Origin of the sequence: Kocuria massiliensis, assembly GCF_900169715.1 — a bacterium.
GTDB lineage: Bacteria > Actinomycetota > Actinomycetes > Actinomycetales > Micrococcaceae > Rothia > Rothia massiliensis.
The window spans coordinates 288,357-346,027 of sequence record NZ_LT835161.1 but is presented as its reverse complement, the minus strand read 5'-3'; the positions used below and the strand labels follow the sequence as shown (position 1 = coordinate 346,027).

Sequence of the window (57,671 nt, the reverse complement as noted above, 5' to 3'; positions counted from 1 at the left end):
CCTGGGCGGGACCCACGAAGATGAGCATGGTCCTGACCAACCGATTCTGAATTCGGAATCCCCAGGAGAAGGAATCTTTTCTGTCTTCGCGGCTCATGGCAACCTTTCAATGGTTTGTGCACAAAATGATTGTGCACAAAGCATTGTACACAACGTATTCTTAAGCTCCAGCCCAGTTTTGGGCCACGACGGGCCTACGATGGGTCCGCAGCACGACTCCAAAGGATGAGGGGACACACGATGCACGGGCAAGATCTCCCGGAAGAAGACCCCTTAGCTTTAGAAAGCCAGGTGTGCTTCGCCCTCACCTTGGCCTCGCGGAGCGTGATCGCGGCCTACCGTCCCGTGCTCGAACCGATGAACCTCACGCACCCGCAGTATTTGGTCATGCTTGCCTTGTGGGAACACTCCACGCTCTCCATCAAGGAACTCGGAAGACATCTCAGCATCGACTCGGGAACCCTCTCCCCGCTGCTGAAACGCCTCGAAGGTCACGGCTACATTTTCCGCAATCGCAGCCCCGACGACGCTCGGACCGTCAAAATCTCCCTCACGGAGAAAGGCAAAGAACTCCGCAAGGAGGCCGAGAAGGTTCCCGGCACCATGATGAAACGGTTGGGAATGGACGAGGCCGAGGTCAGGGCCCTACATGCCTCGATGATGAAAGTCATCGCCGCGGCCCAGAACCCCTCGGATCCAGGCGACGCTTAGAAACTTCCGCTCGCGCCGCCGCCGGAGAAGCCGCCGCCACCGCCAAAAGATGAGCCGGACGATGAGTAAGAACCCGGCGATGACCCCGCTCCGCTGTACATTTCAGGGCTACCCACATAGAGCGGCAACCACGCGGCAAAGGTCGGCGCGTACTGGGTCGTCACCTCGGGATCATCCTCTGGGTCGAGCTCGCGGCCCTCCCGACGGGCTTCCTCCTTGCGACGTTCCCGTTCCTCAAAGTCGGCCGGTTGGTGCCGATGGTAGGAACGGTACTTCCGAAAGGCCTGACGCTGCTCCTTCGTCACCTTTTCGCCGGGATGGGATCGCTCGTACTCGGCGATTTCACGGTCGGCGCCTTTCCTGATCTTCCGCTCCCGACGGATCGCCCACAGCACCACTACGGCTGCCATCAACACGAGGCCACCCGCGATGAACCACCCGTAGTTTCGCGCCCAAAATCCGCGATCCGAGCCCACCGCGTGGACGCCGTTGGCGTCGTCGTAAATCGCGGTGGTGGTGTCCGTCAGCGCCTGGCTCGGATGGTCGTCCTTGAGGCCGGGATCGAGAATGTCATCGAGCACCGTTTGCGCGTCGTCGTCCGTGAAGGTCTTCTTGAGTCCGTCGGCGACTTCAATGCGCGTGTGACGATCCTTCATGTCCACGGCGATGAGTGCGCCGTTGTCCTTGCCGTGGTCACCGACACCCCAGTGGCTGGCCGTATCTTTCGTCCAGTCTTCCCAATCGCCGTCCACGCCGTCGACGGTCACGATGGCCACTCGCGCGCCGTCGCCGTCGTTATTGCGCCGGTCGATCAGCTCGTTGAGCTTCTTCTCTTCGTCCGAAGACAAGATATCGGCGGCGTCGGAGATATTGCCGTGGCTGGGCCGATTCGGCACGGCGGTCTTCTCCCCGCCACAAGCCGACAGAACAAAGAGGGCTACACACAGTAAAAGGGCGCCCAAGAATGATCGCTTCCGAAGCATGGTGGTTCCTTCTCGGTTCGAAATACGTCGCCCTCCAAGGATAGAAGGCGTTCGTCAGGGAACCGGGAATTGCCGCGTTAAGCAGCCGTGTGACCGTCCGAGTTGTGGGCCCCAGACTGCGCGGCACGGAGGATTCGAGCGGCTTCGGCCACGCGCTCCTCGACCATCACGACGCGACGCTCGACCGATTCCGCTGCGGCCGCTCCCTTCGCTCTCGCACCGTCGCATCGCATCATCGCCAGGGCCTCGGCGCATTGAGCCAAGGCATTCCCGGCCTTGGACAGCTCCCGGTGGAGGTCCGAATAGTAGCCCTCGGGCGACGCCGGAATATCCGTGGTTTCGCTCGGGGCGCTTCGCTGAGCACTCGTGGCTATCGCGCGCACTTCGGGAAGGAGGTCTGCGAGGCGGTTGGCCGAGGGCACGAGGACATCGAGGACTTCGTCGTCGTTAAAACGCTCCAAGATTTGGTGAAAACGGTCCAGGCCGCGGCGGAACCTGTCGTGGGCGCGGCGCCAAACTCCCTGCCCCATGTCCGCACTGTCTCGACGTCCTTGCACGAAGTCTTTGAGTCCCACGAGCTGCCCCTCCTTCCGACCGTCCAGGTTAGGTATACCTCACCAGAATACAGGTATTTCGTCTTATTGACACCCTGTCACTTTAATTCTCGGCACGCACGAAGAGGTCATGTGCGATGCTCACTGTGTAGAGGTAAGGCGCGAGCTCCGTCACACGGCGGATCTTCAGCTCATCGCAACCTGACGTCATACAAGAGGTTCCGGAGGAATTTTCCATCGCCGAACGGCCTTTGAACTGTCAGACTTCTCATCTCCACACCTCGAAGGGATGCCCACCATGGCAGGTTTTACCACTCGCACGATTCATGCGATCGAAGAGATCGATAAGGGGGCCGTCACTCCCCCGATCTACACCGCCTCGACCTTCCTTCAGCCCACCGAAGGCGGGGAAGGCGAATACGAATATCAGCGAGGCGGCAATCCGACGCGCGACGCCGCACAGGCAACGTTGGCCTCGTTGGAAAACGCCCAGCACTCTTTCCTGTACGCGACCGGCATGGCCGCCACCGCAGCAGCCCTAGGAACCCTGCGTTCGGGCGACACCGTTCTGATGAACCTTCCCGTCTACGGCGGCAACTACCGCTTCGCGACCATCGAGTTGCCCAAGCGCGGCGTCGAACACCGTTTCCTGCAGGACCCCAATTCGCTGACCGACGAGGACTTTGACGACTCGGTCAAGGCCGTCTTCCTGGAGACCCCCGCCAATCCGACCTTGCGCGTTTCGGACATCCAGCGCATCGCCGAACTGGCTCACCGCAACGGCGCCATCGTGATCGTGGACAACACCTTCCTCACCCCGTACCTGCAGCGTCCGTTGGAACTCGGAGCGGACATCACCGTGCAGTCCGCGACCAAATACCTGGCCGGTCACGGCGACCTTCTGGGCGGCGTCGCATCCACTAACGACGACGCCCTGGCCGAGGAACTCTTCAAGGCCCAGCTCATTTCCGGCGGAATCCTCTCCCCCATCGACTCCTACCGATTGCTCCAGAACGTCAAGACGCTGGCGCTGCGCATGGACCGTCAGCAAGAGAACGCTCGCAAGATCATCGAATTCCTCGAGCAGCACCCGGCCGTCGCCGCAATTCACACACCCGGTTCCTACAACGACGCCGAGGCCGAGATTCAACGACGTCAGGCGGACGGGCCCGGCGCGGTATTTTCCATGGAGCTCGCGGACGGCAAGGACGTTCGGGCGTTCTTGGGCCGCCTCTCGGTCTTCGGATTCGCCGTCAGCCTGGGCGGCATTGAGTCCCTGCTCTGCTTGCCGGCGAGCATGACCCAGGGCGCCTACGCCGACGAAGACCTCGCCCGATCCGGCATTGCCGAGAACCTCATCCGCGTCGCGGTGGGCATTGAAGACGCCGAGGATCTCATCGCTGACCTTCGCCAGGCCCTCGATGCCGCATAACAGCCAGAGGAGAACCACGATGACCCCACCCACCAGACGGCGGGTGCTCGGCATGGCAGGGCTCGGCGCACTCAGTTCGGTGTTGGCGGCGTGCTCTTCCGGGGAATCCTCCTCGAGCTCCGGAACCTCCGGGACCGACCTCGCGACGATTCAACGCAATGGAACCGTGCGCATCGGCATGGAAGGCACATTTCGGCCGTACGGTTACCACGACGCCTCCGGCCAGCTCGTCGGTTTCGAGAAGGAAATCGGCGACCTGATCGCTCAAGATTTGGGGGTCAAGGCACAGTACGTGGAAACCCAGTGGGACTCGTTGATCGCGGGGGTCAATGCCGGACGGTACGACCTCATCATCAACAATCTCTCGGCCACCGACGAGCGAAAGGCACAATTCGATTTCTCGATTCCTTATGCCGAAAGCCAGGGAAAGGTGGGAGTCGCGAAGGATTCGCCCCTCAGGTCCACCAATGAGATCGCCGGACATTCGGCGGCCCAAACCGAAACCTCGAATTTCGGCCAGGAGATGGCGGCTGCGGGCGCCAATTTGGTGCCCGTGACCGGCTTCGACGAGGCCGCGATGTTGGTTTCTTTTGGCCGCGTGGATATGACCGCCAACGACTTCGTGACCTTCCAGGCGTTCTTCGAACAACGTCCCGACCACAATCTCCGATTGCTCGACGGCAACCTCGGCGACCCCTCGGAGGCCGCCGTGCTGATGGGAAAGGGCCAAAAGGAGCTGAAGTCCGCCATCGATCGGTCCTTGAAAACCCACCTGGACAACGGCGATCTGAAGAAGATCTACGAGAGGTACGTCAAAACGGACCTCACTCCCCCGACTACTACCTCGTGAGCTAGGCGCACCCATGAATGACATTCTGAATCTCTGGGCACAGTCTCTGCCCCAGCTATTGATGGCGACCATCAAAGTCACCATCCCCTTGAGCATCATCGCGTTCATCCTTGCGTTGATCGTCGCGGTCTTGGCGACGTCGATGCGCATGGGCCGCGTCGTCGTCTTGCAGTGGATCTCGCGCTTCTACGTGTGGCTCTTCCGCGGAACGCCCATCCTGGTGCAGCTGTTCATCATCTTCTACGGGCTCCCGGCCATCGGCATCACGCTCTCGGCGTGGACCTCGGCGATTATCGCGTTCACCCTCAATACGGGTGCCTACGCTGCGGAAACGCTCCGCGCCTCCGTGCAGTCCATTCCGCGCGGGCAGTTGGAGGCAGCCAAGACCCTGAATTTCACGAGCTGGCAGACCCTTCGACACGTGATCGCCCCGCAGGCCATGCGCATTGCGCTCCCGCCGTTGGGTAACGACCTAATCGACCTCGTCAAGGGCACCTCCCTCGTCATGGTCATCACGTTGTCCGATGTGTTCCAGGTAGGCCGCCAGATCGCCGCCACGAATTTCCAGCCGCTCGCGCTGTACATGGAAGTTGCGGTCATCTACTTGGTGATCTTCACGATCCTCTCCTTCATCCAGAGCCGCGTCGAAAAGGCATCCTCGCGCTACGTCAGGAGCACCAATGCTTGAGCTAAACACCGTGTCCAAGAGCTACGGGGACAACACCGTGCTGGACGACGTCGACCTGCGCATTCGCGACGGCGAAACCACCGTGATTCTGGGCCCTTCGGGCTCCGGCAAGTCGACTCTCCTACGCATCATGGATCTGCTCGAGGTCCCCGAATCCGGTTCCCTGCGCATCAACGACGACGCCGTGACCTTCGGCGGACGCATCAGTGACGCGCAGATCCGCTCCATACGCCGTCATTCGGCGATGGTTTTTCAGGGGTACAACCTGTTCCCCAACCACACCGTGCTGAAAAACGTGGCCCTCCCGCCGGTGCTCAACGGCAAACTCTCGGCGTCAGAGGCCGACGAACGCGCGCGTCAGTTATTGGACAAGGTGGGATTGGGCGAGAGATTGTCCGAGTACCCGGACAACCTCTCGGGCGGCCAGCAGCAGCGCGTGGCCATTGCCCGCGTCTTGGCCCTGGCCCCGGATTATCTGCTCTTCGATGAGCCCACCTCGGCGTTGGATCCCGAACTCGAGGCGGAGGTCATCAAGGTCCTGGTGGACCTGGCGCACGAGAACCGCTCGCTGATAGTAGTCACGCACAATATCGCCTTCGCGCAGAAGGTCGCCGACCGAGTGATATTCCTCGACGACGGGCATATCGGTTACGACGGCGCCCCCGCCGAATTCTTCGCGTCAGATAACGAGCGCATCCGCCGTTACCTGAGCACCTTCTCGGCGATCTAGACCGTTCCCGACGCACAACAAATAGGGCGTGTGCCCGCGAGTTCTCGCGGTGCACACGCCCTATTTCCGTCCGGTCACTGGCCTGCGCTGGCGCCGTCTAGCAACACCGTGCGCCGGGATGAGATTCCTGATGGTCGGTCAGCGAACGCCAATACTGCCTCTCGCTTAGGGGCGGTTCGGTGCACCCAGAGCGCCGGTGATAATCCAGGTACCGTTCGTACTTGTCGGCCCCTAAAACACCCGAGGCAAACCGCGCGACGGCCGACGACCTCAAGCGCTCGATCACCCTGGGCTTCGGGTTTCGCTGTTCCTTGAAATCCGTCATGATGCTCGCCCCGCCGGAATGGCTTCAGGAGTTTCAGACTGGCCCGCCGAATACGCCGCCCACTCCTTTTCCAAGGCACGTTCGGCCTTTGAGGGGATGAGCCCCGAGGGCGCGTAAATGTGCGACTCGACGAACGGATCTTCGTGGTCCTGGCCGCGATGGCCCGAGAACGCGCGAACGGTCACGATCACCGCCGTCACGACCACGATCAGGGTCAACACCACAAACAAGATGGACAGCGACCCCTGAACGAAGGTATTCCGGACCACGGCTTCGATTTCGGCCGTCGATTTGGCGGTGCCGAATTTCTCGGCGCCCGAGTCCAAAGCGTCCTTGGCCGCGGAGTAATTCGCCCAGTAGCCCACCTTCGGATTGCTGGAGAAGATCTTCTGCCACGAACCCACCACGGTCACGACGACGTCAAAGGCCAGCGGGAGCACGATGATCCACAGATACTTGAAGCGCCCCTTCCGGGCCGCAATCGCGAGGCAAACCGCCAGGCCTACCGCCGCGAGCAATTGGTTGGCGATGCCGAACAACGGGTAGAAGGTATTGATTCCGCCGAGGGGATCCGTCACGCCGAGGATGAGGATCGACCCCCAGCCGAGCACCATCACCGCGGTGGTCAGCCACGCACCGGGCCGCCAGCGAGGATCGCGGAACTTCGGCATGAAGTTACCCAAGGTATCCGAGAGCATGAAGCGTGACACGCGAGTTCCGGCGTCGACGGCGGTCAGGATGAAGAGCGCCTCGAACATGATCGCGAAGTGGTACCAGAAGCTCATGAGATTCAGTGAGGGAATCATGGAGTGCATGATCCCCGCCATACCCACGGCCAAAGTGGGTGCGCCGCCGGTTCGCGAAACGATGGTGGTTTCGCCCACGCCCTGCGCCGTCGCACTGAGCTGATCCGGCGAGACGTCCACGCCCGTTAGGCCGAGGGAGTTCACGAAAGCCGCGGCACCCTCGATGGTTCCGCCGGTGGATCCGGGACCGGAATTCATGGCGAAGTAGATGCCGCGGTCCACGGTGATGGCGGCAACCAACGCCATGATGGCCACGAAAGATTCCATGCACATGCCGCCGTAGCCGATGAACCGTGCCTGACGTTCCTTCTCGACCATCTTGGGGGTGGTTCCGGAGGCGATCAACGCGTGGAATCCGGAGAGGGCGCCGCAAGCAATCGTGACAAACAGGAACGGGAAGAGAGACCCGGAGAACACCGGTCCGTCCGAGCGGGAGGCAAATTCGCTGAAGGCCGGGACGGAGATCTCCGGGCGAACCACGATGATTCCGACGGCCAAGAGGATGATGGTGCCGACCTTCATGAAGGTCGAGAGGTAGTCCCGAGGGGCCAGCAAGAGCCAGACGGGCAGGACCGCGGCGATGAAACCGTAGATGATGACGAACCATGCCAGCGTCACGCGGTCCAGGGTGAACAGCTGCGCACCCAACTCGGATTGGCCAACCCAACCGCCGACGATGATCGCGGCCATCAGCAAGACGAAACCGATGAGGGAAATCTCCATGACCTTACCGGGCCGGATATACCGCAGGTAGACACCCATGAAAAGGGCGATCGGAATCGTCATACCGACGGAGAACACGCCCCACGGCGACTCACCGAGCGCGTTGACGACCACCAGCGCGAGGATCGCGGTAATGATGATCATGATGGCGAGCGTCGCGATGATGGCCGCATACCCGCCGACGACGCCGAGTTCCTCGCGGGCCATCTGTCCCAGTGAGCGTCCCCCGCGACGCATCGAGAAGAACAGCACCAGGTAATCCTGGACTGCGCCGGCGAGAATCACGCCGGCAATAATCCAGATGGTTCCGGGCAGGTACCCCATTTGAGCGGCGAGCACCGGCCCCACCAAGGGACCCGCCCCAGCGATCGCGGCGAAGTGGTGCCCATACAAGACCCGACGGTCTGTGGGCATGTAGTCCTTGCCGTCTTCGTTGTACTCGGCGGGGGTGGCCCGTCGGTCGTCGGGCTTCAGGAGTTTGCGCTCGATGTACTTCGAGTAAAAGCGGTAGGCGATGAAATAGCTGCACACCGCCGCGAACACGAACCAGATGCCGTTGACGGTTTCCCCGCGCACGAGCGCGACCATGACCCAGCTGAATCCGCCCACGAGCGCAATCAGGATCCAGACCAGGACCTTTTTCCACGTCCACGTGGAATGTTCTTTCTCCAGAACGTCGGGGTCAACGTGATTTGCCGGCTCCTCGACCTTGGGTCTGGTCGGGGAGCCGGCCGCGTTGGCAGGTGTGCTGCTCATCGTGAGCCTCCAATGCCTCGGTGATGTGAGTGAAAATGCGATTCAAATCATCATGACATATGAGGAGGGACACTAATTGAACTATTTCAGCTCATCACCACCACGGTTTTGCCGCGTTGCTCGGGTGAATCGAAGTATTCGTGGGCGGCAGGAACGTCGTCGAAAGCAAAGCGCTTTTCCACGGCCGGATTGATCAGCCCGTCGGTGATCAGCCGCCATACCGTACCCGCCATCAGCCGCAAGATCTCGCCCTTTTTCTCCGAGGTGCGGGCCCGAAGAGTGGTCCCGCGAACCGTCGCCCGCTTGCTCATGAGGGCGGCCAAATCCATATTTCCGTGGCGTCCGCCCTGCACCGCGATCACGGTCAGCAACCCATTGAGGCTGAGCGAGGCCACGTTGCTTTCAAGGTATTCGCCGCCGACGACATCGAGAATCGCCCGAACTCCCTCGCCGTTGGTCTTTTCCTGGATGACTTCGGCGAAGTCCTGCTCGCGATAGTTAATGACCACGGCCCGGCCCAGCGTGCGCGGGGCGTTCTTGGCCGCGTTGGCCTCGTCTTGCCGGGCGAGGAGGTTCTCGACCCACTCGACCTTTTCCGCACTGCCCACGGTGGTGAACACGTGATAACCGAGGGCCCGGCACAGTTGGACGGCGTGTGCGCCGATGCCGCCGGTCCCGCCGTGAATGAGTACCGACTGTTCGCCGTCGCGCTTTTGAGGCCCATCCGGGTTGAGTCCGCCGGGGCCGAAGAGGTTCGACCACACGGTCGCCGCAACCTCGGGCAAAGCCGCGGCCTCCTCCAATTCGATATTGGCCGGCGCTGGGAGCACCTGCGCCTGGTCCACGACGACTTGCTCGGCATATCCGCCCCCAGCCAAGAGAGCCACGACCTTCTGCCCCTCCTTGAGGAACGATGTACGAGCGGCTTCCTCACCCAGCGTGCGGATCGTCCCCGAGACTTCCAGGCCATAAATAGTGGATGCCCCTTCCGGAACGGGGTACTTCCCCTGACGCTGCATGGCGTCGGCCCGGTTCAGCCCGGCGGCGACGACGTCGATCAACACATCCTGCGGCCCCAATTCAGGGGTCGACACCTCCGAAGCCGTCAGGACCTCGGGCCCGCCGTGCTCGCTTTCAACGAATGCCTTCATGCGTCACCTTTCATCGTGAGGTCTACGCCTTAGACAAGGCATAGGACCGAGCGGTAAGATCTACAATCGTGCTCAGGGAGCATCCCCAGTCTAGGGATGTCCCCTCTGACGAGGAAGCTTGTCCGAGCGGCCGAAGGAGCCGGTCTTGAAAACCGGTGTGCGGTAACCCCGTACCATGGGTTCAAATCCCATAGCTTCCGCCAACGTTGAGGCCCCCGGATCCCTGATGTTTCAGGGGCCCGGGGGGTCTTTTTGTGTTCAGGGGCGGCCAGATTCGGGGTGGGGGCGACCAGATGCGGGGGGGGTAGGGGCGGCGGTTATCCGTTTCGGTGGCGTTAGCCCGTTTCGGCGGTAGCGGCCCCATCCAGTGGCGGGTGCCTCGCTCGACGGTGGCGCTTACCCGATTCGGCGGCGGTTACCCGATTCGGCGGCGGTTACCCAATTCGGAGGGGCCCACCGCTATTAGGTGACGGTTAAAGCACCACCTAACAGCGGTAGACGCCGCCAAAGGCGGGAAACCACCACCGAACGACGTCGCCCAGCCACCCGCCAAACGCGGGTAAACGCCACGGTAGCCGGGCAACCCCCACTAAAGAGCCGCTTCCCGTCAACGACCGGCGCGGGCCAACGCCACATAACCCGGGAAACCGCCCCCTGAGAGCCGCTTCCCGCCAACGAACAACGCGGGCAAACACCACATCACAAGGGAAACCCCCACCAGATAGCCGCTTCCCGCAACTAAGCAGCCGGGAACCGCCACCCAATAGCCGGTTTCCCACCAAAGACCCCGTTTGCCCGCTCGGTTCGCGGGGCGGGGCCCCGACGTCGTCGGCAAGTTAGATCTGCTGGAGCAGACCGTTGAACCCTTCGGTCGTCGACGGGTGGGTGTAGATTGCGTCGCGCAATGCGGTGTAGGGCAACTGGAGCTTCATGGCGAGGGTCACCGTGTTGATCACTTCCTGGGCATCGATGCAGAACAACGTGGCACCCAGGATCTGTTCGGTCTTCCGATCCACGACCACCTGCAGGTATCCACGCGCCTCGGCGACGGCCTTCGGGCGGGGCATCACGGCGATATCCGCGACCTTGGCCCGCGCGACGGCGACATCCCACCCTTCTGATTCAGCCTTTTGACGGGCGTCCTTTTCGGAGAGGCCAACCCGGGCAAACGGCGGTGTCAGGAACGTGCAGTTGGGAACCGGCCCGCGATTCGCCAGTGAACGGCCCGATTCCCCCTTGCCGGCCAGCAGCTGATCCTTGACGATGCGGTGGTCGTCGTAGGACACAAAGGTGAACTGCGGTCCGCCGTTGACGTCGCCCACCGCCCACACGTTTTTCGCGCTGGTGCGCAGGAAGTCGTCGACGACGATGCCGCGCGGACCCGACTCCACGCCCGCTGCTTCCAGGCCCAAGCCCTCCGTCCGCGGCACTCGACCGATGGAGATCAGCAACGCATCGACCTCGAGAGCCTGTGCTTCGCCGTCGACGTCCAGGTTGAGCGTGAGCGGCGCCTCCGTGGACTGCGGGGCATCAACCGACGTCAGCGACGTGCCGAACAGGAACCGCACGCCATTTTGCGTCAAGACCTCTTCGATGGCTTCGGAGGCTTCCGAATCTTCGTGCGGAACCAGGCGGTCCTTGCCGTTGAGAACCGTGACCTCTGAGCCGAACTTCGCGTACATATTCGCCAGTTCCAGGCCAATGAAACCGGCGCCCAGCACGGCCATCCGGCGCGGTAACGCGTCGCGGTCGATCAATTCGGTGCTGAACAGCACGCGAGGATCCTCCACCGGGTTCTCCGGCAGGCCATCGATGGTGGGGACTCGCGGCGTGGCTCCCGTATTGATGATGACGTTCTCGCCGGTGACCTCCAGCTCGTCGGTTCCCGCAGTGACCTTGATACGACGTTCGCCCACAAATTCCGCGCGGCCGTCGATGACCACGGCCCCAGGCTTCTCGACCATGGCGAGGTTTGCGGCATTCATCTTCTTCCGGAGCGCTTTCTTCCGCGCCATGGCCGAGGAGTAGTCGTCTGGGCCGGTCGCGGATCCTGGGGCCACTGCGGAGTGAAGATCAGCGTCGTGCAGCAAAGTTTTCGTGGGGACGCAACCAATGTTGATGCAGGTGCCGCCGTACATGGCCGGGGATTCCTCGATGAGCGCGACGCTACGGCCCGCATTCGCCAAGCCCATCGCCAAGGTCTTGCCCGCCTTCCCAAACCCAATGACGACCGTGTCAAAGTGGGTAGATTCGACCTGATCCAGAGTAGTCATGCGATGTTCCCTTCAAACTTGGTACGGACTGCACATTCACGCAACGCTCCGAGAATCGATATGATTCCGGTCGCCGTCACTCGAGTATCGATGCCACGATGTCGTTGGAATCCGCCACGGTGCCGGAACCGAATTCCAGCGTCGCGTCGGCCTCGGCGGCAATCGCGGTGCCCCACTGCACGGAGGAAAGCTGCAGGCCTAGCACGTAGATTCCCGCGGCTTCCTCACCGGATGCTGACACGAGCCGATAGGGCGGCGGCGTCACCTCAAGCCCCTTGGAAGGCACCGGAGCGGGAGCATCCGAGAAGTGCATCTGGTGCGGACGGGCCAGTCCATCCTCGAAGAGCCGCCCAATCAACGGTGACGTGCTGACGCGGACGTCGTTGGCGGGGGCAAGCGCCTCCACCAGCCAGTCCGAATGCACCGGTTCGTCACGCACCCACGGGGACGAGGCGATGAAGCACCCTTCCTCGTCGTCGGCACGGAAGACGGGGTCCGGCCCGAGGAACCGCAACACTCCGGCCCTGGCGAGAGCCGCCATCTGCTGAATGCGCAACGCCGGCGGTCCGGAGGCGAGCCCGTCCACGAGGCTCCCGAACCTCCTTTCTAAGCCGCGCACCCAGGATTCATCCGAAATTCCCCGGTCTCGCACGGCATACTTCACGACGGCGCGCGCTTGATTCAAGGAACCGATGGCCATCTTCAACGGGCTGTCTTCTCCACGAATCGAAGCGGACACGTCACGATCCAGGAAGTGAACCAGCGCGGCCGCGTACTCTTCGTGGCTCTCGAAGCTCTCTCCTTCAAAGGGACGGGTCAACCGCTCCGGCGTCAGAATCCGGTTGCGGGGAATGCGTTCCGAAACGAGCCGATCCATCTGGTTCCACCAGGTGACGTGATCGACGTCGGACAGTATCTCGTCCACGCGATCCAAGAATTCGGCCGGGTCCCCCGAAATGTCGTCTGGACTCACGCGGACGAGAGTCTTGTAGTAATTCCACTGGGCGTCGCGACGGATCAGCGGCCAATAATCGACCTCGAAGTCCACGAGGCGACCCTCAGCCCAGGCCCTCTCCTGGGTTCGATCGACGTAGGCGCGCGTGAAGAATCGGTTCTCGGTGGATTTCGGGTAATAGGTTTCGAGGAGGGCTTTGGCACGGTAAGGGGTCCCGCGTCGAGAGCCGACCCACACCTTCGGCTCACGACCGCTGGGTCGATAGATGAGCCGTTCCGAATTCTCAGAGTCGGGCTCAAAGGTTCCGCCGCGGCCCTCCGTGAGTTGGGCCAAGACATCGTGGAAATTCAGCCCCATGCCGCGCACCAAGATGTTCCGGCCGGCAGGCAAGCCTTCCCAGCGGACATCGGCGGGAACGGCCGGAGGCCAATAATGCAGTCCGCGACTTTCGGCGAATTCCATGAGATCGCGCTGGTCGTCCCGGAGGCGGGCGTCGGTGTGTCCCAAGGCCAGCACCACGGAATGCGCGGCCAAGAGGACGCCGTCGCCGAGCTCCACCTGATAGGGCCTGCTGGATTCCGAGTCGGCGGTGGTGACCCGGACGGCCTCCTGGGCATAGGTGGTCAACCGAACATTGCGCGGCAGCCCGGAACGCAGCCGGGCGAAGACATCCGTCAGGTAGGTTCCGTACAACTTGCGGGAGGGGAACCCAGTTCTGGTGAGTTCCCGCACTTCGGCCAGATCTTCATCGGAGAGCCCGATGTACGGGAAGGACGGGTCGTCCGCGACGCCGCGTCGCCATGCCTCAAAGGTCAGGCCGCTGATCTCGGGGATGGGCTCGGGATAAGAACTCCCCGCCGTCTTCACCGTGGCGTCCGAAGGAATCACCGTGGGAAAGAACGACGGCGTATTCATCAAGAACAGTCGGGACTGATCGGTCCGCCAAACGTGCCCGGCACCGGGAGGGAACGGGTCCACCAGGTGGATGTCGAGGATCTTGTGGGGGTGAGATGCTGCGTGCGCCGCGATCCTCTCCACGATCGAGAGACCACGGGGACCCGCGCCAATCACCACGATTCGATGTGTTCTTCCCATGATTACCAGAGTACTGCCCCGGCTCGCGGAGGGCCTTTTGACCCGGGACGCCGATTATCGCTAAGCTAATAAGGCTGTTATGCGCCGGTCCGTGTTTCGGACGCGCGAATATCAGCGAGGAGACGTGCCAGAGCGGCCGAATGGACTTCACTGCTAATGAAGGGTCGGGGTTAAACTCGACCGGGGGTTCAAATCCCCCCGTCTCCGCCAATGTGACCCCCTAGGTTTTCGGATGTCCGAGGCCCTAGGGGGTTTTTCATTCCCACCTGCCCGGCGGTCCTCTCGGGACTCCCCACGAGGCGAAGCCTCTGCCGCCGAAAGAATCCTCTAAAATCGGGGAACAGGACGGCGGCGTCCCCTCAGATCCTCCACCGACGCCCGGTCCCCTTGCACTGAACCCGTGCCACTAGGCCTGGACCTGACTCCGGAGGTAGGAACACGTGACGTCACGCGTAGCCGGAATCTATTCACCCCTCCTGAGCTCGGGAGGAGGTGCAGAGGCGACCGTCCTCCGCGCCGCCCAGGCGCTCGACGGTGAAGGTCACAGAGTCATCGTCTTTTCTCCGGGCGACGTCGACCGCGAGCGCCTCGAACGCCATTTCGGGACGACCCTGGCCAGGATCCAGTTCGTTACTCTGCCCGACGAATCAGCGCGGTGGGCTTCATTGCCGGTGGCGATTCGTCAGGCCCTCCTCGACCACCGGCGCACACGTTTTCTCCGCTCTTTCCGCCTCGGGCTGTTCGTCAACGCGACCTTCAAGAGCAATATCCCCGGCGTCGGGGCCCACAACGTCTACTACACCCATTTTCCGCACCATCTTCGTGCGGCCTCGAACCAGCGGGTGCGATCCGCGTACTTGCGGTCGGTGAATGTGGGGCGGCGACTTGCGCTCCACCCCGGGCAGTCCACTGTGATGGACACGTACGATGTCGTCCTGGCCAATTCCGAATTTACGCAGCGGAATATCGCCGCACGGTGGGGGCGCGACGCCCGCGTGGTATACCCGCCGTGTGAGATTCCGGAGACCCTGAGCAAGGAGCCTCGCGACAAAACCATCGTGACCCTGGGACGTTTTCAGCCCGGCTCCCCCGGTATTCCGCACAAGAGTCAAGCGACCATGATTCGCACCTTCCGGGAGATGCCGGATCTGCACCACGCCGGGTGGCGGCTCGTCCTCGTGGGCGCGCTCGGGGACGACGACGCGAGCCAGGACTTCTTCCGCGCCCTCATCGACTGTGCCGCTGACTCCCCGGTGGAGTTTCACCCGAATGCTTCACGCATAGAACTCGAGCGCACGTTGAGCGGCGCCTCCCTGTACTGGCACGCGCAAGGCGTGGACGGGGACCCTGTGCGGCACCCGGAAACCCAAGAGCATTTTGGGATTGCGGTGGTCGAGGCGATGGCTCACGGGCTCGTGCCGCTCGTTTACGGGTCGGCCGGTCCCCATGAAATTGTTTCTCGCCTCGACCCGGCGCTTTCGTGGCAGAGCACCGAAGACCTCAAGGCCATCACACGCGACGTCATCGACGGCGGTCAACGGTTCCATTCCGCCGTCGAAACCTACCGGGCGGCGAGGTTCTTTTCGGCGGAACGCTTCGATCGCGACTTTCTCACGGCCTGCGACGTCGATCCATCGCTTCGTACGCGCCCGTGACGATTTCTCCCCACTGGCGCACGAGGTTTTCCGGGAAGAATTGGCTAGCCACCGACTGCGCCTGGTGGCCCATCTCTCGGAGTTGTTCGGGGCGGCGCAGAGAATCCGCGAGGGCCTGGGCGAAGCGGTCTTCCGTCATCGGACTCACCAGAACGCCGGCCCCTTCCGGCAGCAATCCACGCACGCCAGGTGAGCAGTCGAAGGCCACCGTAGGAACTCCGGCCCGACCAGCCTCGATGATGGTCATCCCGAATCCTTCGTCCCGGCACGTCACGAGGTTGACCCTGGCGGTTTCGTAAGCCGCCTCGACGTCCTCGGTGGGCCCCTCCAGAACCACGCGATGGCCAACATTGGATTCGCGGATCTGCCGTTCCAACGCCGTCCGCTCCGGGCCGTCACCGTAAATCCGGAGCTTCCAGTGGGCCAGATCCGGGGCCTCCGTCACCTGGGCGAAGACGCGAATCATCAGGTCGAAGAGCTTCTCGTCCACGTATCTCCCGAGCGCGACGGCCTCCGGGCGGTCGTGTGCCGAGGTGCGATCCGTGGGACGGATGGGGTTTCCCACAGCCCAGGTCGGGGCATCGATGATGTGCGCGAAGAGCTCGGCGTCGCCGGCGGACAGCGCGGTGAATGCATCGAGGCCTTCACCGAATTGCCCCTCGACCATCTCCCGGAGGTTCGGCTCCACGTCCAGGCTCTCGAACTGCGCGTGATGCTGACCGATGACCGGAAATTGTCGGCCCCGCAACGATATCCCCAGGCCGTCCAACGCCAACGACGCCGCAGCGTGCGTCACGACGACGACGGTCTCGGGGCCCAAAGCATCGAAATACGCCGCGGCCCGACGTGCCACGCGGTGTCGGTCCCATCGTTTCAAGGGCAATCGCGCGGCACCGGCTGCCCGCGCCGGAATGCTGTGGCCTTCCCCGCGCACCAACGGCCGGAAATGCAAATCTTCCCGTTCAAAGACGGTCGTGGTGGGGATCTTGGGGGTGCGCGTTCCCGGTTTGACCGACACGTGCTCCACGTCCAGCCCGGCTTCTTGGAGCGCCAGGCTCAGCGTCTCGGTGGAAACGGCTCCTCCGCTAAGTTCGGGAATGCGGTGGCAGACGAAGACGACGCGTCGGCACCTCTCCGGCCACGCACGCAACTCTGCGGCGACCTCCTCGGGCTGAGCCATGTCTTCAGGTCCTTTCGGAGGCGTCATGGGTTCGTGACGAAGGCGCGCAAGACGGCGTCGGCGCCATCCAGGGCGGCCCACGGCTTATCCAGGGTCAGCACGGCGAGTCCTGCGGGTGGAAACCCGGAGGAGGCGTCCATGACGGCGTCGTAATCGGATTCGCGCGATGCCAAGTGGAGCACCGACTCCTGGACTGCGGGGAAATGCGAAATGACTAGGAGGGACTGAACCGTCTCAGGGGTCCTGCCGATCACCGACAATAAGTCGCGCGTCGGAGGGTTATAGAGCCGGTTCTCCAGGCTCGCGGTCGGCGCCTTCTCCCCCAGCGCGTCGCACACCCACGTGCACGTTTGGCGCGTTCGCAAAGCAGAGGACGAGGCAATCATCTCGGGCACGACGGATTGCTCGACCATCCACTGGCCCACCTTCGGCGCGGTCGCGTGGCCGCCTCGGGTCAGGGGGCGGTCAAAATCGCTGGTCCCCCAGGGCGGCTCGGCCTCGGCATGCCTCATAATCATGAGAATCTTGGCCTGGGAACGTGGGTCGATCAGGGGGCTCATGGTCTTCAGTCTACAAACGTGGAGTCAGCACGATGCCGCTTTAACGCAACAAGCCGGCCGGCCTCACTCGTAGACCGACCGGCTGTGCGGGGCACGCTCACGGCGCGCCGACTACCACTAGATGGAATACTCTGGGGCCGCCCAAACGACGACCTCCGGGTGCTCGTAAAAACGGTAGCCCTGGCCGCGCACGGTACGTACCGTGTTGGACAACCGGCCCAATTTGGAACGCAACCGACGAATGTGGACGTCGATCGTGCGCTCATTGGGGGTTTCGTCCGCGTCGCGCCACAACGACTCCAAGAGCTCTTCGCGTCCCGCGGTCCGGCTGGAATTCTCGACGAGGTAGTTCAACAACTCGAATTCCTTGTACGTCAGGTTCAAGACCTCGCCATCGAGGAATACCTCGCGGCGTGACAGGTCGATCAAGACGCCGGCCGGTTGATTCGGCTTGGATTCGGAGCTGGGCATGTGCCCCAATGGGGAGGCTTCGCCCTGGGTCTTGGGAGCGGTGGGATCCCCCAAAGCATCGCGAACGACGTCGAGGTCGCTCCCTTCTGCGCCGGCAGGAGCGATGGCCACGGCGGCGTAGGACTCCGCCTGCGGAACCAGGGTCTGGGCGTAGGAACGAATATCCTGCACCATCCGAACCAAGGACGTGCCGTTCTGGGCGGCGACTTCTTCGCTGAGGCCGATGTACAGCACAAAGCCACGGGCTTCGTTATCCGTGGTGACCGGCCGCACGGTGGTTCCGTTCTCGGCATGATGGGGCGTGGCGGCGGGACTCATAGTGCGCAATGAACGATAATCCGTAGGTTCTCCCACGGCACCGCGGCCGGTAACGGCGGCCTGACGCATCGCGGGATTGGTCCCGTTCGCTCGATTCCGCTGCGAGATGTGCACATACCCGGGTACGCCTGGCATAAGATCCCCGTTTCTCCACAAACTAGAACCACGGCTTCGACCGTGGTGATGGCCCGGCCGCGGCGAGTCACACGGCCGTGCGAGCCACGACCGAACCTCCGCCATAGGATCATGCGTTCATTCCGGTTGGCGCGGACCCGCCGTTCCATGCTCTCCCGATTCACAGGTTCCCGCAAGTAACAATCGTGCGAAGCGTCCACATAATAAGACTAATCGTCTCAAATATGCACAGATACGGAGATTGCCTGCATATTGACACCCCGCCTGAATCGAAGAGATTCCCGACTTTCCCCCAGAATCGGGCCAGTCCGCCGGCATTCACCAGGCGAGGAAATTTCTACAAGCACATTCACCACCCAATGTCAATATGTTCTGAACGCATATTTTTGGGGTCCCTCAGACACCCAGGACTTCCCCAGGAAACCGGGGTTTGTCAGAACAAAACTCCCGAGTACGAATTCCGGCCCAGCCGGCACCAACCCGTTTGTTCGCATAGCGCAATCACACGAAGCCCACCGAGAGCACGCAAAAGCCCCTCTGGCCAGCACCGAAGTGCGCCAGAGGGGCTCCCAAGAGTCGGCGTGCCAACTCATGGTCAGTGGTATTTGTCACACCATGCTCGGATGGGGCTAATCAACGACGCCGTACAGCCGATCGCCTGCATCGCCCAAGCCCGGCACGATGTACGCGTTCTCGTCCAATTTCTCGTCGCGTGCGGCCAGAAAAACGTCCACGTTCTCCATGCCTTCCACGCCTCGCTCGAGTGCGGCAAGACCTTCCGGTGCACCCAAAATGCACAGGCACGTGATCTGATCGGCTCCGCGGTTCCGCAAGAACTTAATGGCCTCGATCAGCGTGCCGCCGGTGGCCAGCATCGGGTCCAGGACATACACCTGACGTCCGGTCAGATCGTCGGGCAACCGTTCCGCATAGGTCACGATATCCAGAGTCTTTTCATGCCGGGCCATGCCCAGAAAGCCCACCTCCGCGGTGGGAATCAGACGAGTCATGCCTTCGAGCATGCCGAGTCCGGCACGCAAAATGGGCACGACGAGCGGCCGCGGCTTGGCGATCACGGACCCCTCGGCTTGAGCCACCGGCGTCTGCACGGTCTTGGGCTCCACGCGGATCTTTCGAGTGGCCTCATAAGCCAAGAGGGTCACCAACTCATCGACCAACTGGCGAAACTGTGGTGAGGTAGTTTCACGATCCCGCAAAACGGTGATCTTGTGGGTAACCAAAGGGTGATCCAGAATCTTGACTCGCATGGCTCCCAAACTACCGCAGAGAATGTATCCATGACGCACTTTCCACAGCTCCACGACAAGTGGATGGGATTGGCCCTGGCCGAGGCCCGAAAAACGGAAGCCTCCGCAGATGTACCCATCGGCGCAATCGTCGTGGATTCGACGGGCCAGATCGTGGGGCGTGGATATAACCGCCGTGAGGCCGACGGCGACCCCGTGGCCCACGCTGAAGTCATTGCCCTTCGCGAAGCCGCCGCCCATTTGGGCCGGTGGCGCCTGGATGACTGCACGCTCGTCGTCACCCTCGAACCGTGCACGATGTGCGCCGGGGCGACCCTGCTCGCTCGCATCCCTCGCCTGGTCATGGGCGCGTGGGACGAAAAGGCAGGGGCCGTAGGCTCGGTGTTTGATGTTCTGCGCGAACGACGTCTCAACCACTGGGTCGAGGTATTTCCTGAGGTCCGGGCCGCGGAATGCGCTTCGATCCTTCGTGAGTTTTTCGCAGGCCAACGCGATCTCCAAAACACCGAGTGGAAGGGTGCAAAGAATCACAAGGCGTAGGCCCCTCCGCCACTAGAACTGACCGGTCAGTTCAACTAAGGTCGACAACGTCCTCCCATAGCCCCGTGGGCCTCCTGCACGTTCCGTCACGTGAACACTCAGTCCCTTTTGGGCGCCTTCCTCAGATGACTCATCGCTAGGAGTAACCCCGTGCTCGAAGTCTCCGACCTTCAGTCGAAGGGACGCCACGCTCCCCTGATCTATCCGACCTCCTTTACCGTCGAACTCGGCGAAATAATCCTCGTCCAAGCCAACACCCAGCTCGAACGTTCGGCACTGTCTCTCACCTTGACCGGCCGCATGAAGCCGAGCGACGGCGTCGTCTCGTGGAACGGGAACCCCGACGGCAAAGATCTGCGGAAGATCGCCGCGATCGTGGATGCCCCCGACATCAACGAGATGGAAAGCCACATGCGTGTGCGCGACTACGTCTCCGAAATGCTTTCCTATATGCCACACCCTTTCCTGCGGCGTCCAAAAGCGAGCGCCTGGCTGGAAGACAACGGGCTCGAAGACCTCGACGACCTGTGGGATGAGCAATTGACCGGTGACCAGCGCATTCGCCTCGTCACCGCCTTGGCGCGCCATGATGAACGCGCCGATCTCTTGGTGTTCGACACCCCGTCGCGCCACGCGAACCACACCTCCGCGTGGCTTCCTTCCCTGTTCGATCTGGCACGCGATGAGGAACATCCCCGAACCGTCGTGGCGGTGGTGCCCCACATCAGCGACTCTTGGCGCGGCCTTCGCGCCGTCGTCGGCGAACCCACCAGATCACCCCACGTACCGACCGATCTGAGCCTCGATGAGCTCTTTGACCCCCAGCAACTTCAGGAGACGCGCGCGTGACCGCCATTCGACTCGCACTCAGTGAACTCAAGCGCATGACCGGCGGGGTTTTCCCCAAGCTCGTGATGGTTGCGCTGGCCTGTGTCCCGTTGCTGTACGGAGGGATCTACCTCTATTCCAACTGGGACCCTTACGGCAAGGTTGACCACGTCAGCGGCGCCATCGTCATGGAAGATGCCGGCGGCAAGGGCCCCAATGGTCAGCAGATGAACACCGGACAGAGCGTCAAAGACAAGCTCCATGACTCCGGTAATTTCGACTGGCACGATGTGTCGGACCGCGACACGGCGGTGGACCAGGTGACCAAGGGCGAAACCGACTTCGCCATCGTGATTCCCAAGGACTTCACCCAACGACTCCTCTCGACGTCCAAGTTTGCTCCGGATCAGAACGGGAAACCGGGCACGGTAGATCCACAGCAGGCGGGTCTGGAAATCGTCACCAACGACGCCAATAACTACCTTCTGACGAACATCGTGGCGAAGGCCGGAACGACGATTCGCGACCAGGTGGCCTCCGAGGTCGGGGACCAAACCGCGCAGCAAATGCTGGCGAATTTCACGGACATTCACCAACAAATGTCTAAGGCAACCGACGGTTCTCAGAAGGTTTCCGACGGCGCCGTCAATCTCTCCTCGGCTGTGAACCAGCTCAAGGACGGCACGTCGTCCCTCGCGAGTGGTGCCCAACAACTCAATGAGGGCGCACATTCGCTCGTGGACGGCGAAAACCAACTTGTCGACGGCAATGCCCAAGCGGTTTCCGGAGCGAAGCAGCTCGATGACGGCGCCCAGCAGCTCAACGGCGGCGCCACGACTCTCGCCCAGGGGACCCAGGGGCTAGCCGACGGGTCCGCGCAGTTGAAGGACGGCACCTCAACCCTCGCCGGCGGCTCATCACAGCTCGCGGACGGGACATCGAAGCTGTCCGACGGCGCCGGCCAGCTCTCCCAGGGAGTCTCCTCCCTGAATCAGCAGGTTCAGGAATCGGGCATTCAGAATCTGGGCAACGATCTGACCACCATGTGTCGCGATCTCTCGTCGGTGAATACCTCAGAGCCGAGCGGCAGGCTCGGTAGCGACGTCTCCAACGCGGTGGTTTCCGAGGTCGGATCCGCGACTACGGAACAGGTCAATGCGCTGGTCAAGCAGGGTATTTTGACGCAAGACCAAGCGGACAAGGTCGTGGCCTCGGTGTCGGGGCAGGCCACCAAGGACCGCGTGGCCAACGCCGCGACGGGTCAACTCGATTCCGTCGAGAACACCGACCAAGCAGCCGCGTTGCAAAAGCTCCGGGATTCCTCGTGCGCCAGCGATGGCACCTCAACCGTCGCCGGGAAGATCTCCCAGCTCACCGGGGGCATCGCCCAGCTCAACGACGGAGCCGCAGGTGTTGCCGACGGCGCCAAGAACGCCAACGACGCCGCCCAGCAGCTTTCCTCCGGGGCCAGCACTCTCGACCAGAAGACGGGCGAACTCGCGGACGGCGCCACCAAGGTCAACGACGGCGCTCAGAGCCTGAAGTCCGGCGCCGGGACCCTCGCGGGATCCACGGGCCAGCTGGTTCAGGGCTCTCAGACCCTCTACGACAACCAGGTTTCCGCTCGCGACGGCGCGCAGAAACTTGCCGACGGCACCGACCAAGCGGTGCAGGGTTCCTCGCAAGTTGACGAGGGAGCGGGACAGATCCAGGGCGGCTCAGGACAGCTCGTGGACGGTTCGCAGAATCTGACCAAGGGGCTCCGGGACGGCACCAATAAGGTCCCCAACCTCGACGAAAAGGAACAATCCTCGCTGGCATCGGTCATGTCCGACCCCGTGACGGACGACCACAATTCTCTGGCCTCGGCCCGAAATTACGGCGAGGGCATGGGGCCGTTCTTCATCGTCTTGGCGCTCTGGATCGGTGTGCTCATGTCAGGCCAATTCTTGCGGGCCAGCAATAGTCGAGCCTTGGCTTCCGGAACGTCGAGTTTCCGCGTGGCCCTTGGCTCGTGGGGACCGTTCGCCGTCGTATCCGTGGCGCAGACGGTGGTGCTGTTCGCCGTCGTCCTCTTTGGTCTCGGCTTCGAAATGACCCATCCGTGGCTGACGTTCTGGTTCCTTCTCCTGACCTCTATGACCTTCAGTGCACTGGGACAAGGGTTGATCTCCCTGTTCGGTTCACCTGGCAAGCTCATGGTGTTGATCTTGCTGATCGTTCAGCTGGTGACCTGTGGTGGCATGATGCCGTACGAGACGTTGCCGGAGCCGCTCAAATGGCTGCATCACGTGCTTCCCATGGGATACGCACTGACCGGTGTCCGACGCCTGGCCTACGGCATCAATGAAGGATCGGTGCCTATGCTGGTACTAATCCTCGTGGGCTTCCTGATCCTCGGCGTCGCGATTAGCCTCCTCGGTTCCATCAAGAGTCGGACATGGACGCTCGCCAAGCTGCACCCGGAGGTTGAACTGTGACGACGCACCGCACGGTAGAAGACACGCCCCCGTCGACCATTAAGCGTCGGCCCGGCAGGACGTCACGGACGCAGCTCAAGCTCTTTGAATCGGCCATGGTCATCATGAGCGAGAAGGGTCCCACTGCCACCACGGTCGACGAGATCGCGGCCAAGGCGGGCGTTTCCAAGGGCACGGTGTACTACAACTTCGGCTCCAAGAAGTCGATGGTGGATGGACTGCTCCGATACGGGGTCAAGCTGGTGTTGGAATCCATCGACGACGCCGTAGAAGACGTCTCGGACCCACGGGACCGCCTCCTCCGGGCCACGATCGCGGCCCTGCGCTTTTTGGAAACGCAACCCGGGTTCGCGAGGCTCGCCGTAGCGGAAATGTGGCGCCCCAACGACGTCGCCAATTCCGAGGTCCTGTCGGAGCAGCGAGGCGTCATCATCGATCGAGTCACCGAGCTAGTCGAGGATCTGCGCCGGTCCTACGAGCTATCCCCGACGCCGGACAGCACCTCGATCGCGGTCGCCATTTTCGGCGCGACGTTTATGCTCGCCATGGACCGGGAGATGAACCATTCGACCCGGACCACGCAAGACGCCGCCCGCGCCGTGTCTAAGCTCGTCGACGGCTACATCGTGGCGTAGGCGATGGGTGATCAAAGCAACAGGTGTGCGGCTACGATTATGAGCCCCTCAAGTTGAGGAGTCCCCGCTGAATCGGTAAAGTAACCGAAGTTGGTGACGTGTCCGAGCGGCCGAAGGTGCGACACTCGAAATGTCGTGTACGGTAACCCCGTACCGAGGGTTCAAATCCCTCCGTCACCGCCAGCTTGAAGGCCCCTACCGCCCCGGAATCCGGGTGGGTAGGGGCCTTTTCTTGTGCCTGCGGCCAAAAGCGGGGGCTTCAGGCGTTCGAAGCCCAGACACCAGAGATGGCCTGCTCATCAACTATGAGATGCATCTGACGTCACCATCGCCGATCTTGAGATATCAGCAAAAAGCCCCCCGAGAAGATGCCATGCATCTCTCGAGGGGCCACCGTATTTACAAAACTTTATGCAAAGTTGGGCCTATTTTGCTGAACTCGGCGGATCTATTGAATTTCGGCCTTGTACACTGCGACTACAGGTGCCGTCGTACTGCCTCCAATGGTGTTCCCATAGGTTTCGGCACCAGCAACTGTGACCCACAGCTTCACGTTATCGTCTTTCACCAGCGGCTCAAGGCTCGAACATTTGCCCTTACCGTTCAATGATTCAGCATCGAAGGCGATGGTATTCGTCTCGTAGAGATAGGTTTCCGGCTGATACGAAGCACCTACATTGACTCGCATGCCGCAGGCTCCGGTAGCTGAATCGAGCTGAGTCACCCAACCATAAACTATGAGTTGTTCGCCCACATGCCCCTTGGGATCTTTAACGATCTGGGCAAGTTGCCGGTCGTCCACCTCATGAAATGTCGCCAAATCAGGATTCTTGGGAACCGCACTGGAACTTGAAGACGGCGATAGAGTCGTTTCAGGCTTAGCGGATGCGGATGCACTCGACGCAGAGGCCGACGGCGCCTCTGATGATGCAACGGAAACGTCACTTCCGTCTGACGCACCCGACATTGCGCCGACGACAAAACCAATAGTCAGCAGCAAAGACAACACTAAACCAACCGCAGAGATGCAGATGCCAGAAATCGTCATGCCCTTCAACTGGTGAGAGCCCAGCGCAATGATGGACAAAATCAAGCCGGCCACCGCCAAGAGCAGGCCAATAATCGGTATCCAAAAGAGCACGAGGCCCGCCACTGCGAAGACGAAGGCGATAATGGTAAATGTGTTCGACTTTCGCGGAGGCTGATAATAACCTTGGTAGTTATTTTGCCCAAAATTCGAATACTGATTCTGCTGACCACCATTGGGGTCACGTGGATACATGCTCATCCGGAGCCACTTTCAGGTTGCGAGCCACGACCGTGACTCTAACGAACGGCCCCATTAGGCCTTCATAATCATAGGCAAGCTTTGAGTGATTCACAAGGTTTTCAACAGAAAACGCGTAGGTTCCTGATGTAGACTCGCGAGCTGTTCTCGGGTGAGAGCCGATTTTCACTTGACCCAGGTGTACTTTCCATGCCAATGGGAAGATTCATATTTGAGGTATGGTCTGGCAGCCACCATAGATTGACCACCTTTTCCGGGACTTCGCCGCGTCAGGGCAACCAAACCTTTACCCTCATGACGAAGCGGCACCCCCTCTTGAGGGAACCGGCCGCCCCGTTCAGCTGACCGGTGAAGTTATTAACATGTTCCGTCCCGCCGCACACGGCACGAGCCAAGATGGGTAGACTCGCATCGCAGTCCATCGCATCATCGGCTGCCTCGAAATGAGGGCCGTGGAGGTTTCATGTCTGAGTTGTCGACTCCCGATATTCGTACCGTCAACGCCGAACAGGTCTTGGCCCACTTACCCATGAGGGCAGCGGTGGATGCACTGAAACAGGCACTAGCGCAAGGTTTCGATCCCTCGCGCGCCCACCCGCGCACTTCAGCGGAGTTGAACCGGGGCGAGTTCCTCATGATGCCCAGCGAGAATGGCGACTACGCCGGCGTCAAGATTCTCACGGTTGCCCCCGAGAATCCCCAGCGTGGCCTGCCGAAAATCCAGGGACAGTACCTCCTCTTCGACTCTGAAACGATGGCTCCTCTGGCACTCATCGACGGCGTCGCGCTCACGGCCATCCGTACGCCCGCGGTCTCCGCTTTGGGAGTGGATATCTTGGCCGCCCCCGATGCCACCGATCTTCTGGTCTTCGGCACCGGCCCCCAGGCCGAATACCACGTTCGTGCGGTCGCCGCCGTCCGAGAAATTTCCCGGGTCGGCATCGTGGGGCGCAGCGGAAATAAAACGGATCGGCTGGTCGCGGCCCTCAACGCCGAAGGATTCAACGCCCGAGCAGCTTCCGAGGACGACGTCGCCTCCGCCGACATCATCACCTGCTGCACCTCAGCCAGCGAACCCCTCTTCGACGGGGACTCTGTGCAGGACGGCGCCGTGGTCGTCGCGATGGGTTCTCATAGCCCAGACGCCCGGGAAACTGACGATGCATTGGCCCGCCGAGCAGCCTTTTACGTCGAAGACGTCGACACCGCGATGCGTGAAGCGGGCGACGCCGTCATTGCGGTCAAGCGCCATCTCATCCGTGAGAACGACCTCCGCGACCTCTCGACGATGGTTACCGAGGATCGCCGCACCACCGCTCGCCCGGCACTGTTCAAGACCGTGGGCATGGGCTGGGAAGACCTCGTGACCGCAAAGGCTCTCTTCGAAAACCTCCCTGGTTAGTTCTGACCCACCGTATTCGGTGGCTTTCACCTGACATGAAGTCCTTCCCCCTCGATCGCATCGCCCAGGGTCTCCCCGCGCGCCAGCTCATTCCCACCATGACCGGCTGGTGGCTAGATGAATCCGTGACCCGCGCCGTGGTCGAAGCACCACCGGGGTCTGGAAAGACCACCGTCATCCCACCGCTCATGGCGGAACTCGCAGCCCGTCCAGCCGGCTCAGACGGAGCACCGAAAAAGGTGCTGGTCACACAACCACGAAGGATCGCCGCGCGGTCGGCCGCGCACCGTCTTGCTCAGCTTTCGGGAACGGCCCCCGGGGAGCTCAGCGGGTACACGATCCGTGGGGAACGGAAGCATTCGGCGTCGACGCGCGTGGAGTTCGTGACCACCGGTGTTTTACTTCGCCGTTTGATCCGCAATCCCGAACTCGAGGACGTCGCCTGCATCGTGCTAGACGAGGTCCACGAGCGACACCTTGACTCTGACCTCGCCGTCGGGATGGTCACGCAACTCGCTCAGATGCGCGACGACCTTTCCGTTGTTGCCATGTCGGCGACCCTTGATGCACGGCGTTGGGCCGACTTACTCGGATCTGAGGACCAGCCCGCCCGGATCGCTTCGGCCGAAGTGCGCACGCACGAGTTGACGGAGTCGTGGGCACCGTCGTCTACGCCCGCCCTCGACGTCCGCGGCGTCACGCCGGGGTTTCTGACGCACGTTGCGGAAACGACCGCCGTTCACTTGGGTTCGACCGACGGCGACTTCTTGCTCTTCCTCCCGGGGTCCCGCGAAATCGACAAGGTGACCGCTCTCCTCCGCCAACGTGTGCCCGACGACGTCGAGGTGCTCCGGCTGACGGGGCGGACTCCGTCAGCCGAGCAGCAACGCATCATGTCCGAAGCGGGGTTCGGGACGCGCCCCCGCCGGATCATCGTTTCGACCAACGTGGCCGAATCCGCGATCACGGTCCCCGGAGTGCGCCTCGTCGTCGATGCGGGGCTCGATCGCCAGCAGCGTTTCGACACCGTTCGCGGCATGAGCGGCCTCGTCACCGTGGGTGCTTCTAAAGATTCGATGGTTCAGCGCGGTGGACGCGCGGCCCGCGAAGCTCCGGGGACCGTGGTGCGATGCATGAGCCCAGCCGAATTTTCCGCCCGGCCCGCCTCCGCGCCGCCGGAAATTGCTACGAGCGATCTCACCTCCGCCGCCCTCGATCTGGCCTGTTGGGGAGCTCCGGGAGGACGCGGTTTGCGACTTCCTGATCCCCTTCCGGAGCGTGCCTATGCACGGGCCCGCAAACTGTTGCAAGCCCTCGGAGCAATGGACGACGACGAACAAGCCACGGCTACGGGTCGCCGCCTTGCCGAGGTTCCCACCGATCCTCGGCTTGCGAGGGCGCTTTTCGATGGTGCCGACATGGTCGGAGCGCGGGCCGCGGCGGAAGTACTTGCCACCATCGGTTCGGATGATCGCGCACCGGGAGCGGATCTATGGGCATCAGTCCGCAACTTCCAACGCTCAGGGTCCGGGACGTGGCGGCGCGAGGTCGACAAATTGATGGATGAAGTTGAGGCCCAGCCCACCAGCGAGCGCGCCACGGAAGAATCCACCGCATGGGTGACCGCCCTCGCCTTTCCCGACCGCATCGCCCGACGACGCGGCGGAAGCGACGAATACCTCATGACCTCCGGCCATGGGGCTGCCCTGCCCCCTGGTTCGGGACTCACGGGTCAGGAATGGTTGGCCGTGGCCGAAGTTGCCCTGGTCAATGGTTCGCCCGTCATCCGTGCGGCCGCAGTACTCGACGAAGAAACTGCGATGCTGGCCGGCTCCGAAATGCTCCGCGAAGAAGAGGTTGCCACCTTCTCCGAGACACGCGGAGGAGGCAGGATCATATCGCGTACGGTTGCGGCGCTAGGGGCGATCGAACTCTCCTCGACGCCGCGGCCGCCCTCCCCAGAAGCGGGCCGTCGTGCAGTGCGGGACGCGATCAGGCGCACGGGTTTTGAACGATTCCTCGCGCCCTCCCCGGCCTTCGAATCGCTCCGGGCACGCATGGGCCTGCTCCATGCGATCTACGGCGATCCGTGGCCACGAGTCGATCTCGAGACCCTCGCATCCTCTGCAGATTCCTGGCTCGGCCAGGCACTTGACCGCATCGCCGCAGGTGCCGCACCGGCTTCCACCGATACGGTTTCGGCGCTCAGGGGGCTCCTGCCGTGGCCAGAAGCATCCCGAATGGACGACCTCGTTCCGGAACGGCTGACAGTTCCCAGTGGTGCTTCGGTCCGTCTGAACTACCCAGCCCCTGAAGAACACGACCCTGACGTCAGCCCACCCGTACTGGCCGTGAAATTACAAGAATGCTTCGGTTGGGCATCGGGGCCGACGATCTGTGACGGCCGCGTACCGGTGGTACTTCATCTGCTGTCTCCGGCCCGGCGACCGCTCGCCGTCACCCAAGACCTCACCAATTTCTGGACCAACGTGTATCCACAAGTTCGCGCGGAGAACCGAGGCAGATACATCAAACATCCTTGGCCGGAAGACCCTTGGAACGCCACGGCGACGGCGAAGACCAAACGCGCTTCAGGAGGCTAGACACGCTCCGTTGAGCCGATTCGAGGTCCAGCGGTTGAGCCCGTACGGCGCAGCCGGCCACACGAGTTCACCCCTGCAACGCCAGCGCGAACGGCAACACGCCATCGGCACCGGCCCGAAGGAGCTCACGACCGGCCACCGTCATGGTCCAGCGCGAGTCCACAAGATCATCCACCAAAAGCACCGGCCCCCGAAGCTCGGCCAACCCGGCGGCCAGATCCGCTCCCACGTGGAACTTCCCCCAAACACTGGCTGCGCTAAATGCGCTGTTTCCGCCTCGACGGTCGGTGGCGGATTCGCTCTGGGGAGCGAGCTCGAGTTGTCCCAGGTACGGCAATCGCCCGGCGGCGGACAGCCCCTGGGCCAGAGAGTCCACAAGCTGGGGTCGCGATCTCGACGGTATGGCCACGACGGCCGAGGGTCGGCGGGACCAGTCCCATTCCGCCAGAACGCCTATGCAGGCTTTTCCGACGTCTGCCTGAACCTCGCCGTCGATGGGACGGCCGGCCTCGTCCGCGGCGAAGATCTCCCGAAGCCGGTTGCCCCACCCGAGATCGGTGAGCCTAGCCAAAACACGGCCTCGTTCCACCCGCTCCGCCTCGGGGATCTTGCCCTTGTGATCGATTCCGAGCTTGGGGAGTCCGCTCGGCCACTGAGCCCGCGGCTCTATCGGAACACCGACCTTCACAAGACCGTTTTTGGCCCGACGAGACGATTCCACGTCGATGTCGCTCGGGTACCACGGACCTGCGCAGACGTCGCACCTGCCGCAGGGTTCCGCAGTGTCGTCGTCCAGCTGATCGGCAAGAAATTGCATGCGGCATTGGGTGCCCGCTTCGTAATCAAGCATGGCCGTTTGCTCACGACGCCGTGCCTCGGCGATGCGTTCGTACCTTTCGGCGTCATAGGCCCACTGACGACCGGTTGCTTCCCAACCGCCTTGGACGCGCTCGACGGCGTCCTCCACGGAAAGAACCTTGAGGAGTAGTTCCAAGGAGGTTCGTTTCACATTGACGGCGGACTCTAAGGCAGCCACGGATAACGGCCGACCAGCGTTCTGAAGCGCCGCGAGAACCGCCTCGGCGTTCTCACGAGTGGGCATGGAAGCGGTGGCGAAGTACTTCCAAATCTCCGGATCCTCACGTCCAGGCAGAAGCAAGACGTCGGCACTCTCCGTTGCGCGCCCCGCGCGACCTACTTGTTGGTAATAAGCAACCGGCGACGACGGCGCTCCCAAATGGACGACGAATCCAAGATCCGGCTTGTCGAACCCCATGCCGAGGGCGCTCGTTGCGACCAACGCCTTGACGTCGTTACGCTTCAGGGCTTCCTCGGCCTCTTCGCGCTCACCGGTATCGGTGCGACCCGTGTAAGAACGAACCACATAACCGGACTCCGCAAGAATGCGGGCTGTGTCCTCGGCGGCCGAAATGGTCAGGGCATACACGATGCCACTCCCGGGAAGGTCTTTTAGATGCTCCAATAACCAGGCGATCCGGGAGGCATTGTCTGGGAGGTTCAGAACCCCCAGACGCAGGCTTGCCCGCGACAGAGGCCCACGCAACGTGAACACCCCTTGCCTCTCGGAAGCTGCACGGTCGCCGGAGGTTTCCGCGTCGCCTCGTTCTTGAGAGGGGAGCGTGACCCCAAGCTGTTCCTGAATATCGGCGACGACTCGGCTATTGGCCGTCGCCGTGGTCGCCAACACCGGAACCCTGGAGGGAAGACGGCCAATCAGGTCTCGTATCCGGCGATAGTCCGGTCGAAAATCATGGCCCCAATCCGAAATGCAATGAGCCTCGTCAATCACCAGGAGGGAACAACTTTTCATCAGGGAGGGCATCCACTCGTCCCGGAAACGCGGATTGTTCAGACGTTCCGGGCTGACGAGCAATACATCCAATGTTCCCGCCTCGATGTCGGCGCGAATCTCATTCCACTCGGTCGCATTCGCCGAGTTCACCGCGGCTGCGCGAACACCGGCGCGTTCGGCCGCCGCCACTTGATCACGCATGAGCGCAAGTAGCGGCGAAACTATCAGTGCTGGCCCACCACCGAACTGCCGCATCAAGAGTGAAGAAATGAAGTACACGGCGGATTTGCCCCAGCCAGTTCGCTGAATCACCAAGGCACGTGCTCGTTCCTCCACGAGCGCACGAATGGATTCGAACTGTCCCGGGTGGAAACGCGCGTCGTTTCGGCCAGTCAGAGCGCGAAGGTGGGCGACAGCTTGATCGTAAAGCTCGGAATCCTGGGGTGCGATGCTCATGTCTCCATCCTGACAGAGTCAGGGTCCGGCACAGATCACCCTGTGGATATCGTGGATCCCGCTGGGTTTTGGCAAGATTTGCACAGCCCCTACCTAGGTTCCCTCCAGTAGACTGTCCTCGGCGTTCCCCTCTTCTCCGACACAAGGTAAGTGCATGTCAGTCATCGCAGTTCTCGATAGCCATCTGCCCCATCACCTTTCCATGCTCAACGCGATCCCCGCACCGACCTTGAACCTGTTGGGATTCAACCTCGAGGACATTCTTGCCAACGCGGGTCCCTGGGTGCTCGGCCTCGTCACGCTGATGGTGTTTATCGAATCCGGCGTTCTATTTCCCTTCCTCCCAGGCGACTCCCTGCTGTTCACGACGGGTCTTCTGCATCAGCAGTTGGGCCTGAACCTGTGGGTCCTTCTCGTATCGGTTTCCGTCGCCGCCGTCCTCGGCGACCAAGTCGGCTACATGCTCGGGCACTTCTTCGGTCGCCGTCTGTTTTCGGAAAGAGGCAGAATCCTCAATTACGCAAACTTGGATCGCGCCCACGCATTCTTCGACAAGTACGGCGGCAAGGCCCTCATCCTCGCTCGCTTCGTGCCCATCGTGCGCACCTACGTCCCGCTGGCCGCGGGCATCGCGAAGTACCGCTACGCCGACTTTGCAAAATGGAACATCGTCGGTGCCCTGCTGTGGTGCTTCCTCCTGACGTTTGCCGGCGTTTGGCTCGGAAACGTCACGTTTATCCGTGAGCACGTGGACATGATCGTGATCGCTCTGGTTCTCCTCTCGATCATCCCGATCGGCGTCGAAGTGGCCCGCGAGCGGAACAAGGCCAAGCGTCGGGAAGCCGAGCTGTCCGACGGACCAGCATCGAGCGAGCAGTAACTCCGACGACGACGTCCTCAGGACACCACAAAGCGGCGGCACCCTCAGCGGTGCCGCCGCTTTGTTGTTGTATTAGCCGTGTACTTGGCCCACTATCGGCCCGATACGCCACCAGGCTCGGTGAGAATCACCCGGCTTCAGAATCGTGAGATTGCACCCCGAGCGGAAAGCATCGGCCGGCGCGGTCATCGGTTCAACCGCGACGGCCCGGCGACCAGGCGCTCCCTCCGGCTGGTCGTCCGTGTACACCTGAATCCAGTGAATCGCGGGACCGCACTCCAGGAAGACTCCATGTCCGCTGTTCGTGGTCAATTCACAACGGAAGCTGCCTCCTCCGGGACGAGCGATTGCCCCAAAGGCATGGTCAAACCGTTGCTGCCCCATCAGTCGCCCATCGCGAAGATCGAATTCCGTTCCGTGTACCGTGCGGACTTCCATGGGGAGGAGTCTCTCCGGATCCACCTCAAGATATTCTTCGGCGGGAATTTTCAGGCTCCATGTATCGAGGGCCTCGGGAGTCAGGCCATCTCCACCATCGGCCACCAGATACGGGTGGCCAGCGACGGCGTAGGGCGCGGGCTCGGCGCCCTCGTTGGTGGCCTCTACGGACCATTCCAAACCACTCTCAGCCAACTCATACCGGGCCTTGAGTCGCACTTCGAACGGATACCCAGGCTGCGGAACCAGGTCCAGGGACAGCGTGACGGCGTCAGAAGACTTCTCGACGACGTCCCACCGCTCCCACAGAGCGAGTCCGTGAGCCGCGTTGTGGCGTTCCGGCTCGGTCAAGGGAAGCTGGTGGGTCCGTCCCCCAAAGGTGTAGTTGCCGTCCCGGATTCGGTTCGGCCATGGAGCCAGAATTGCTCCGTTACACCCTTCTCGGGGCCCACCTGGCGGGGTGGTTCGCACCAGGGACCCCGAGGTGCCCTCCAGAGAGACCAGGCTGGCACCCACCTCGGCTATTACTGCGGTAAATCCATGGCCGGATATCTCGTGAAGGGCCCCCTGATAGGCGCCGGGCACTAGTCCAGTTTCCCTTCGCCTTCTGCCTTCTTGATGTCGACCGCCTCGGCGCTGGCGATGATGTCCTCCTCCGGAACCGGAGCAAGCCGATCCCAGACGAAGAACAGCACGCCCGCCACGAGCATCGATGCTCCGGTCCAGAGGTTGATGTGAATGCCACCGGTCTTCGCGACGTCGTCGGCCGGGTTAATGATTCCCATCAGGGTCACCAAAACCCCGTAAATCACGAAGAGACCACCAATGATGCGGCGTAGGTCGGTCCGTCGGGTGTACTGGATGAGATCCTTCTTCTCGCCTTCGCTCAATTGCACAAGGTCGGGAGTCTCGGAAACGTTATCGCTCATCGTATTTCTCCTAGTCAGTGCGAATTCTTAGAGGAATGGGAGGTAGAGAAGCACACAGAGGACCAACGCCGCAGTACCAAGAAGGGCCGGCGAGCGGTACCACACGGCATCGCCGACGGCCACGTCAGATTTAACGTCGACCGTACCCACACCGTAGACCAGGCCTTGAAGCTCGCTCAGCGGCTTGGGCTTCGACACGAAGGTCACCAGCACCGACACCACGATCACGGCCACGAAGGAGTAAATAGCTCCGTACATGGTCTCCGCCGTCGCCGAGCCGAAGAGTGACTCGTCGTTGAGGTAAGCGATCCAGACGATCGTCGGGGCGATGATTCCGGCGATGTAACCCCAAAGCCCTGCAGCAGGAGTCATGCGTTTCCACAGAAGCCCCAGAATGAATACGGCAAAGAGTGGCGCATTGAAGAACGAGAAAAGCGTCTGCATGTACGTCATGATGTTGCCGAACTGAGCCGCAAGGAAAGCCGTTCCGATGCCAATCACGACGCCGATCGCCGTGACCCATCGACCAGCCGACAGGTAGTAGCCGTCCGGCATGTTCGGCTTGATGTATTCCTGCCAGATGTCGTACGTGAACACCGTGTTGAAGCTAGACACGTTGGCGGCCATACCCGCCATGAAGGATGCCATCAAACCGGTCACGGCAACGCCCAAGACGCCGGACGGAAGGTACATCTGAATGAGCTTAGGAATCGCGTCGTTATAGGTCAGCGAACCGTCCGCGAACTGGTTACCGATCGTCGCGGCGGCAATCAGACCCGGCACGACGACGATGAACGGAATGAACAACTTGGGGAACGCACCAATGAGGGGCGTGCGTCGAGCCGCCGACATGTTCTTCGCAGAAAATGCCCGCTGCACCTCGGTGAAGTTAGTGGTCCAGTAGCCGAAGCTCAGCACGAATCCCAGGCCAAGCACGATGGCGAGCCAGTTGGCGCCGATTGGGTTCGTGACGTCGCCGATTCCGGTGCCTTGCCACGCCGACAGATGAAGCCTGCTGACGCCCTCCGTGTTCATGAGAGCTTCCTTCAATCCGGACCATCCGTGCACGCGGTGCAGTCCAACGACCGTCAGCGGAACCAGGCCGGCCACGATCACAAAGAACTGCATCACTTCGTTGTAAATCGCGCCAGACAGGCCACCGAGAGTGATGTACAGCAGAACAAAGCCCGCGGAAACCACGATGGCGACCCATTGGGGCCAACCCAGCATCGCCTCGATGATGATGGCCATCGCGTAGAGGTTGATGCCCGCAATCAAGACGTTGGAGACCGCAAACGCAATCGAGTTGACCGCGTGGGCGGCCTTACCGAAACGGCGCAGCATGAATTGCGGCACCGAGCGGACTTTAGAACCGTAGTAGAAGGGCATCATGACCAGGCCGAGGAAGACCATGGCCGGGACGGCGCCGATGATGTAGTAGTGCAAGGTCGCCATGCCGATTTCGGCACCGTTCGCGGCCATGCCCAAGATTTCTGTGGCACCGAGGTTGGCCGAGACAAAAGCCAGGCCCGTGATCCAGGCGGGCATAGACCGACCCGACAGGAAGAAGTCCATGCTGGTTTTGACTCGCCGCTTTGCCGCGATACCGATGGCAAGCACGGTCGCGAAGTAAAGGAAAAGCATCAGGTAGTCGACCCATGAAAGGGACAACCGGATGCTACTACTGGCATCTGCAAGCAACATCGCTTGCCTCCTGGAGAGTTCGATCGCGCACGCTATTGTGCGGAGATGTTCGTAATTGTTGAATTTTGCATTCAGCCTACACGCAGGAACGAGGGTGTCAACCCCCAAATCTCGGCACTATAGCGCCTTATAGGCATCGATGCATCCATGTTCATTACTGTTCGATTCGATGGCATACTAAGACCAGACTTGAACGCACAACGGCTGGAAGGAGTGACGATGCTCGCCGAAGAACGCCGAAAACTGATCGTCCGCGAAGTCCAAAAACACGGCACGGTTCATGTTCAGGTGCTGGCCGAGAACCTCAATGTTTCGCCAATGACCGTCCGTCGGGACCTAGCCGACCTTGACGAACAGGGGCTCCTCAACAGAATTCATGGTGGCGCAGAATCCACGAAGTCCACCCTTGAGCCCGCCTACGCGGACAAGATGTCCCGTAACGCCGGAATAAAAGCAGGCATAGCGCAGCGCGCCGCCGAGATGGTCTCATCCGACCAATCACTCGGGTTCTCCGCGGGCACCACGTGCACTCGACTGGCTCAAGAACTCACCAGCCGCGCGGATATCTCCAATCTGACCATCGTGACCAATTCCCTCCCCGTTGCCGAAGAATTCTTCACGGCGGAACACTCCGCCGCCGGCAACCACCCCGGCAATCCTCATCACGTCTTACTCACCGGCGGGCAGCGCACACCATCAGATGCCCTGGTCGGCCCGGTCGCCGACCTTGCCTTGACCAACCTTCACGTGGACACGCTCTTCATCGGTGCTCATGGCGCGGGAATCTCAGGACTCACCACACCCAACCTCGCCGAGGCCCGCACCAACCGGGCCCTCATCGAATCGGCACGGACCGTCGTGGCCATTTTCGATCACTCCAAATGGGGCACCACTGGACTCGCCGGATTCGCCGACTGGCCGGACGTCGACGTCGTCGTGACCGATTCCGGACTTCCCGCCGTGGCCCACGACTTTCTAGAAGACAACGTCAACAAGGTGGTCATTTCCTCATGACAGAGCCGAATTCTCCCCGCATCACCCGCGGGCAACTCGCCGACGGCCGAGAAATCTTCTTCTTCGATGACACGGAGCCGTATCTCTCGGGCCATAAGACGCGGCAGATTCACGATCCGCGTCCCCTCGACGAGCGCACTATGCCACCGCGTGAAGCCGCGAGCGTTCGCGTGGACCCGTTGAGCGGGCACCCCGTCGCCATCGCCGCTCACCGCATGAACCGCACCTTCCTACCTCCCGCTGACGAGGATCCCCTAGCCCCCGCAGGTCGCGGCACCGTTCCGTCAGAAATTCCTGAAGCCGAATACGACGTCGTCGTTTTCGAAAACCGCTTCCCCTCCCTCCAAGGCCCCCTCGAGATCTACCGGGACGAGCCGCTCTTTGAGGAGACCTCCCCCGCCGGCCGATGCGAAGTCGTGTGTTTCACCTCGGATTGGGAAGGTTCCTTTGCCGAACTGGGCCACCGCCGCGCAAGAACGGTCATCGAGGCCTGGACGCACCGCACACGAGAACTCTCCCGCCTCGATGGGGTGGCCCAGGTTTTCCCGTTCGAAAACCGCGGCGAGGAGATTGGGGTGACGCTTCACCATCCGCACGGGCAGATTTACGCGTACCCTTACGTCACTCCGGAAACCGCCGACGTCGCACGTCAGGCCGAAGAATGGGCGGAACGCACCGGAGGCGACCTCCTAGACGATGTGCTTCAGGCGGAGCTCAAAGAAGGTACGCGCATCGTGGCAGAAACCGCCTCATGGGTGGCCTATGTTCCGTTCGCGGCGAAGTGGCCCGTGGAATTTACCGTGATGCCTCGACGTGCGGCACGGGATTTCACGGAACTCACCGATACCGAGAAGGATGAGCTCACCGACCTGTATCTGGACCTCTTGGGCCGATTGAACCGCTTCTTCGACGAGGTCGACCACCTTCCCTACATCGCCGCGTGGCACCAGGCACCCGTTCGAGGCGGCGAACACATCTCGAGAATGCGACTGCACGTGTTTTCCCTGCTCCGAGCGCCCGGGAAGCTCAAGTACCTTGCGGGTTCCGAATCGGCCATGTCCGCGTGGATCAACGACACCACGCCCGAACGCATTGCTCAACGACTCCGGGAGGTCGCGCCGTGACCAGCCTTGAATGGATTGACGCACCATCCGCTGACGAGGCCACCGCCGCGATTCGCGAGGCGTTCGTCTCCGCCCACGGCTTCCAACCGTGGGGCATCTTCTCGGCACCTGGCCGGGTCAATCTGATCGGTGAGCACGTTGACTACAACGGTGGCACCGTCGTTCCGCTCGCACTCCCCCATCGCACGTACGTCGCCGTCTCGCCTCGCGCCGATGGCGTCGTCCGGGCCGCCTCCGCTCAAGAAAACGGGGGTGCAGAGTCGGTGTCCCTATCCCAGCTCACCCCGGGGAGCCTCTCGGGTTGGCTAACCTATGTCGCGGGGGTTCCGTGGGCCATGAGCCAGGCGGGCCTCGCCGGTGGTGACGACGGTCAGATCGCCCCGGGGGCAGAGATACTCGTGGATTCTGCGGTTCCGCTCGGTGCCGGGCTCTCCTCTTCAGCCGCGCTCGAATGCTCGGTTGCTTTGGCCGTGGACTCCCTGTGCACGCGAGACCACCCAGAACGAGATCTCCTTGCGGCCACAGATGAGGGGCGTGGACGACTCGCAGCGGCTTGTATCCGCGCTGAAAACGAGATCGCCGGGGCTAACACGGGCGGAATGGACCAGTCCATCTCGCTACGAGCCCATGAAGGCTCGGTGTTGACCATTGATTGCCGTGATTTCTCGTCCCGTCCCATTTCCATCGATATCGCCGGGGCCGGCCTGGCACTCCTCGTGATCGATACCCGGGCCCCTCACCGCTTGGCCGACGGTCAATATGCCCACCGACGCTCGGGTTGCGACGCGGCGGCGAAAGCCCTGGACGTGCCGACCCTGCGCGATGCGCTCCCCGAGGACATCACGGAGGCGGATCTCAGCACGGCATTCGAGACCTGGGAGAACACTCTCCGCCGAGGCGAAGTCGTCATCCCCGAAGGTCACGACGCCGACTCCTTGACCGGGCTCGTGCGGCATGTATGGACTGAGGTGTTCCGCGTCGAACAGTGCAAGACGCTATTCTCCTCGAACGTTGCGGCCGAAAATCCGGCCTGGTTGCGCTTGGGAGAGCTTCTGGACGCCTCGCACGCTTCCCTACGGGACGACTACCAGGTCAGTTGCCCCGAGTTGGATCTCGCCGTCGATGCCGCGCGTGAAGCTGGAGCCTTGGGTGCCCGCATGACCGGTGGCGGCTTCGGAGGCTCGGCCATCGCCTTGGTACGGGCCGAAGATGTCTCTGCAGTGGCATCCGCCGTCGACCAACAATTCCGTGCCGCCGGGTTTAACCGCCCAGCATTTTTGGAAGCGGTGCCCTCAGAGGCAGCCCGCCGAGACGTCTGACCCATCAAGCACACGAGGACGCCGCGCTCCCCACCTCAAGAGTAGGGGCGCGGCGTCGTCGTTCATGGACCAGCCGGCAGGGTGTACAGCTGGCTGGCGTCATGTGTTTTCTGTGGGTTCTTAGTCCCCTTCGTATGCGCAAATGGCGTCAACCTTGGCAGCCGACGACGAGTTTGGGTCGAATTCCAGGTCCAGCCAGGCATCGACCAACGTGCGGGCGAGCTCCAAGCCGATCACGCGCTCCCCCATGCACAGGACCTGCGCGTTATTGGACAGCACGGACCGCTGCACCGAATAGATATCGTGAGCGGTCACGGCGCGGATCCCCTTGACCTTATTGGCCGAAATCGCGACGCCCAGGCCCGTGCCGCAGATCAGCAAGGCCCGGTCGGCCTCGCCGGCAATAACTTTTTCGCCGGCCGCAGTCGCCACGTTGGGGTAGTACGTCGAATCGTCCGTTCCCGTGACACCGACGTCGAGAACCTCATCGACGCGGTCATCGGCCAGGAGGTCCGCTTTCAAAGCTTCTTTGTAGTTGTATCCGGCGTTGTCCCCGCCAACCACGATCTTCAGTCCCATAGTGTGCTCCTCTCGACATCCGGCATAACCGCCAGTCACGCCCCATTATTTCGATTGGGGTCGCCCGATGCACTCTCTGCACGGAATTTCTCGCCGCGCCGCATGATGTGGACCGTTCTCGCTAGGATCGACGAGAACCCTCCCTGCGAAAGGACGATCCCTCCGTGACCGAATACCCCGCCTTTGCCGAGCCCGTTGACATTCGTTGGTCCGACCAAGACTTGATGGGCCACGTCAATAATGCCCGCATCCTGACCCTCGTCGAGGAATCCCGCATTTTGTGGCTGCGTTCCCTCAACGGTTGGGTCAGGGAAATCAACCCGACGGTCGTGGCTCGCACGGAAATCAATTACCGCAAACCGGTCCTCTACGGCCCCGAATTGGTCATTGAACTCGGCGTAGGGCGAATCGGCAGCTCGTCATATTCGATCACTTTCCGAGGTGTCCAGGAGGAATCCGTCGTGTTCGACGGCGTCAACGTCTTGGTCGGCGTCGATCCTGAGAAGCTCGCTCCCCGCCAACTCTCGGCAACCGAAGTTGAAATTTTGGAACGCTTCGGAACCTTCGACCCGGAACACCCAACTGATCTCTCACTGCCGCCCGTTTCTCGATAGTCGGAGGCGATTCCCGAAACCTCTTTGTGTCGTGTATCACTAGCGCGTATGCTGTGGCGCAATATCTCCACGGCGAGTACGCCAACGACAACGATGAGGCACGCATGCTCCAAGGACGGCCGGCCACTACCGGCGATGACTACCCGCTCAACATGACGTCGCTGTTCCGCTATGCGGCACAAACCTTTCCCGATAACACCGTCACCTACCGTGACTTTGAGGGCACGTGGCACCGGTCGACCTATCGAGAAGAATTCACGCGTATCGCCCGCATGGCCCATGCCCTGACGAGGATCGGCGTCGAGCCAGGAGACACCGTGGGCGTGCTCGACTGGAACTCACGGCGCCACCTCGAGTTGTATTTCGCGGTGCCTGCCCTCGCGGCGACAATGTTGCAGCTCAACCTCCGACTCGCGACGGAAGACCTCGGATATGTCATCGACCATTCCGAGGCCACGTGGGTGTGCGTCGATGAATCCTTGTTGCCCATGGCTGAAGCCCATCGGGACCAGACAAAGATCAAGGGCTGGATCGTCATGTCGGATCGCCCGTCGCACGAAATCGAGACAAATCTTCCCAACGTCGTCTTCCTTGAGGACCTCATGAACGACGAGTCGGAGGACGACACCTTCGAGTGGATCGACGAGAAAACGGCTGCCTACGCCGGATACACCACAGGAACCACAGGGCGCCCCAAGGGCATCTTGTATTCCCACCGAGCCATGTATCTCCATTCTTTGGGCGTGGTCTCCTCCATGACGATGACGTATAACTCGACGGTCATGCTCGTGACCCCGATGTTCCACGTGATGTGTTGGGGCTTCCCTCAAGCTGCGGTGGCGGCTGGAGCCCGGATCGTTCTCCCCGGACGCTGGCAGGCACAGGATATTGCCGTATTGGGTGACGCTCTAGCACGGGAAGCGGTGACCGTTACCAATGCGGCGCCGTCTATTTTGACGCCCCTGCTCGAGTACTTTCGCTCCTTGCCCGAACCGCCCCGGTTGGACGGTCTCAGCATCATCTGCGGCGCCAGCGAGCCACCGCTGTCTTTGATGCGAGGCTTCAAAGAAGTGGTCGGCGCGGACGTCGTGCACGCATACGGAGCTTCGGAGACCTCTCCCCTGGTCTCGACGAACCGGGAGTTGCCGCCCGCCCTTCAGCAGCTAGGAGAGGATGAGGCCTGGGACGTCAAACGGTCACAGGGCCTTCCCATGCTGGGCGCCGAAGTCAAGATTGTCGATCTCGAAGGTCGGCCTCAACCGCACGACGGCGAATCGGCCGGCGAGTTGCTGGTTCGGGGCCCGTGGATCACGACGTCGTACGTCAACCGGCCGGATACGCAAGACTGTTTCGATGATGGATGGTGGCGTTCAGGCGACGTCGGCGTGATCGACGCCCGCGGCTATATCAAGCTCACGGATCGCCTCAAGGACGTCATCAAGTCCGGCGGGGAGTGGATTTCCTCGATCGATATGGAAAACACCATCGTGGATCACCCCGATATCGCCGAGGCGGCCGTGATTGGCGTGCCCGACGAGACCTGGGACGAACGCCCCGTGGCCTATGTGGTCCCCCGCCCTGGAACGAATGTCACAGAGGCCAGCGTGTATGACCTCCTCGGGGCGCGATTCGCCAAGTGGCAGCTGCCCGAGCAAGTGATCATTGCCAACGAGCTCCCGCGCACTTCGGTCGGGAAGCTCAATAAGCGGCAGATGAGGGCGGACTTCGCCGCAGGCAAAGAGAACTGAGACTTCTTTGACGTGATTCCGAGCTTGCGTCGCGGCCCTCCTCAGGCCCTGCACAGGGTCGGTTCCTAGTATCGGAAGTACCTCATAGGTGCGAGTGATTGATGGAAGGACGGCCCCCGATATTCGGGGGCCGTCCTTTCGTGTATGGAGTTGTGGGTCGAAACTACGTGGTCGAAGTCCCTGCGACGTCGACGGCGCCAGTCCGTGCCTCCGCCTCGGAGACAGTTTCCCCACCGAGGGGAACGCCCTTCCTGGCTCCGCCGGCAAGATCCATGACAACGCCAATGACGGCGGCCACTACCGTGGGAACAAACCAACCGAGATCCTGCGCGTGCCCGGGCGACCACCCAATCAACGTCGTGATGAGATCCGTGCCCACGTTGAGTGAGCTGAGGGTCATGAGCGCGGCCCACAAGGTCGCCACCGTCAAAGCCAAGATGTAGGACCAGTGAAGGCGACGGCGGATCAGCGGTTCAATGAGAGTCAGCAAGATGAGCGTGATCGCCGGCGGGTACAGGAATCCCACGATGGGCCCCGCGATGGCAAGCACCGTCTCGAGTCCCGTCGTGGAGACCGCGAAGGAAATGAGGCAGAAGATCACCAACCATGCACGGTAGGAAACCTTGGGAACCAATTTATTGAAGTATTCCGAGGTTGCCCCGAGCAGGCCCACTGCGGTGGACAAGCATGCCAGGAGAACGATCAGACCGAACACTACGGTTCCCGGCGTCCCCATCGTTTGAGAGGCGGCGTCGGCCAACAACGCCGCGCCGTCCTGATATCCGGCGCCGTTGGGGATGAAGTTTCCGATGTATCCCAGCCCCAGGTAGATCAGGCCGAGGAATGCACCGGCGATGATGGCCGAAAGCCCAACACCGCGCACGAGCTTCGGGCCCGCTGGGAGACCCTTATGACGCAGTGCGGAGACGACGAGAATTCCGAATGCGAGAGCCGCGATGGAGTCCATCGTCAGATATCCGTTCACGAAGCCGGCGGGACCAGCATGAGTCGCGTAGTCGCCCGAAGCTTGTCCTGTGTGATGGTCGATCGTGAAGATGCCGAGAATGATCAAGACGGCCAGCAGGATTAACAGCGCCGGCGTCAAGTACTTGCCCAGCTTGTCGACGAGACCATTAGGGTCCAAGCACATCAGGAAAGCGACGATAAAGAATACGGCGGAGAACCCGGCCGCTGCACCTGTGGATTCCCAACCGAAAACTGGGGTTACGGCCGAAGAGAAGCTCACGGTGGCCGTACGTGGCAATGCGTAGAACGCGCCGATGGACAGATACGCCAAGATCGGGAAGATGAGCCCGAAGATCCGGCCGCCTCGTCGGGCGAGGTCTTGCACGTCGTTGCCGGTAATCGCCACGGCAATCACCGCGAGGACGGGAAGCAAGACGCCCGTACTAATGAAGCCAATAATGGCCGGCACAAAGTGTTCACCGGATTCAACGCCTACGATCGGCGGAATAATGAGATTTCCCGCCCCGAAAAACATTGAAAACAGCATCATTGCCGCGATGGCAATGACCCACCCGGACTTACTCTTTGGTTCTTGCGCTGTATGCGCCATGTGGTCTGGCATTCCTTTGCGTGCTCGTGATGATGGGCTGGGTTGCACCCCTTGCCCCCAGAGGGGACAAGGAATAAGGCTACCCGCGCACTGCCCACGGTGAGAATAGAGAACCGTTCCTATCTCGACTTCTGAACACCGGCTACAGCGTCCGGACATGGGTTTACGGTCCTTTGAGGACTACCGTGGAAGCAAGATCTCTTCCTGCGAGGAAAGGTAAATCACATGAACCGCATTGCCATTACTGGAGCCACGGGTTCCATCGGCCAACTCATTGTCGCCGAAGCCGAGAAGAAAGATCTTCAGGTCGTCTCCTTGAGCCGGTCCACCGGTATTGATTTGTTGACTGGCGCTGGTCTCGAGGAGGCTTTAGCCAATGTCGACGCCGTCATCGACGCATCGCAGGTCGGCGATCCGACCTCCGAAGACCCGGTGACGCCGATTCTTACCGGTGCGCGTCACCTCATCGATGCAGCGAAGTCCGCCGACGTCGGGAGATTGGTCATGCTGTCCATCAACGGAGTGCAAGACAAAGGCCTCCAGCAATTTCCGTTCTACGACGCCCGCGCACAGCAGGAAAAACTGGTCGCCGACTCAGGGCTCACCACCACGATCGTGCGTAGCTCGCAGTGGTTTGAGTTTGCGTTGAATCCGGCGGCGGTTACGGAGAACGACGAGAATGTCGTCGTTCAAGACTGGAACATCCAGCCGGCCGCCGCTTCTAGCATCGCCAGATATCTTGTCGAGGCCGCCCTGGGAGAACATGGCGACGGCGTCGTGACGGTGTGCGGACCGGATGCCATGCGGCTCCCCGCCCTCACCGAGGCCGTACTGGCTCATCGGGACGATGCGCGACCCGTTGACATTCAGGATCCTCCCTTGGCCGGCCTGGGCGACGGGACGCTACTGGCTCCGGAGGGTTCGGATCTCGTGGGGCCGACCCTGGATCAGTGGCTCAATACTTCGCACTGACCAGGACGATTACCGGCCGACGGGATGCACATGGAGCTGATTCGATGAATTCTTTCTGGTGTATACAAGGCTCCATTCAGTGCCCGCACAGGGTCGCGACCTAGAGTCGTAACTACCTCATAGGTGCGAGTGATTGATGTGAAACGGCCCCCGGTGTACACCGGGGGCCGTTTCGCGTCACCAGGTGCATTCGACGGCCTAGCCGAAGAATCCACCCTTACGCTTCCGACCACCACGTGAGGTTCCGAAGAGTCCGCGAACGAGTTCACGGCCAAGCTGGGACGCTACGTTGGTGCCCACACGCATCATGGCGTCGTTACGCTTTCTGCGCTCCCGCTCTTCATCCTTTTCCCGCTGAGCCTCAGAACGTTCCCGTTCCTGAGCCTCACGCTCGTCATCGCTCGGCTGCTTCTTTGAGGCGGGAGCTTCGGATGCTTGTTCCTGGCCGTCGCTGTCGCCTTCCTTCTGCTCGGTCAATTTCTCGAATGCCGAGTAGGAATCCACAACCTTCGAATATTTCGGCGCCAGCTCGCTCCCTTGAACCACCTTCTCCACGGTGGATGGGGAAGCCGGGGCCATGCGGGACTGCGGGGCATACATACGCGTCCAAGCCACCGGGGACGGAGCGCCGGTATCCGTCATCACCGTCACCACGGCTTCACCGATGCCAGCGGAGGTCAGAAGCTCCTCGAGATCGTACGCGGACTTGGGGAACGTTGAGACGGTAGCTTTAAGGGCCTTGGCGTCCTCTGGCGTAAAGGCGCGCAGGGCGTGCTGGACGCGGTTGGCCAGCTGACCGAGGACATCTCCGGGGACATCTTTGGGCGTTTGCGTGATGAAGAAGATTCCGACGCCCTTGGACCGGATGAGCCGCACCGTCTGAGTCACCGACTCGAGGAAGGCCTTCGACGCACCGTTGAACAACAGGTGTGCTTCGTCCAGGAAAAAGACGAGCTTCGGTTTGTCGACGTCGCCCACTTCAGGAAGGTGTTCGAAGAGATCCGCGAGAAGCCACATGAGGAATGTCGAAAAGAGCTGCGGCTTCGACTGGAGGTTAGATAGCTCGAGCGCCGAGATGATGCCGCGTCCATCCTGCGCCGTACGGAGAATTTCTTGGGTGTCGAACTGCGGCTCGCCAAAGAATTTGTCCATGCCGTCTGCCTCGAGGCCGACCAATTTGCGCAAGATGACGCCAGCGGTCGCTTTCGAGAGCCCTCCAAGCTCCGACAAGGCCTCTTTGCCTTCTGCGGAGGTCAAGAACTGAATCACGGCCCGCAGATCCGCGAGGTTATAAAGCTCCAGCTCATGTTGGTCGGCGTAGTGGAAAATCAACTGGAGACTCGACTCCTGCGTCTCGTTGAGTTCCATGACGCGGGACAAGAGGATCGGCCCAAAAGACTGAATCGTGGAGCGGATCGGCACGCCGGTGCCTTCGCCACCGAGCGTATAGAACTCCGTGGGGAAGGACTGCCCCTTCCACTCCTGGCCGATGGCCTGACTCCGCTTTTCCAACTTTTCGTTGCCTTCGCCAGCTTCGGCGAGCCCGGAGAGGTCTCCTTTGACGTCGGCGAGAAACACCGGGACGCCCTGGGCAGATAGTTGCTCGGCCATGGATTGAAGGGTTTTGGTCTTGCCCGTGCCGGTAGCGCCCGCAACGAGTCCATGCCGGTTCATCATCGACATCGGGAGGCTCACGGGAACCTCGGGATGAGGTTCCCCTTCACTCATCGCGGCGCCAAGACGCACCACGTCCCCGTCGAACTTGTATCCGTTCGCAATCTTTTCGAGCTGTTCGTCTGTAGCCATGACAGACACGTTACCGACCAGAACCTCCATCGAGGCGTCGTCTTACCTTAAATGTGGAAAACCATTGAGTACCTCGGAATCTGGGTCCGACAAGAGACGGCGCGCTGAATCCCAGATATTCTGGCGTGATGCGGGCACCTGCCCGCGATAATCCGACGCACCGTGGAGGCCCACCGTGAAAAAGATTCCCGATGTCTTCCTCGTATGTCTGTGCGTTTTTATGGTCGCCGTGGTTGCTGAGTTCATCATGGCCAGCATTGGCGGCGTCAATCCGTGGCTCCTCGTAGCCATCGTGGTGCTGTCGATCCCCGCAGCCATGGCGGCCGTTTGGTGGAGAAATCACAGGGACAACTAAGCAAAACCCTTCTCAGTTCAACGCATATTCACCTTAGAGTTGGACCATAGAGCCACCATTCGGGGATATTCCCCGTGCTCTGTCCAGAAGGAGCCCAGCATGTCCCTCCAATTGAATCCCTATCTAACCTTCACGGGTGACGCTCGCGCCGCGCTGAACTTCTACCACGAAACGCTTGGCGGCGATCTCACCGTTTCGACCTTTGCCGATTTCCAGGCTCCCGTGGACGAGAAAGACGCGGACAAGGTGATGCATGGTCAGTTGGCAACGCCCCACGGCCTTCTCATCTTGGCTTCCGACGGCGGAATTATGGACGCTGTCCCCCGCCAGATCGGTAATCCGCAGGTCGAGGTTGCCCTTCTCGGTAGTGCACAAACGGACGAGCAGGAAGCACGCGGTTGGTTCGAAGGCCTCTCGCAGGGCGGAGAAGTCACCATGCCGTTAGAAAAGGCTCCGTGGGGCGATGTTTTCGGCTCGTTTACCGACAAATTCGGCGTCCGCTGGATGATCAATCTCGAGGCCCCCAAGGCCTGAACGATGGCGATCTGACATGAGATGGGGCGGCGTCGAGCCAAGAAGTGCGACGCCGCCCGGCCTTGGATCATCGGAAAAATTCGTCGCCCGTAACAAGAACGGCGATAGGAGGGGTGAATCCCCAAGGCATCGGCGATCGGTCCACCGCAACAACCCGCTCGCTAACCCCACGTCATGCGAGAAGTACGGCTTACCTGCCGATGCATACGAGGCTACTCCTGGCCCGTGACGACAACTCGGAGAGCTTGCGGTCCACCCACGGCCTGTGCGCCACATCACCCATAATCAGAAGCGAATCCTTCACATGGAGAGAGTCGCCAGCAGAAAATCGTTGTGACGAACATCAAATTTTGGGGCGGGCTGCTTCACCCCATACGCCGACAACAGCCCGGGCACTCGATCACGAAAAGAATGCTTCCCGCTCGGAACGCCTCCGGCTCGCAGCCTCTGGAACTCCGGTTTCCGCAGGCCGGCCCCGCCTTGCTCCCGACGCCGTCACGCCGATGGCGGCATAGATCAGCAGTGCAACGACGCCGCCTAACGCAACCAGACTCGTCACCATCAGTATCGACATAAGACCAACTAAAGCCATCTTCCAAACCTCCTCTTAGTGTGTCTGCTTGTCACGCTAGCTCTCGTGGCCTGCTCCGAGCAGTAGAGATGGGTCTACTTCCCCACCGGGGCACCATGAAGTTGCCTCTCTTCCAGCGGAATGGCGGGAAACTCGTCGGTGCCAGAACATAAAAAACCGGCCCCGACCAGTGTTTCCACTAGTCGGGGCCGGTTTCATGGGCGGAGGATGGGGGATTTGAACCCCCGAGGGCGTGAACCCAACACGCGTTCCAGGCGTGCGCCATAGGCCGCTAGGCGAATCCTCCAGGCGTTGCTCGGTCTTACTAGACCTCACGAAAGCGAACGGATACGAGCTTACACATGCGCCAGAGGCCCTGACAACTTGTGGGATCGAAAGGTGTCACACGCCACGGGATTCTCGGTGTGACAGCACTCGTCGCCTGGGCTAAACTATCGGAAGCCCCTCGCGTGGCGTCATCTTAGAAAATCCCCCAGGACCGGAAGGTAGCAAGGGTATTTAGGCTCTGACGGGTGCGCGAGGGGTCTTATTCGTTAAAGACTCGGATCCGTATGTGGCGAGAATTCAGGGCGCTGCATCCACAGACTGGAAGACGCTTCTTAAAGTGTCAGTCGGAACCAGTAGGGTTTCATATGTGAGCACAGCCCTGTATCGCCGTTACCGCCCCGAGACGTTTGACGACGTCATCGGGCAAGAACACGTGACCGCGCCCCTCATGACCGCGCTTCAAAAGAACCGCGTCAACCACGCCTATCTTTTTTCAGGCCCCCGCGGGTGCGGTAAAACCACCTCCGCACGAATCCTGGCCCGCTGTCTCAATTGTGTGCAGGGCCCCACGGCTCACCCTTGCGGTGTGTGCCAGTCATGCCAAGACCTCGCTCGCGACGGCGCAGGCTCCCTCGACGTCATCGAGATGGACGCAGCGTCCCACGGCGGTGTGGACCACGCCCGCGATCTCCGAGAACGCGCGACCTTCGCCCCCGTGCGCGACCGCTACAAGATTTTCATCATCGACGAGGCCCACATGGTCACGAGGGAAGGCTTCAATGCCCTCCTGAAAATCGTCGAAGAGCCCCCGGAACACATCAAATTCATCTTTGCGACCACCGAGCCCAATAAGGTGCTCGGAACCATCCGCTCCAGAACGCATCACTACCCCTTCCGTTTGGTCGCCCCGGAGGTTCTCCGCGGATACCTCACGGAACTGTGCGCCAAAGAAGATGTGCAGATCGAGCAGGGCGTTTTGCCTCTTGTGGTGCGCGCCGGTGGCGGCTCCGTGCGAGATTCTCTATCCGTTCTGGACCAGCTGATGGCAGGTGCCGATGACGACGGCATCACCTACGATCTTGCCGTGGCACTCCTCGGCTTCACCCACGCGGAGTTGCTCGACGGCGTCGTCGACGCATTCGCCGCAGGCGACTCCCCCGCCGTATTTCATGCCGTGGATCGAGTGATCCAGACAGGGCAAGATCCCCGACGCTTCGTGGAAGACCTCCTCGAACGCTTCCGAGATCTCATTATCATCAAGGCCGTACCCGACTCTGCCGGCCAAATTCTGCACGGTATGCCCGAGGACCAGATTGACCGGATGCGTGCGCAAGCCACCCAGCTTGGCTCTTCGGAACTGTCACGAGCGGCCGACATTTCCAATACCGCCCTCACGGACATGACCGGCGCCACGAGCCCACAGCTTCACCTCGAGTTGCTGTGCGCCCGAATTCTCCTACCCACCGCAGACGACTCCTCACGCGGCGTCAACGCCCGCGTGGACCGATTGGAACGGCGCGTCAACATGGGCGAAGTCGGTGCCGTGCCGGCCCCGTTACACAACGACCCAGCCGCCGTCACCACCCCAGAAACCCCTGCCGAGCATCTTGCTTCCCAGCGTGAGGACACCCCGCCCGCCCAGGAACCCGCTGGGAAGAAAGCGGCATTGTCGATGGCTCGTGGTAACCGGGAGACCTCGAACCCACAGAGCACTGAATCGGCCGAGCCGCAGGCCTCGCCCGCCGCTCCGGTTGCTCCGTCGGAGAACCAACCCGAGCCCGCCGTTTCACGCCCGGCTACGCCCGAACCGGTCCAGGCCGAACCCAACACGACGCCGTCGGACGGCAACGATCAGGTGACCATGATCGAACGCTCGTGGGCAGACATCATCACCTCCGTCGGGAAATACTCCAAGGTCGGGCAAGCGACCTTCCGGGAATGTCGGCCCACGCGCTTCCAGGCCGGAACCCTGTACGTCAATTCGACGGGACCGGGAATCCAGTCGCGCGTGGAACGTTTCGCCTCGGCACTCTCCAGCGCGCTCAAGGACACGCTGGGGATCGACTGCCGCGTTGCACTGGACGACGGCCCCAGCGGCGGCCCGGGCGGTGGCACCGTAGACCCATCAGATCCGGCACCGAACCGCCCCACACAACAGCAGCCGCGCCGCCAAACCATCGCTTCCGCCAATGCCGATGGTGAGGACTGGCCCACCGACGCTGCCTGGAACCAGGCCGCGCAGCAAGCGCAGTCAGTTTCTGCGCCCGCGCCTCAGAACCGAGAGCGCCCGGCTTCCACGGCGGAAGAATCGGCGACCATTCCCGAAGGACCCCGAGGCGGTGAAAGTGCCTGGCAACAGCACGGCACGCCTCGCACCGAAGAACCGCAAAACCCCCAATGGTCCGACGACGAATCGGGCGAGTCCTTCAGCGGTTGGCAGGTCGCCCAGATCCCCTCTGACGACCCGTCCACTGAATCGACCACGAGCCATGCCGCGCCAGACACTGCGGCCCCCGAAAGCTCGGCATCTTCTCCGGCGAAGGAGAACGCTCACGGCCATCTCCGAGTCATCTCCGACGACACGGCTACGGCCCCCTCTCGTGGAAGCGACTCCACCGTCGATCCCGCGGGTGGCGAGTCGACCGAAGCCGCATCCTCCGAGACACCGGCCCAAGAAAATGGCCAGGAGGCCCCTGCCCAACCCGAGACATCCGAACCGGCACATGACTGGTCGATGGCGGCCCGCAGTGCGGGCGCTCCCGGCAAGGCCGTCGATGGTCGCACGTGCGGTTGGAGATACTCAGGCCCCGAGTCTGAAGAAGGCGCCAGCGAGCATCCCTCCAAGTGGGGCCAAAGAACACCGCATCTGACGGAAGTCGGCGGCACCTCTAATACCCGAACGGATGACGCCCCGGCCTCAGAGCCATCCCCACGCCGCACGGACAAGTCCGAACGCCACCTTCACGCGGTTCACAACAATGAACAGGGCGATGGCGCCCCTGGGCCCGATTCCTCGGTTGAGGAAAGTAACGCACCCGAGAATTCGGTGTCGGCCGATCCCTCAAGAACGCAAGAATCCTCCGGCGTCGAGGCGTCAAAGCTTTCGTTCCGCGAAAGGCACGCGGCCGCCATCGCCGCCGGGTCCACGCAAAATCCCGAGCAGCAGATGGTTCGTGGACGTCACGGTGACGTTCCCGTCGACCCGAATGCTCCCGAGCCGCCCGAGGACGACTGGGAGAATTTCGAGCCATCCTCACAAGACGAAGACGTCGAGGATTCCGCAGTATTCGGTCAAGCCGCCATTGAGACCATTCTCGGAGGGCGAGTCTTGGAAGAACGACCGCATCATCGGGGCTGATCCCCACAGACGACGAACAATCCGGCGGACCCATCCGATTCGCCGCAGAAGCGAGGATTCATGTATCAAGGAGCCGTTCAGGACCTGATCGATGAGTTGGGGCGACTACCCGGCGTCGGGCCCAAATCCGCACAACGCATCGCGTTCTACATCCTCAACTCGCCCGCCGACGAAATGGCGCAGCTGGCCTCGGCTATTACGACGGTCAAAACCAAAGTCTCCTTCTGTGAGATTTGTGGGAATATCTCGGAAACGCCGAAGTGCTCCATCTGCCGAGACGCACGGCGCGACGGATCGCTGATATGCGTCGTCGAAGAGCCCAAGGATGTTTCCGCCATCGAACGCACGGGGAGCTTCTCCGGTCGATACCACGTACTGGGCGGATCGATTAACCCGATGCAGGGCATCGGCCCGGACCGTTTGCGTATCCGGGAACTTGTGACGCGACTGGCCGACGAGGAGATCCAAGAAATCATCCTCGCCATGGACCCCAACCTCGAAGGCGAGGCAACCGCCACATACCTCTCGCGCATGCTGACCCCCATCGGCATCACGGTCTCCCGGCTAGCCTCGGGGCTTCCGGTCGGTGGCGACCTCGAATACGCCGATGAAATAACCCTCGGAAGGGCCCTCGAGGGACGTCGGATCCTCACGGCCGGGCAGCGGCAAGCCCAGCAAAGCTCACCGCCGGATCCCCAGCCCGCCGAAACGGCCGCGGACGAGCGGGACGCACCGGAAACATCTGCCGAAGAATCCCTCGCACCTTCCGCTTCTCCCGAGGGCGAGGATTCATCCACAGGTAGTCACCACAACCACGACGCCGATGACACCAGCGAACCAGAGGCTTCCGACTCGGACGTCACCCAATCCAGGGATGACGGCCAGCGGCCCTCGGACCAGAACGCCCCGACTGCGCAAGAATCGAGCACCGGAATCCTCGAAGCGCCCGAGGAACCGACGGTGCCCCGTCGATACCCCACCCCGCGTCGTGGCGAGAAGTTTGCCAATCCTTGGGCCGAGTAAGCGTCGTCATGTCCCGGGGAAACATTGAGTACAACCGTTCAAAGGTGACTTGAGTCCCAACTGTGACGCGGTAAAGGCCCGCACCGCGTCTTGTCGTGTCACATAGTGGGATTGCGTTCACGTATGAGCGTAATGATCACTGACCGACTAATCTGAGGTTCGATTCTCAAACCGTGCCTCACGGTGACGAGTAGCTCCAGATCATCGGGAGCCCACCAGAGACCAGTTCCGCAAGGGAGACCCATGAGCCTCATCGTTCAGAAATTCGGCGGTTCGTCCGTTTCGGACGCCGAGGGTGTCAAACGAGTCGCCCGTCGTATTGTCGAGGCCAAAAACCAAGGGCACGACGTCGTCGTGGTGGTTTCCGCCATGGGCGACACGACCGACGAACTCTTGGACCTCGCCGCCGAGGTCAATAACGGCGCGCAAGCCAGCCGTGAGCTCGACATGCTCCTCACCGCGGGCGAACGCATTTCCATGTCCGTTTTGGCCATCGCGATCCACGGGCTGGGCGCCACCGCACAATCTTTCACGGGATCCCAGGCCGGAATCATCACCGACGGCGTGCACGGGAGCGCCCGTCTCGTCGAGGTTCACCCCGATCGCATCCGCGAATCCTTGGACGCAGGCAATATCGCCATCGTCGCCGGATTCCAAGGAATGAATCGGCAAACCCGTGACATCACCACGCTGGGACGAGGCGGTTCAGACACCACGGCCGTTGCCCTCGCCTCGGCACTCGGCGCAGACTTCTGCGAAATCTATTCCGACGTGGACGGCGTCTTTACCGCAGACCCACGCATCGTGAACACGGCCCACAAACTCAACGAGGTCTCGAGCGAAGAGATGCTCGAGATGGCTGCCAATGGTGCCAAAATCCTGCACCTGCGTTGCGTGGAATACGCTCGCCGCTTCAAGATAAAATTGCACGTCCGGTCGTCATTCAGTGACCTCGAAGGAACGTGGGTCATCCCCAATTCCACCGATGCCGATGCCGACGGGCACGACCTGACGAAGGAGATCCCCTTGGAACAGCCCCTCATCTCCGGTGTGGCTCACGACCGGACCCAAGCCAAGATCACCGTGGTCGACGTCCCCGACGTGCCCGGCTACGCTTCAAAGATCTTCGGTTCGCTCAACGACGCCAAGATCAACCTGGACATGATCGTGCAAAACGTCTCCACTCGCTCGGAGGCCCGCACCGACATCTCCTTCACCCTCCCGCAGGACCAGGGCGATGAAGCGCTCGAGGTCCTTGAGAAGGTCCAAGACGACATTGGCTTTGCCTCCATCGAGTACAACGACGCGATCGGAAAGCTGTCCCTCGTCGGCGCCGGCATGAAATCCAACCCCGGCGTTTCCTTCCAGTTCTTCGACGCGCTCTCCAAGGCCGGGGTCAACATCGACATGATCTCGACCTCCGAGATTCGCATCTCCGTGATCACCCGTGCCGACCTCCTCGACCAGGCCGTGCGCGCCGTCCACACCGCATTCAACCTCGACTCGGAAACCGAAGCTACGGTTTACGGAGGCACCGGGCGCTGACCTATGGCCCTACACGACGCCGCTGGCCCCACCTCCGTCGCGCCCGTCGCTTTGGCGGGTGCCCAGTGGCGTCCCCTCGCGGTTGAACACCGCGAACGGGCGGCGATCTATACGGAGCCCTTCCTGGAGCGACGTCATCACGGACGCAAGCACCCGGTAGAAGACTTCCTCTTCACGTACTACACGCTGAAGCCAGGTCAGCTCGCGCGCTGGCACCCCGGGCCTGGCGTCATCCTGCTCGACGCCGACGACAGGGCCGACTGGAAATTCTACCGTCGGCCCACTGAGAGCGAACTTCAGGCTGCGGGGCTTTCGGCCGATGACGCCGCACATCAACGCCACCACGCGGTGATCGCGGACCTTGACGCGTTCCACCATGCACGCTCGTCCGCCATCGATTTCACACGAGACCTCCTCACACGCACCTCGGCCAAACCCGGCAACTTCGGGTGCTTCGGGATGCACGAATGGGCGATGGCTTACCGCTCGGAAGAACAAGACATCCGCCACGAGTATTTGGAGCTCCGGCTAGGCGCTGAGGGGACGGACGAGGTCGTCGAATCGCACCGGATCCATTGCACGCATTTTGATGCTTTCCGCTTTTTCCAACCGCAGGCCAGGCCACTCAACGACATTCAGCCAACCCGTGAGGACCAGCGCTACCTGGAACAGCCGGGATGCCTCCACGCCAATATGGACATCTATAAATGGGCGTACAAGCTGCTTCCCATCGTGGACTCGGACCTCCTCATGGACAGTTTCGAATTGTCGTGGCAGATTCGCGAGATGGATATGCGCGCGGCACCTTACGATCTCTTGGCGTGGGGTTACGAACCGATCCAGATCGAGACGGCGCACGGCAAGAAGCAGTATGTGTCGATGCAACGCGAATTTGCGGCCCGTTCGGTTGGTCTCCGCGAACGACTCCTGGAGAGGATCCACCAGGCCGAGACTCTCCGCCAGGGCAAACAGGCCTAGCCACCCAGAGGGAAAATAGAAGCGGGCGCCCGGCAAAATACCACGCCATAAGACGGACCAAAAAACCTTAAAATTTTCCCAGCAATATTTGCGCACATCCCCAAATATGGCTCTTCACAATTCGGGGTGTAGGTGTGGTCTGAATCCGCCGGCTTCGAGGAGTGCGCGGGCGATGTAGTTGGTGAGGTTGCGGAAGCCGAGGGCCAGGCCACGCAGGTGCTCGAGGCGACCGTTCACGGCTTCGGTAGGTCCGTTGCTCGTGCGCGGCCGGTCGAAGTAGGCCAGGACGTCGCAGGCGCGTCTGGTCAGGGTGCGGCCGAGCTTGCGCAGTTCTACCAACGCCTCAGGCACACTGTCGGCGAGGGCGTCGATCACGGAGCTCATCTCGACGCGGCCGGCTGCCCGGTCGGGGTGACGGTAGGCGGAGATCATGCGCTGGTAGATCCCCCAGGTGCACTCGACTTGCACGTGCCGGTCCCCAGCGAAGAGCTTGTCAAGGCGCTCGTGCTGGCGGTCGGTGAGCAGGTCAGCCCCGGTGTGCAGGGTCCGCCGCGCGGTGTAGAGCGGGTCGCCCTTGCGTCCGCGGTGTCCGTGCAGTTCCTGCTGGACTCGGCGGCGGCACTCATCGAGAGCGTCCCCGGCCAACCGGATGACGTGGAAGGGATCCATAACCGTGACGGCGTCCGGCAGCTCCTCGGTGGTGGCGGTCTTGAAGCCCGCGAACCCATCCATGGCCACGACCTCGATCCCATCGCGCCAAGCCTGGTCCCGCTCGGCCAGCCAGTCCTTGAACGCCTTCTTCGACCGACCTTCGACCACGTCCAGCAGGCGTGAGGGCCCGGTGCCGTCCCGGACCGGGGTGAGGTCGATGATCACGGTGACGTACTTGTCACCGCGCCGGGTGTGCCGCCACACGTGCTCATCGACCCCGACGACCTTGACACCGTCCAGGCGGGTCGGGTCCTCGATGAGCAGACGCCGGCCCTCAGCCAGGACCGCGTCGTTGGCGGTGTTCCACGCCACGCCCAGTCCTTCGGCAACTCGGGCCATCGACAGGTGGCCGACGACGATCCCGACCAGACCCCACCGCAGGCCGGCGCGGGAGATCTTGGCCCGCGGCGGCGCCGCAGCGGTGGTGTCCTGACGCCACACGTGCGAGCACTCCTTGCAGCGGTAGCGGCGCACGGTGAGCACCAGCGTGGTAGGGCGCCACCCGAACGGCTCGTGCGCCAACTCCCTGCTCACCGTGTCACGGGGCACGCCCTGGCAGCCGCACCGCCTGCACCAGTCGTCCGGCTCCACGACCCGGCACGCCAGCACGGACCGGTCAGGCTCGAGCAGCTGGCCGGTGACCTCCAGACCGAGGCCGTCGAGGCGGGTGAAGGTAGTCAGGTCAGGGCGCGTGAAGGTAGCGTCAGGCACGTCGAGGTCTTCCGGACGGGTTGTGTGAGAACTCCCATCATCGGAAGACCTCGACCCTCACCCCGACACCGACGCGCCGCCCCAGGTCGCACCACAGCTACACCCTCATCTGTGAAGAGCCCCAAATATCACTCAGCTTATGAAAATCTGGAGTGGCCATGGAGGAAACCGAATATCGTTAGGAAGTAATTTCCGGTGTCCATCTCTCGTCGTGCAACCATCCTCTCCGCCTCAGGTTTTGCTGGGGCATTTCTTCTCAGCGCATGCGGCCAGACGGGAGGCGGCGATACGGGCAAATCCTCGGCGTCGCCCTCCTCCGCTTCGGCCTCGTCCTCAGCCTCCCCCAGCCCTTCCCAGAAGCTAGTGACCTGGCCAGACAACGCGGCGGTATCCCACCTGTTCTTCCATTCCTTGGTGGCCGATCCCAAGAGGGCCTTCGATGGTGACGAGGACGCCAACGGCTACCTCGATTACATGGTCACGATCAAAGAGTTCAAGAGCATCCTCCAGCAGACATACGACCGTGGATACATTCTTGTCAGCCCCCATCAGCTCTATACGGCGTCTCCAGACGGTGCCGTCACACCCAAGAAGCTCGATATTCCGGAGGGCAAGAAGCCTCTGGTCATCTCCTTTGACGACCTGTCATATTACGAATACATGAATGGTGACGGATTCGCGGACCGGTTGACCGTCAAGGACGGCAAGGTCGTCAACGAATATCACGATGCTTCCGGGAAAAAGCTCACCGGAGCGTACGATCATCTGCCCATCGTGGATGAATTCCTCGAAGAGCACCCCGATTTCTCCCACGACGGCGCCAAGGGCGTCATCGCAATGACCGGATACAACGGCGTTCTCGGATACCGCACGTCGGATTACTCGTATAAGGACAGCAATAAGAACCTGGCCGAAGACAAGAAAAAGGCGAAGGACGTTGCTGACGCCATCAAGGCCAGCGGTTGGGAATTTGCGAGCCACTCCTGGGGCCACATCAATTTCACGACGTCGCCCCTGGAACAGATTCGCGAAGACAACGAAAAATGGCAACGAGAAGTGGCACCCCTCATTGGGGCAACCGATTTGCTCATTTATCCGTTCGGCGCGGATATCGCCAAAGTCGAAGACTATTCCGGTCCAAAATTCGATTACCTCAAATCGCAGGGCTTCAATGCTTACTTCAACGTGGATGCTTCCACCCCGGCCTGGGGACAGTTGCGTCCGAACTAC

Annotated in this window: 47 protein-coding genes, 4 tRNA genes and 1 other RNA gene (2 of these 52 cut by a window edge); 30 read left to right on the top strand and 22 right to left on the bottom strand. The window is 61.6% G+C overall.

Annotated elements, in window-relative coordinates; all coding sequences use genetic code 11:
* A protein-coding gene (locus B9Y51_RS05790) for a hypothetical protein (protein ID WP_085529120.1) crosses the window boundary here: on the bottom strand, positions 1-97 show its beginning. It extends 98 nt beyond the left edge of the window; only the first 97 of its 195 coding nucleotides appear in the window; it begins with the start codon at positions 95-97; its stop codon lies off the left edge, out of view.
* Positions 98-225: 128 nt separating this feature from the next.
* On the opposite strand from B9Y51_RS05790, the gene B9Y51_RS05785 reads away from it, so the two are divergent.
* Positions 226-711, top strand: coding sequence for a MarR family winged helix-turn-helix transcriptional regulator (locus tag B9Y51_RS05785; RefSeq protein WP_245826082.1), 486 nt, complete (start codon positions 226-228; stop codon positions 709-711).
* Here the strand turns inward: B9Y51_RS05785 and B9Y51_RS05780 are convergent.
* Together B9Y51_RS05780 and B9Y51_RS05775 are read right to left on the bottom strand one after the other, a co-directional pair.
* Positions 708-1,694, bottom strand: a complete 987-nt coding sequence (locus B9Y51_RS05780; RefSeq protein WP_085529118.1) for a TPM domain-containing protein — start codon at positions 1,692-1,694, stop codon at positions 708-710. The two genes, B9Y51_RS05785 and B9Y51_RS05780, sit on opposite strands and share 4 nt — an antisense overlap.
* Before the next feature lie 77 nt (positions 1,695-1,771).
* Positions 1,772-2,269: a dehydrogenase gene (locus B9Y51_RS05775; protein ID WP_085529117.1), complete on the bottom strand. Its 498-nt coding sequence runs from the start codon at positions 2,267-2,269 to the stop codon at positions 1,772-1,774.
* A 277-nt stretch (positions 2,270-2,546) separates the two neighbouring features.
* Here B9Y51_RS05775 and B9Y51_RS05770 point away from each other — a divergent pair, with 277 nt between their 5' ends.
* Genes B9Y51_RS05770 through B9Y51_RS05755 form a run of 4 tightly spaced genes read left to right on the top strand, consistent with a single transcriptional unit; the run spans position 2,547 to position 5,948 of the window.
* Positions 2,547-3,680 carry a trans-sulfuration enzyme family protein gene (locus B9Y51_RS05770; RefSeq protein WP_085529689.1) on the top strand — a complete coding sequence of 378 codons (1,134 nt, stop codon included), beginning with the start codon at positions 2,547-2,549 and terminating at the stop codon, positions 3,678-3,680.
* Positions 3,681-3,699: 19 nt separating this feature from the next.
* Positions 3,700-4,530, top strand: coding sequence for a transporter substrate-binding domain-containing protein (locus tag B9Y51_RS05765; protein ID WP_085529116.1), 831 nt, complete (start codon positions 3,700-3,702; stop codon positions 4,528-4,530).
* A 13-nt stretch (positions 4,531-4,543) separates the two neighbouring features.
* Entirely contained in the window at positions 4,544-5,218 is a 675-nt protein-coding gene (locus B9Y51_RS05760; RefSeq protein WP_048683917.1) for an amino acid ABC transporter permease, read from the top strand.
* Positions 5,211-5,948 carry an amino acid ABC transporter ATP-binding protein gene (locus B9Y51_RS05755; RefSeq protein WP_085529115.1) on the top strand — a complete coding sequence of 246 codons (738 nt, stop codon included), beginning with the start codon at positions 5,211-5,213 and terminating at the stop codon, positions 5,946-5,948. The genes B9Y51_RS05760 and B9Y51_RS05755 overlap by 8 nt, the downstream gene beginning before the upstream one ends.
* A gap of 97 nt (positions 5,949-6,045) precedes the next feature.
* On the opposite strand, the gene B9Y51_RS05750 is transcribed toward B9Y51_RS05755, so the two are convergent.
* From B9Y51_RS05750 to B9Y51_RS05740, 3 genes are all read right to left on the bottom strand, one after another.
* Positions 6,046-6,273 carry a CstA-like transporter-associated (seleno)protein gene (locus tag B9Y51_RS05750; protein WP_085529114.1) on the bottom strand — a complete coding sequence of 76 codons (228 nt, stop codon included), beginning with the start codon at positions 6,271-6,273 and terminating at the stop codon, positions 6,046-6,048.
* A complete protein-coding gene (locus B9Y51_RS05745; protein WP_085529113.1) occupies positions 6,270-8,558 on the bottom strand; it encodes a carbon starvation CstA family protein in 2,289 nt (762 codons plus the stop codon). The genes B9Y51_RS05750 and B9Y51_RS05745 overlap by 4 nt, the downstream gene beginning before the upstream one ends.
* Before the next feature lie 86 nt (positions 8,559-8,644).
* Positions 8,645-9,709: an NAD(P)H-quinone oxidoreductase gene (locus B9Y51_RS05740; protein ID WP_048683925.1), complete on the bottom strand. Its 1,065-nt coding sequence runs from the start codon at positions 9,707-9,709 to the stop codon at positions 8,645-8,647.
* A 112-nt stretch (positions 9,710-9,821) separates the two neighbouring features.
* Between B9Y51_RS05740 and B9Y51_RS05735 the strand changes: the two genes are divergently transcribed.
* Positions 9,822-9,912, top strand: a tRNA-Ser gene (locus B9Y51_RS05735).
* A gap of 633 nt (positions 9,913-10,545) precedes the next feature.
* On the opposite strand, the gene B9Y51_RS05730 is transcribed toward B9Y51_RS05735, so the two are convergent.
* Entirely contained in the window at positions 10,546-11,982 is a 1,437-nt protein-coding gene (locus tag B9Y51_RS05730; RefSeq protein ID WP_085529112.1) for an FAD-dependent oxidoreductase, read from the bottom strand.
* A 76-nt stretch (positions 11,983-12,058) separates the two neighbouring features.
* Positions 12,059-14,032 (bottom strand): FAD/NAD(P)-binding protein, encoded by a 1,974-nt coding sequence (locus B9Y51_RS05725; RefSeq protein ID WP_085529111.1) that lies wholly within the window; start codon positions 14,030-14,032, stop codon positions 12,059-12,061.
* Between the two features lie 118 nt (positions 14,033-14,150).
* Between B9Y51_RS05725 and B9Y51_RS05720 the strand changes: the two genes are divergently transcribed.
* Both B9Y51_RS05720 and B9Y51_RS05715 read left to right on the top strand, forming a co-directional pair.
* Positions 14,151-14,242: transfer RNA gene (locus B9Y51_RS05720), tRNA-Ser, on the top strand.
* Between the two features lie 230 nt (positions 14,243-14,472).
* Positions 14,473-15,687 (top strand): glycosyltransferase, encoded by a 1,215-nt coding sequence (locus B9Y51_RS05715; RefSeq protein WP_085529110.1) that lies wholly within the window; start codon positions 14,473-14,475, stop codon positions 15,685-15,687.
* Here the strand turns inward: B9Y51_RS05715 and B9Y51_RS05710 are convergent.
* From B9Y51_RS05710 to upp, 4 genes are all read right to left on the bottom strand, one after another.
* On the bottom strand, positions 15,644-16,867 hold the full coding sequence (locus tag B9Y51_RS05710; protein WP_158088259.1) for a glycosyltransferase: 1,224 nt from the start codon (positions 16,865-16,867) through the stop codon (positions 15,644-15,646). The genes B9Y51_RS05715 and B9Y51_RS05710 overlap by 44 nt on opposite strands.
* A 23-nt stretch (positions 16,868-16,890) precedes the next feature.
* Positions 16,891-17,427, bottom strand: a complete 537-nt coding sequence (locus B9Y51_RS05705; RefSeq protein ID WP_085529108.1) for a SixA phosphatase family protein — start codon at positions 17,425-17,427, stop codon at positions 16,891-16,893.
* 117 nt (positions 17,428-17,544) lie between these two features.
* Positions 17,545-18,351: a winged helix-turn-helix domain-containing protein gene (locus B9Y51_RS05700; protein ID WP_048683942.1), complete on the bottom strand. Its 807-nt coding sequence runs from the start codon at positions 18,349-18,351 to the stop codon at positions 17,545-17,547.
* Positions 18,352-18,980: 629 nt separating this feature from the next.
* Entirely contained in the window at positions 18,981-19,619 is a 639-nt protein-coding gene (upp, locus tag B9Y51_RS05695) for a uracil phosphoribosyltransferase (RefSeq protein WP_048684138.1), read from the bottom strand.
* A 30-nt stretch (positions 19,620-19,649) separates the two neighbouring features.
* On the opposite strand from upp, the gene tadA reads away from it, so the two are divergent.
* From tadA to B9Y51_RS05670, 5 genes are all read left to right on the top strand, one after another.
* Positions 19,650-20,159: a tRNA adenosine(34) deaminase TadA gene (tadA, locus tag B9Y51_RS05690; RefSeq protein WP_085529107.1), complete on the top strand. Its 510-nt coding sequence runs from the start codon at positions 19,650-19,652 to the stop codon at positions 20,157-20,159.
* Positions 20,160-20,309: 150 nt separating this feature from the next.
* A complete protein-coding gene (locus tag B9Y51_RS05685; protein ID WP_085529106.1) occupies positions 20,310-21,008 on the top strand; it encodes a P-loop NTPase family protein in 699 nt (232 codons plus the stop codon).
* Entirely contained in the window at positions 21,005-23,467 is a 2,463-nt protein-coding gene (locus tag B9Y51_RS05680; RefSeq protein WP_085529105.1) for a YhgE/Pip domain-containing protein, read from the top strand. Before B9Y51_RS05685 ends, B9Y51_RS05680 begins: the two co-directional genes overlap by 4 nt.
* Positions 23,464-24,102, top strand: a complete 639-nt coding sequence (locus tag B9Y51_RS05675; RefSeq protein WP_245826081.1) for a TetR/AcrR family transcriptional regulator — start codon at positions 23,464-23,466, stop codon at positions 24,100-24,102. The genes B9Y51_RS05680 and B9Y51_RS05675 overlap by 4 nt, the downstream gene beginning before the upstream one ends.
* Before the next feature lie 92 nt (positions 24,103-24,194).
* Positions 24,195-24,285 (top strand) — tRNA-Ser (locus tag B9Y51_RS05670).
* Positions 24,286-24,550: 265 nt separating this feature from the next.
* Here the strand turns inward: B9Y51_RS05670 and B9Y51_RS05665 are convergent.
* The gene (locus B9Y51_RS05665) at positions 24,551-25,390 is read right to left on the bottom strand and encodes a DUF4190 domain-containing protein (protein ID WP_085529104.1); all 840 of its coding nucleotides are present in this window, start codon (positions 25,388-25,390) and stop codon (positions 24,551-24,553) included.
* A 463-nt stretch (positions 25,391-25,853) separates the two neighbouring features.
* On the opposite strand from B9Y51_RS05665, the gene B9Y51_RS05660 reads away from it, so the two are divergent.
* Together B9Y51_RS05660 and hrpB are read left to right on the top strand one after the other, a co-directional pair.
* The gene (locus B9Y51_RS05660; protein ID WP_085529103.1) at positions 25,854-26,792 is read left to right on the top strand and encodes an ornithine cyclodeaminase family protein; all 939 of its coding nucleotides are present in this window, start codon (positions 25,854-25,856) and stop codon (positions 26,790-26,792) included.
* Positions 26,793-26,827: 35 nt separating this feature from the next.
* Positions 26,828-29,395, top strand: coding sequence for an ATP-dependent helicase HrpB (gene hrpB, locus B9Y51_RS05655; protein ID WP_085529102.1), 2,568 nt, complete (start codon positions 26,828-26,830; stop codon positions 29,393-29,395).
* A 67-nt stretch (positions 29,396-29,462) separates the two neighbouring features.
* Here hrpB and B9Y51_RS05650 read toward each other — a convergent pair whose 3' ends face one another.
* Positions 29,463-31,664: a RecQ family ATP-dependent DNA helicase gene (locus B9Y51_RS05650; RefSeq protein ID WP_085529101.1), complete on the bottom strand. Its 2,202-nt coding sequence runs from the start codon at positions 31,662-31,664 to the stop codon at positions 29,463-29,465.
* 154 nt (positions 31,665-31,818) lie between these two features.
* Between B9Y51_RS05650 and B9Y51_RS05645 the strand changes: the two genes are divergently transcribed.
* Positions 31,819-32,544: a VTT domain-containing protein gene (locus tag B9Y51_RS05645; protein WP_238650862.1), complete on the top strand. Its 726-nt coding sequence runs from the start codon at positions 31,819-31,821 to the stop codon at positions 32,542-32,544.
* A gap of 72 nt (positions 32,545-32,616) precedes the next feature.
* Here B9Y51_RS05645 and B9Y51_RS05640 read toward each other — a convergent pair whose 3' ends face one another.
* The 3 genes from B9Y51_RS05640 to B9Y51_RS05630 are packed head-to-tail and all read right to left on the bottom strand — an operon-like array spanning position 32,617 to position 35,615.
* Positions 32,617-33,567, bottom strand: a complete 951-nt coding sequence (locus B9Y51_RS05640; protein WP_158088258.1) for an aldose 1-epimerase family protein — start codon at positions 33,565-33,567, stop codon at positions 32,617-32,619.
* Positions 33,567-33,911 (bottom strand): hypothetical protein, encoded by a 345-nt coding sequence (locus B9Y51_RS05635; protein ID WP_085529099.1) that lies wholly within the window; start codon positions 33,909-33,911, stop codon positions 33,567-33,569. The genes B9Y51_RS05640 and B9Y51_RS05635 overlap by 1 nt, the downstream gene beginning before the upstream one ends.
* A 27-nt stretch (positions 33,912-33,938) precedes the next feature.
* Positions 33,939-35,615, bottom strand: a complete 1,677-nt coding sequence (locus B9Y51_RS05630; RefSeq protein ID WP_048683957.1) for a sodium:solute symporter family protein — start codon at positions 35,613-35,615, stop codon at positions 33,939-33,941.
* A 219-nt stretch (positions 35,616-35,834) separates the two neighbouring features.
* Here B9Y51_RS05630 and B9Y51_RS05625 point away from each other — a divergent pair, with 219 nt between their 5' ends.
* From B9Y51_RS05625 to galK, 3 genes are read left to right on the top strand one after another with little or no spacing between them, the layout of a single operon-like run.
* Positions 35,835-36,629 carry a DeoR/GlpR family DNA-binding transcription regulator gene (locus B9Y51_RS05625; RefSeq protein ID WP_085529098.1) on the top strand — a complete coding sequence of 265 codons (795 nt, stop codon included), beginning with the start codon at positions 35,835-35,837 and terminating at the stop codon, positions 36,627-36,629.
* The gene (gene galT, locus B9Y51_RS05620; RefSeq protein ID WP_085529097.1) at positions 36,626-37,753 is read left to right on the top strand and encodes a galactose-1-phosphate uridylyltransferase; all 1,128 of its coding nucleotides are present in this window, start codon (positions 36,626-36,628) and stop codon (positions 37,751-37,753) included. The genes B9Y51_RS05625 and galT overlap by 4 nt, the downstream gene beginning before the upstream one ends.
* Positions 37,750-39,072 carry a galactokinase gene (gene galK / locus B9Y51_RS05615; RefSeq protein ID WP_085529096.1) on the top strand — a complete coding sequence of 441 codons (1,323 nt, stop codon included), beginning with the start codon at positions 37,750-37,752 and terminating at the stop codon, positions 39,070-39,072. Before galT ends, galK begins: the two co-directional genes overlap by 4 nt.
* 120 nt (positions 39,073-39,192) lie before the next feature.
* On the opposite strand, the gene B9Y51_RS05610 is transcribed toward galK, so the two are convergent.
* Positions 39,193-39,651 carry a ribose-5-phosphate isomerase gene (locus tag B9Y51_RS05610; RefSeq protein WP_048683969.1) on the bottom strand — a complete coding sequence of 153 codons (459 nt, stop codon included), beginning with the start codon at positions 39,649-39,651 and terminating at the stop codon, positions 39,193-39,195.
* Between the two features lie 164 nt (positions 39,652-39,815).
* Here B9Y51_RS05610 and B9Y51_RS05605 point away from each other — a divergent pair, with 164 nt between their 5' ends.
* Together B9Y51_RS05605 and B9Y51_RS05600 are read left to right on the top strand one after the other, a co-directional pair.
* Positions 39,816-40,265, top strand: a complete 450-nt coding sequence (locus B9Y51_RS05605; protein ID WP_048683971.1) for an acyl-CoA thioesterase — start codon at positions 39,816-39,818, stop codon at positions 40,263-40,265.
* 53 nt (positions 40,266-40,318) lie between these two features.
* Entirely contained in the window at positions 40,319-42,013 is a 1,695-nt protein-coding gene (locus B9Y51_RS05600) for a long-chain-fatty-acid--CoA ligase (RefSeq protein ID WP_245826080.1), read from the top strand.
* Positions 42,014-42,176: 163 nt separating this feature from the next.
* On the opposite strand, the gene brnQ is transcribed toward B9Y51_RS05600, so the two are convergent.
* Entirely contained in the window at positions 42,177-43,589 is a 1,413-nt protein-coding gene (gene brnQ / locus B9Y51_RS05595) for a branched-chain amino acid transport system II carrier protein (RefSeq protein WP_048683974.1), read from the bottom strand.
* A 225-nt stretch (positions 43,590-43,814) separates the two neighbouring features.
* Here brnQ and B9Y51_RS05590 point away from each other — a divergent pair, with 225 nt between their 5' ends.
* Positions 43,815-44,561, top strand: a complete 747-nt coding sequence (locus tag B9Y51_RS05590; RefSeq protein ID WP_085529095.1) for an SDR family oxidoreductase — start codon at positions 43,815-43,817, stop codon at positions 44,559-44,561.
* 198 nt (positions 44,562-44,759) lie between these two features.
* On the opposite strand, the gene B9Y51_RS05585 is transcribed toward B9Y51_RS05590, so the two are convergent.
* Complete coding sequence (locus tag B9Y51_RS05585) at positions 44,760-46,367, bottom strand: helicase HerA-like domain-containing protein (RefSeq protein ID WP_085529686.1); 1,608 nt, start codon at positions 46,365-46,367, stop codon at positions 44,760-44,762.
* A gap of 175 nt (positions 46,368-46,542) precedes the next feature.
* Between B9Y51_RS05585 and B9Y51_RS05580 the strand changes: the two genes are divergently transcribed.
* Together B9Y51_RS05580 and B9Y51_RS05575 are read left to right on the top strand one after the other, a co-directional pair.
* Complete coding sequence (locus B9Y51_RS05580) at positions 46,543-46,722, top strand: hypothetical protein (RefSeq protein WP_048683981.1); 180 nt, start codon at positions 46,543-46,545, stop codon at positions 46,720-46,722.
* 99 nt (positions 46,723-46,821) lie between these two features.
* Entirely contained in the window at positions 46,822-47,256 is a 435-nt protein-coding gene (locus B9Y51_RS05575; protein ID WP_048683985.1) for a VOC family protein, read from the top strand.
* A gap of 793 nt (positions 47,257-48,049) precedes the next feature.
* On the opposite strand, the gene B9Y51_RS05565 is transcribed toward B9Y51_RS05575, so the two are convergent.
* Positions 48,050-48,134, bottom strand: a tRNA-Ser gene (locus B9Y51_RS05565).
* A 150-nt stretch (positions 48,135-48,284) separates the two neighbouring features.
* Here B9Y51_RS05565 and ffs point away from each other — a divergent pair.
* The 5 genes from ffs (at position 48,285) to B9Y51_RS05540 (ending at position 55,019) form a co-directional block, all read left to right on the top strand.
* Positions 48,285-48,380, top strand: an RNA gene (gene ffs / locus B9Y51_RS05560) — signal recognition particle sRNA small type.
* A gap of 102 nt (positions 48,381-48,482) precedes the next feature.
* A complete protein-coding gene (locus B9Y51_RS05555) occupies positions 48,483-51,473 on the top strand; it encodes a DNA polymerase III subunit gamma and tau (RefSeq protein ID WP_085529093.1) in 2,991 nt (996 codons plus the stop codon).
* Positions 51,474-51,533: 60 nt separating this feature from the next.
* A complete protein-coding gene (gene recR / locus B9Y51_RS05550; protein WP_085529092.1) occupies positions 51,534-52,496 on the top strand; it encodes a recombination mediator RecR in 963 nt (320 codons plus the stop codon).
* Positions 52,497-52,739: 243 nt separating this feature from the next.
* Positions 52,740-54,041 carry an aspartate kinase gene (locus tag B9Y51_RS05545; protein WP_085529091.1) on the top strand — a complete coding sequence of 434 codons (1,302 nt, stop codon included), beginning with the start codon at positions 52,740-52,742 and terminating at the stop codon, positions 54,039-54,041.
* Between the two features lie 3 nt (positions 54,042-54,044).
* Positions 54,045-55,019 carry a 3-methyladenine DNA glycosylase gene (locus tag B9Y51_RS05540; RefSeq protein WP_085529090.1) on the top strand — a complete coding sequence of 325 codons (975 nt, stop codon included), beginning with the start codon at positions 54,045-54,047 and terminating at the stop codon, positions 55,017-55,019.
* A 114-nt stretch (positions 55,020-55,133) separates the two neighbouring features.
* Here the strand turns inward: B9Y51_RS05540 and B9Y51_RS05535 are convergent, their stop codons facing one another.
* A complete protein-coding gene (locus B9Y51_RS05535; RefSeq protein ID WP_048680651.1) occupies positions 55,134-56,441 on the bottom strand; it encodes an ISL3 family transposase in 1,308 nt (435 codons plus the stop codon).
* Positions 56,442-56,636: 195 nt separating this feature from the next.
* Here B9Y51_RS05535 and B9Y51_RS05530 point away from each other — a divergent pair, with 195 nt between their 5' ends.
* Positions 56,637-57,671: the 5' portion of a polysaccharide deacetylase family protein gene (locus B9Y51_RS05530; protein ID WP_085529089.1), read on the top strand. 144 nt of this gene lie beyond the right edge of the window; 1,035 of the gene's 1,179 nt are visible here — the first part of the coding sequence; the start codon lies at positions 56,637-56,639; its stop codon lies off the right edge, out of view.

Coding starts and splice junctions, on each gene's coding strand:
- B9Y51_RS05785 (WP_245826082.1), top strand. CDS start 226: ATGAGGGGACACACGATGCACGGGCAAGATCTCCCGGAAGAAGACCCC.
- B9Y51_RS05780 (WP_085529118.1), bottom strand. CDS start 1,694: ATGCTTCGGAAGCGATCATTCTTGGGCGCCCTTTTACTGTGTGTAGCC.
- B9Y51_RS05770 (WP_085529689.1), top strand. CDS start 2,547: ATGGCAGGTTTTACCACTCGCACGATTCATGCGATCGAAGAGATCGAT.
- B9Y51_RS05765 (WP_085529116.1), top strand. CDS start 3,700: ATGACCCCACCCACCAGACGGCGGGTGCTCGGCATGGCAGGGCTCGGC.
- B9Y51_RS05760 (WP_048683917.1), top strand. CDS start 4,544: ATGAATGACATTCTGAATCTCTGGGCACAGTCTCTGCCCCAGCTATTG.
- B9Y51_RS05755 (WP_085529115.1), top strand. CDS start 5,211: ATGCTTGAGCTAAACACCGTGTCCAAGAGCTACGGGGACAACACCGTG.
- B9Y51_RS05750 (WP_085529114.1), bottom strand. CDS start 6,273: ATGACGGATTTCAAGGAACAGCGAAACCCGAAGCCCAGGGTGATCGAG.
- B9Y51_RS05745 (WP_085529113.1), bottom strand. CDS start 8,558: ATGAGCAGCACACCTGCCAACGCGGCCGGCTCCCCGACCAGACCCAAG.
- B9Y51_RS05740 (WP_048683925.1), bottom strand. CDS start 9,709: ATGAAGGCATTCGTTGAAAGCGAGCACGGCGGGCCCGAGGTCCTGACG.
- B9Y51_RS05730 (WP_085529112.1), bottom strand. CDS start 11,982: ATGACTACTCTGGATCAGGTCGAATCTACCCACTTTGACACGGTCGTC.
- B9Y51_RS05725 (WP_085529111.1), bottom strand. CDS start 14,032: ATGGGAAGAACACATCGAATCGTGGTGATTGGCGCGGGTCCCCGTGGT.
- B9Y51_RS05710 (WP_158088259.1), bottom strand. CDS start 16,867: ATGGCTCAGCCCGAGGAGGTCGCCGCAGAGTTGCGTGCGTGGCCGGAG.
- B9Y51_RS05705 (WP_085529108.1), bottom strand. CDS start 17,427: ATGAGCCCCCTGATCGACCCACGTTCCCAGGCCAAGATTCTCATGATT.
- B9Y51_RS05700 (WP_048683942.1), bottom strand. CDS start 18,351: ATGCCAGGCGTACCCGGGTATGTGCACATCTCGCAGCGGAATCGAGCG.
- upp (WP_048684138.1), bottom strand. CDS start 19,619: ATGCGAGTCAAGATTCTGGATCACCCTTTGGTTACCCACAAGATCACC.
- tadA (WP_085529107.1), top strand. CDS start 19,650: ATGACGCACTTTCCACAGCTCCACGACAAGTGGATGGGATTGGCCCTG.
- B9Y51_RS05665 (WP_085529104.1), bottom strand. CDS start 25,390: ATGAGCATGTATCCACGTGACCCCAATGGTGGTCAGCAGAATCAGTAT.
- B9Y51_RS05660 (WP_085529103.1), top strand. CDS start 25,854: ATGTCTGAGTTGTCGACTCCCGATATTCGTACCGTCAACGCCGAACAG.
- hrpB (WP_085529102.1), top strand. CDS start 26,828: ATGAAGTCCTTCCCCCTCGATCGCATCGCCCAGGGTCTCCCCGCGCGC.
- B9Y51_RS05650 (WP_085529101.1), bottom strand. CDS start 31,664: ATGAGCATCGCACCCCAGGATTCCGAGCTTTACGATCAAGCTGTCGCC.
- B9Y51_RS05645 (WP_238650862.1), top strand. CDS start 31,819: ATGTCAGTCATCGCAGTTCTCGATAGCCATCTGCCCCATCACCTTTCC.
- B9Y51_RS05635 (WP_085529099.1), bottom strand. CDS start 33,911: ATGAGCGATAACGTTTCCGAGACTCCCGACCTTGTGCAATTGAGCGAA.
- B9Y51_RS05630 (WP_048683957.1), bottom strand. CDS start 35,615: ATGTTGCTTGCAGATGCCAGTAGTAGCATCCGGTTGTCCCTTTCATGG.
- B9Y51_RS05625 (WP_085529098.1), top strand. CDS start 35,835: ATGCTCGCCGAAGAACGCCGAAAACTGATCGTCCGCGAAGTCCAAAAA.
- galT (WP_085529097.1), top strand. CDS start 36,626: ATGACAGAGCCGAATTCTCCCCGCATCACCCGCGGGCAACTCGCCGAC.
- B9Y51_RS05610 (WP_048683969.1), bottom strand. CDS start 39,651: ATGGGACTGAAGATCGTGGTTGGCGGGGACAACGCCGGATACAACTAC.
- brnQ (WP_048683974.1), bottom strand. CDS start 43,589: ATGGCGCATACAGCGCAAGAACCAAAGAGTAAGTCCGGGTGGGTCATT.
- B9Y51_RS05590 (WP_085529095.1), top strand. CDS start 43,815: ATGAACCGCATTGCCATTACTGGAGCCACGGGTTCCATCGGCCAACTC.
- B9Y51_RS05585 (WP_085529686.1), bottom strand. CDS start 46,367: ATGGCTACAGACGAACAGCTCGAAAAGATTGCGAACGGATACAAGTTC.
- B9Y51_RS05575 (WP_048683985.1), top strand. CDS start 46,822: ATGTCCCTCCAATTGAATCCCTATCTAACCTTCACGGGTGACGCTCGC.
- recR (WP_085529092.1), top strand. CDS start 51,534: ATGTATCAAGGAGCCGTTCAGGACCTGATCGATGAGTTGGGGCGACTA.
- B9Y51_RS05545 (WP_085529091.1), top strand. CDS start 52,740: ATGAGCCTCATCGTTCAGAAATTCGGCGGTTCGTCCGTTTCGGACGCC.
- B9Y51_RS05540 (WP_085529090.1), top strand. CDS start 54,045: ATGGCCCTACACGACGCCGCTGGCCCCACCTCCGTCGCGCCCGTCGCT.